The organism is Brachybacterium phenoliresistens, from assembly GCF_039530785.1.
Taxonomy (GTDB): Bacteria; Actinomycetota; Actinomycetes; order Actinomycetales; family Dermabacteraceae; genus Brachybacterium; species Brachybacterium phenoliresistens.
On sequence record NZ_BAAAOW010000001.1, the window covers coordinates 844,952 to 902,622 of the forward strand.

49 protein-coding genes (2 of these 49 running past the window's edge) are annotated in these 57,671 nt (G+C 72.9%); 19 read left to right on the plus strand and 30 right to left on the minus strand.

Annotated features, from left to right (window positions below; all coding sequences use genetic code 11):
* The 6 genes from ABD234_RS03900 to ABD234_RS03925 all read right to left on the minus strand — a co-directional run.
* Nucleotides 1–340, minus strand: partial view of an ABC transporter ATP-binding protein gene (locus ABD234_RS03900; RefSeq protein ID WP_038372976.1) — the beginning only. It extends 374 nt beyond the left edge of the window; only the first 340 of its 714 coding nucleotides appear in the window; its start codon is at nt 338–340; its stop codon lies beyond the left edge, outside the window.
* 74 nt (nt 341–414) lie between these two features.
* Complete coding sequence (locus tag ABD234_RS03905) at nt 415–1,329, minus strand: ABC transporter permease (protein WP_425546776.1); 915 nt, start codon at nt 1,327–1,329, stop codon at nt 415–417.
* Between the two features lie 8 nt (nt 1,330–1,337).
* A complete protein-coding gene (locus ABD234_RS03910) occupies nt 1,338–3,380 on the minus strand; it encodes a glycosyltransferase (RefSeq protein ID WP_344354144.1) in 2,043 nt (680 codons plus the stop codon).
* Nucleotides 3,381–3,391: 11 nt separating this feature from the next.
* Complete coding sequence (glf, locus tag ABD234_RS03915; protein WP_038372859.1) at nt 3,392–4,549, minus strand: UDP-galactopyranose mutase; 1,158 nt, start codon at nt 4,547–4,549, stop codon at nt 3,392–3,394.
* Between the two features lie 105 nt (nt 4,550–4,654).
* Nucleotides 4,655–5,479 (minus strand): glycosyltransferase, encoded by an 825-nt coding sequence (locus ABD234_RS03920; RefSeq protein WP_344354146.1) that lies wholly within the window; start codon nt 5,477–5,479, stop codon nt 4,655–4,657.
* Complete coding sequence (locus ABD234_RS03925; RefSeq protein WP_344354147.1) at nt 5,476–6,459, minus strand: glycosyltransferase; 984 nt, start codon at nt 6,457–6,459, stop codon at nt 5,476–5,478. Before ABD234_RS03925 ends, ABD234_RS03920 begins: the two co-directional genes overlap by 4 nt.
* Before the next feature lie 390 nt (nt 6,460–6,849).
* Between ABD234_RS03925 and ABD234_RS03930 the strand changes: the two genes are divergently transcribed.
* Nucleotides 6,850–8,109 carry an LCP family protein gene (locus ABD234_RS03930; protein WP_344354149.1) on the plus strand — a complete coding sequence of 420 codons (1,260 nt, stop codon included), beginning with the start codon at nt 6,850–6,852 and terminating at the stop codon, nt 8,107–8,109.
* A 104-nt stretch (nt 8,110–8,213) separates the two neighbouring features.
* A complete protein-coding gene (locus ABD234_RS03935) occupies nt 8,214–9,038 on the plus strand; it encodes a hypothetical protein (protein WP_038372857.1) in 825 nt (274 codons plus the stop codon).
* A 28-nt stretch (nt 9,039–9,066) separates the two neighbouring features.
* Here ABD234_RS03935 and ABD234_RS03940 read toward each other — a convergent pair whose 3' ends face one another.
* Nucleotides 9,067–9,750 carry a glycosyltransferase family 2 protein gene (locus tag ABD234_RS03940; RefSeq protein WP_038372856.1) on the minus strand — a complete coding sequence of 228 codons (684 nt, stop codon included), beginning with the start codon at nt 9,748–9,750 and terminating at the stop codon, nt 9,067–9,069.
* 190 nt (nt 9,751–9,940) lie between these two features.
* Here ABD234_RS03940 and ABD234_RS03945 point away from each other — a divergent pair, with 190 nt between their 5' ends.
* The 5 genes from ABD234_RS03945 to ABD234_RS03965 all read left to right on the plus strand — a co-directional run bounded on the left by ABD234_RS03945 (nt 9,941) and on the right by ABD234_RS03965 (nt 16,057).
* On the plus strand, nt 9,941–11,266 hold the full coding sequence (locus ABD234_RS03945) for a nucleotide sugar dehydrogenase (protein WP_038372854.1): 1,326 nt from the start codon (nt 9,941–9,943) through the stop codon (nt 11,264–11,266).
* Nucleotides 11,267–11,270: 4 nt separating this feature from the next.
* Nucleotides 11,271–11,708 carry a DUF2304 domain-containing protein gene (locus ABD234_RS03950; protein WP_084148506.1) on the plus strand — a complete coding sequence of 146 codons (438 nt, stop codon included), beginning with the start codon at nt 11,271–11,273 and terminating at the stop codon, nt 11,706–11,708.
* Between the two features lie 13 nt (nt 11,709–11,721).
* Nucleotides 11,722–13,671: a DUF6541 family protein gene (locus tag ABD234_RS03955; protein WP_344354151.1), complete on the plus strand. Its 1,950-nt coding sequence runs from the start codon at nt 11,722–11,724 to the stop codon at nt 13,669–13,671.
* 4 nt (nt 13,672–13,675) lie between these two features.
* Entirely contained in the window at nt 13,676–14,737 is a 1,062-nt protein-coding gene (locus ABD234_RS03960; RefSeq protein WP_344354268.1) for an acyltransferase, read from the plus strand.
* A 276-nt stretch (nt 14,738–15,013) separates the two neighbouring features.
* Nucleotides 15,014–16,057 (plus strand): D-glucuronyl C5-epimerase family protein, encoded by a 1,044-nt coding sequence (locus ABD234_RS03965; RefSeq protein ID WP_344354153.1) that lies wholly within the window; start codon nt 15,014–15,016, stop codon nt 16,055–16,057.
* 44 nt (nt 16,058–16,101) lie between these two features.
* On the opposite strand, the gene ABD234_RS03970 is transcribed toward ABD234_RS03965, so the two are convergent.
* The 3 genes from ABD234_RS03970 to wecB all read right to left on the minus strand — a co-directional run bounded on the left by ABD234_RS03970 (nt 16,102) and on the right by wecB (nt 19,655).
* Nucleotides 16,102–17,259: an acyltransferase family protein gene (locus ABD234_RS03970; protein WP_344354155.1), complete on the minus strand. Its 1,158-nt coding sequence runs from the start codon at nt 17,257–17,259 to the stop codon at nt 16,102–16,104.
* A 135-nt stretch (nt 17,260–17,394) separates the two neighbouring features.
* Entirely contained in the window at nt 17,395–18,591 is a 1,197-nt protein-coding gene (locus ABD234_RS03975; RefSeq protein ID WP_344354157.1) for a glycosyltransferase family 4 protein, read from the minus strand.
* Nucleotides 18,591–19,655, minus strand: a complete 1,065-nt coding sequence (gene wecB / locus ABD234_RS03980) for a non-hydrolyzing UDP-N-acetylglucosamine 2-epimerase (protein ID WP_344354159.1) — start codon at nt 19,653–19,655, stop codon at nt 18,591–18,593. Before wecB ends, ABD234_RS03975 begins: the two co-directional genes overlap by 1 nt.
* Nucleotides 19,656–19,811: 156 nt before the next feature.
* On the opposite strand from wecB, the gene ABD234_RS03985 reads away from it, so the two are divergent.
* Nucleotides 19,812–21,626, plus strand: coding sequence for an ABC transporter ATP-binding protein (locus ABD234_RS03985; protein ID WP_344354161.1), 1,815 nt, complete (start codon nt 19,812–19,814; stop codon nt 21,624–21,626).
* A 22-nt stretch (nt 21,627–21,648) separates the two neighbouring features.
* Here ABD234_RS03985 and ABD234_RS03990 read toward each other — a convergent pair whose 3' ends face one another.
* On the minus strand, nt 21,649–22,689 hold the full coding sequence (locus ABD234_RS03990) for a glycosyltransferase family protein (RefSeq protein ID WP_344354163.1): 1,041 nt from the start codon (nt 22,687–22,689) through the stop codon (nt 21,649–21,651).
* A gap of 57 nt (nt 22,690–22,746) precedes the next feature.
* On the opposite strand from ABD234_RS03990, the gene ABD234_RS03995 reads away from it, so the two are divergent.
* Complete coding sequence (locus ABD234_RS03995; protein ID WP_344354165.1) at nt 22,747–23,886, plus strand: hypothetical protein; 1,140 nt, start codon at nt 22,747–22,749, stop codon at nt 23,884–23,886.
* A 25-nt stretch (nt 23,887–23,911) separates the two neighbouring features.
* Here ABD234_RS03995 and ABD234_RS04000 read toward each other — a convergent pair whose 3' ends face one another.
* From ABD234_RS04000 to ABD234_RS04010, 3 genes are all read right to left on the minus strand, one after another.
* A complete protein-coding gene (locus tag ABD234_RS04000) occupies nt 23,912–25,036 on the minus strand; it encodes a glycosyltransferase family protein (RefSeq protein ID WP_344354167.1) in 1,125 nt (374 codons plus the stop codon).
* Between the two features lie 66 nt (nt 25,037–25,102).
* The gene (locus ABD234_RS04005; RefSeq protein WP_344354168.1) at nt 25,103–27,034 is read right to left on the minus strand and encodes a DUF6541 family protein; all 1,932 of its coding nucleotides are present in this window, start codon (nt 27,032–27,034) and stop codon (nt 25,103–25,105) included.
* A complete protein-coding gene (locus ABD234_RS04010; RefSeq protein WP_344354169.1) occupies nt 27,031–28,476 on the minus strand; it encodes a glycosyltransferase in 1,446 nt (481 codons plus the stop codon). Before ABD234_RS04010 ends, ABD234_RS04005 begins: the two co-directional genes overlap by 4 nt.
* Before the next feature lie 92 nt (nt 28,477–28,568).
* Between ABD234_RS04010 and ABD234_RS04015 the strand changes: the two genes are divergently transcribed.
* On the plus strand, nt 28,569–30,866 hold the full coding sequence (locus tag ABD234_RS04015) for a glycosyltransferase (protein ID WP_344354170.1): 2,298 nt from the start codon (nt 28,569–28,571) through the stop codon (nt 30,864–30,866).
* Entirely contained in the window at nt 30,863–31,972 is a 1,110-nt protein-coding gene (locus ABD234_RS04020) for a glycosyltransferase (RefSeq protein ID WP_344354171.1), read from the plus strand. Before ABD234_RS04015 ends, ABD234_RS04020 begins: the two co-directional genes overlap by 4 nt.
* 74 nt (nt 31,973–32,046) lie before the next feature.
* On the opposite strand, the gene ABD234_RS04025 is transcribed toward ABD234_RS04020, so the two are convergent.
* The 10 genes from ABD234_RS04025 to ABD234_RS04070 all read right to left on the minus strand — a co-directional run bounded on the left by ABD234_RS04025 (nt 32,047) and on the right by ABD234_RS04070 (nt 42,030).
* Nucleotides 32,047–33,042, minus strand: coding sequence for a Gfo/Idh/MocA family protein (locus ABD234_RS04025; RefSeq protein WP_344354172.1), 996 nt, complete (start codon nt 33,040–33,042; stop codon nt 32,047–32,049).
* A 2-nt stretch (nt 33,043–33,044) separates the two neighbouring features.
* Nucleotides 33,045–34,148, minus strand: a complete 1,104-nt coding sequence (locus ABD234_RS04030) for a DegT/DnrJ/EryC1/StrS family aminotransferase (RefSeq protein ID WP_344354174.1) — start codon at nt 34,146–34,148, stop codon at nt 33,045–33,047.
* Nucleotides 34,145–34,813: an acyltransferase gene (locus tag ABD234_RS04035; protein ID WP_344354176.1), complete on the minus strand. Its 669-nt coding sequence runs from the start codon at nt 34,811–34,813 to the stop codon at nt 34,145–34,147. Before ABD234_RS04035 ends, ABD234_RS04030 begins: the two co-directional genes overlap by 4 nt.
* 97 nt (nt 34,814–34,910) lie before the next feature.
* Entirely contained in the window at nt 34,911–35,960 is a 1,050-nt protein-coding gene (locus tag ABD234_RS04040) for an acyltransferase family protein (RefSeq protein ID WP_344354177.1), read from the minus strand.
* Nucleotides 35,957–36,505 carry a 5-(carboxyamino)imidazole ribonucleotide mutase gene (purE, locus tag ABD234_RS04045; RefSeq protein ID WP_344354179.1) on the minus strand — a complete coding sequence of 183 codons (549 nt, stop codon included), beginning with the start codon at nt 36,503–36,505 and terminating at the stop codon, nt 35,957–35,959. Before purE ends, ABD234_RS04040 begins: the two co-directional genes overlap by 4 nt.
* Nucleotides 36,502–37,701, minus strand: coding sequence for a 5-(carboxyamino)imidazole ribonucleotide synthase (locus tag ABD234_RS04050; protein WP_425546774.1), 1,200 nt, complete (start codon nt 37,699–37,701; stop codon nt 36,502–36,504). The genes purE and ABD234_RS04050 overlap by 4 nt, the downstream gene beginning before the upstream one ends.
* 1 nt (nt 37,702) lies before the next feature.
* Entirely contained in the window at nt 37,703–39,157 is a 1,455-nt protein-coding gene (locus tag ABD234_RS04055) for an ATP-binding protein (protein ID WP_084148502.1), read from the minus strand.
* Nucleotides 39,158–39,160: 3 nt separating this feature from the next.
* Complete coding sequence (locus ABD234_RS04060) at nt 39,161–39,856, minus strand: response regulator transcription factor (protein ID WP_038372958.1); 696 nt, start codon at nt 39,854–39,856, stop codon at nt 39,161–39,163.
* Between the two features lie 83 nt (nt 39,857–39,939).
* Nucleotides 39,940–41,085 carry an adenylate/guanylate cyclase domain-containing protein gene (locus ABD234_RS04065; protein ID WP_084148501.1) on the minus strand — a complete coding sequence of 382 codons (1,146 nt, stop codon included), beginning with the start codon at nt 41,083–41,085 and terminating at the stop codon, nt 39,940–39,942.
* A gap of 93 nt (nt 41,086–41,178) precedes the next feature.
* Nucleotides 41,179–42,030 (minus strand): biotin--[acetyl-CoA-carboxylase] ligase, encoded by an 852-nt coding sequence (locus ABD234_RS04070; RefSeq protein ID WP_344354184.1) that lies wholly within the window; start codon nt 42,028–42,030, stop codon nt 41,179–41,181.
* Nucleotides 42,031–42,172: 142 nt separating this feature from the next.
* Between ABD234_RS04070 and ABD234_RS04075 the strand changes: the two genes are divergently transcribed.
* The 5 genes from ABD234_RS04075 to ABD234_RS04095 all read left to right on the plus strand — a co-directional run bounded on the left by ABD234_RS04075 (nt 42,173) and on the right by ABD234_RS04095 (nt 48,448).
* Nucleotides 42,173–43,762 carry an acyl-CoA carboxylase subunit beta gene (locus ABD234_RS04075; RefSeq protein ID WP_038372836.1) on the plus strand — a complete coding sequence of 530 codons (1,590 nt, stop codon included), beginning with the start codon at nt 42,173–42,175 and terminating at the stop codon, nt 43,760–43,762.
* Nucleotides 43,759–44,064, plus strand: a complete 306-nt coding sequence (locus ABD234_RS04080; protein ID WP_344354187.1) for an acyl-CoA carboxylase epsilon subunit — start codon at nt 43,759–43,761, stop codon at nt 44,062–44,064. The genes ABD234_RS04075 and ABD234_RS04080 overlap by 4 nt, the downstream gene beginning before the upstream one ends.
* Nucleotides 44,065–44,114: 50 nt before the next feature.
* Entirely contained in the window at nt 44,115–45,788 is a 1,674-nt protein-coding gene (locus ABD234_RS04085) for a DUF885 domain-containing protein (protein ID WP_344354189.1), read from the plus strand.
* A gap of 95 nt (nt 45,789–45,883) precedes the next feature.
* Entirely contained in the window at nt 45,884–46,543 is a 660-nt protein-coding gene (locus ABD234_RS04090) for a Maf family protein (RefSeq protein ID WP_084148499.1), read from the plus strand.
* 129 nt (nt 46,544–46,672) lie between these two features.
* On the plus strand, nt 46,673–48,448 hold the full coding sequence (locus tag ABD234_RS04095; protein ID WP_344354191.1) for an acetyl/propionyl/methylcrotonyl-CoA carboxylase subunit alpha: 1,776 nt from the start codon (nt 46,673–46,675) through the stop codon (nt 48,446–48,448).
* A gap of 112 nt (nt 48,449–48,560) precedes the next feature.
* Here ABD234_RS04095 and ABD234_RS04100 read toward each other — a convergent pair whose 3' ends face one another.
* The gene (locus ABD234_RS04100; protein ID WP_344354193.1) at nt 48,561–50,024 is read right to left on the minus strand and encodes an NAD(P)H-quinone dehydrogenase; all 1,464 of its coding nucleotides are present in this window, start codon (nt 50,022–50,024) and stop codon (nt 48,561–48,563) included.
* Nucleotides 50,025–50,071: 47 nt separating this feature from the next.
* Between ABD234_RS04100 and ABD234_RS04105 the strand changes: the two genes are divergently transcribed.
* Together ABD234_RS04105 and ABD234_RS04110 are read left to right on the plus strand one after the other, a co-directional pair.
* Nucleotides 50,072–50,950, plus strand: coding sequence for a purine-nucleoside phosphorylase (locus tag ABD234_RS04105; protein WP_344354194.1), 879 nt, complete (start codon nt 50,072–50,074; stop codon nt 50,948–50,950).
* Entirely contained in the window at nt 50,947–52,683 is a 1,737-nt protein-coding gene (locus ABD234_RS04110; RefSeq protein ID WP_344354195.1) for a phospho-sugar mutase, read from the plus strand. Before ABD234_RS04105 ends, ABD234_RS04110 begins: the two co-directional genes overlap by 4 nt.
* 42 nt (nt 52,684–52,725) lie before the next feature.
* On the opposite strand, the gene ABD234_RS04115 is transcribed toward ABD234_RS04110, so the two are convergent.
* A complete protein-coding gene (locus ABD234_RS04115) occupies nt 52,726–53,874 on the minus strand; it encodes a DUF2330 domain-containing protein (protein WP_344354196.1) in 1,149 nt (382 codons plus the stop codon).
* Between the two features lie 3 nt (nt 53,875–53,877).
* Nucleotides 53,878–54,558: a deoxyribose-phosphate aldolase gene (deoC, locus tag ABD234_RS04120; RefSeq protein ID WP_344354198.1), complete on the minus strand. Its 681-nt coding sequence runs from the start codon at nt 54,556–54,558 to the stop codon at nt 53,878–53,880.
* Between the two features lie 146 nt (nt 54,559–54,704).
* Here deoC and ABD234_RS04125 point away from each other — a divergent pair, with 146 nt between their 5' ends.
* Complete coding sequence (locus tag ABD234_RS04125; RefSeq protein WP_344354200.1) at nt 54,705–55,775, plus strand: NUDIX domain-containing protein; 1,071 nt, start codon at nt 54,705–54,707, stop codon at nt 55,773–55,775.
* Nucleotides 55,776–55,863: 88 nt separating this feature from the next.
* Here ABD234_RS04125 and ABD234_RS04130 read toward each other — a convergent pair whose 3' ends face one another.
* The 3 genes from ABD234_RS04130 to ABD234_RS04140 form a co-directional block, all read right to left on the minus strand.
* Nucleotides 55,864–57,192, minus strand: a complete 1,329-nt coding sequence (locus ABD234_RS04130; protein ID WP_051486878.1) for a thymidine phosphorylase — start codon at nt 57,190–57,192, stop codon at nt 55,864–55,866.
* Entirely contained in the window at nt 57,189–57,569 is a 381-nt protein-coding gene (locus tag ABD234_RS04135) for a cytidine deaminase (RefSeq protein ID WP_415749463.1), read from the minus strand. Before ABD234_RS04135 ends, ABD234_RS04130 begins: the two co-directional genes overlap by 4 nt.
* Before the next feature lie 82 nt (nt 57,570–57,651).
* Nucleotides 57,652–57,671: the 3' portion of an ABC transporter permease gene (locus tag ABD234_RS04140; RefSeq protein WP_344354202.1), read on the minus strand. 1,321 nt of this gene lie beyond the right edge of the window; 20 of the gene's 1,341 nt are visible here — the last part of the coding sequence; the start codon falls outside the window, past its right edge; its stop codon occupies nt 57,652–57,654.

Here is a 57,671-nt window from a genome sequence, read left to right on the forward strand (position 1 = left end):
CGAGGATCGCGCCGTTGAGGTAGACGTTCTCGCGGCCCGAGAGGTCGGGGTGGAAACCGGCGCCCACCTCGATGAGTCCCGCCACCCGGCCGCGCAGCATGACGCGGCCCTCGTCGGGGAAGAGCACGCCCGAGATGGTCTTCAGCAGGGTGGACTTGCCCGAGCCGTTGAAGCCGATCAGGCCGACCGTCTCCCCCGCCCGCACGGTGAGGTCGACGTCGTCCAGGGCCATGAAGGTGTCGGCCAGCTTCTTGCGCTGCAGGGCCGAGAAGACCAGCTGCTTGAGGGAGTGGTCGTGGCGCAGCGAGAAGCGCTTGGAGACATGCTGGACGCGCACCATCTCGCGGGCGGCGGCGGGCGTCACGGGGCCTGCGCCGCCGCCGGGGCCGGGGGCGTCCGGAGGAGGAAGGGTCATCACAGCTCCTGGGCGAAGCGGCGCTTGGACCGCTCGAAGACGACGGTGCCCACGACGAAGGTCGCCGCGGCGATCAGCAGTCCCGCCCACCACAGGCCGAAGGGCTCCCCGGGCTGGGTGAGGGTCGGGTCCGCCGGGACCTTCGCGACGACGTGGGGGCCGTAGCGCCAGAAGGCGACATGGAACAGCTCGACCACGATGGTCAGCGGGTTCAGCTGGTACAGCCACCACAGGACGGTCCCGCCGATGGCCTCCTGCACCATCGCGATGCGGTAGAGGACCGGGGAGAGCCAGGTGGCGACCATGACGATGAGGTCCACGAAGTTCTCCACGTCGCGGAAGGCGGCGTTCAGCGCCGCGCCCAGCAGGCCCAGGCCCATCGTGAACACCAGCAGGATCACCATGCCCAGGGCGAAGGCGGCCACGGACGTCGGCGAGGGCCTCCAGCCGAACAGCAGCGCGCCGACCACCAGCACCACCAGCTGCGGCAGGAAGTGCACCAGGGCCACGATCATGCTCGACCAGGGGAACAGCTGGCTGGGCAGGTAGATCTTCGAGACCAGGGGCGCGTTGCCGGTGATGGAGCGGGTGGCGTTGCCGAAGACCTCCCCGAACAGGTTCACCACCACGATGCCGCTGAACAGGTACACGGCGTAGGCCGGGGTGTCCTTGGACAGCTGCAGGAAGACGCCGAGGGCGATGTAGAAGACGACGAACTGGACGGCGGGCTTCACGTAGCTCCACACCATGCCCAGCACGCTGCCGCGGTAGCGGACCCGCAGCTCCTTCTTCACCAGCAGGCGCAGCAGGAAGCGCTCGGTCACCGGGTTCAGCCAGCCGGCGTCGGTCCCGGGCGCGCGCCAGCCCTCGGCGCGCTCGGCCCGGGACGGACCGCGCACCGCCGGCCTCGTCATGGCCTCGCTCACGCGGTCCTGCCTCCGGCGGCGCCGTCCTTCTCCCGCTGCGGGGCGGGGTTGGCGGCGAAGGTCCGCTCCCAGGCCGCGAAGGAGGTGATCTCCCCGGCGGCATCGCGGTACTGCTGCTGCAGCTCGTTCCAGCGCCGGTACAGCTCCACGTGGGCGCCGATGGCGGTGGTGAGCATGCTGCGCACCGTCTCCGGGCGGCGCTTGTACCAGGAGACCTGGGTGCCCTCGGCGTTGGAGACCAGGGCGCTGTCGTAGTGGGCCAGGCGCCACCAGCGGGCGTCCTGGTGCGGGATGGCGGCCTGCGGGTTCTCCGCGGCGCGCTCCTGCGTGGGGGCGACCAGCTGCTTGACCAGGGTCTTGGCCGTCCACAGCGGCAGCAGCGCGCGGTGCGGCTCGGTGAAGGGCCGTCCCTTGCGCGGCGGCTTGTCCACGTGGATCTCGGGGTACTGGTCGGCGTCCTTGCGGGCGACGGCGTCGTCGAAGTCCTTCGCCATGCCGCGGATCGCCGGGAGCTTGGTGCCGATCTCCTCGTGCAGGACGTGGGGCCCGCGCAGCACGTCGGACTGGGCCAGCAGGCGCCCCGCCTCCGTGAAGTACTGCATGGAGATCAGGTGCTTGACGTCCATGAACTGCGACTCCTTCACGACCCGGCCACCACGGGGGTACGGGGAGTGCAGCAGAGCGGTGATGATGCGGTTGCGCTCGTGGAAGTAGGCCTGCCAGCCGACCAGGTCGTCCTTGTCGATCCAGGACACGTGCCACACGCCCGCGCCCGGCAGGGACACCGTCGGGTACCCGGCCTTCTTGGCGCGCAGGCCGTACTCGGCGTCGTCCCACTTGATGAACACGGGCAGGGCCAGGCCGATGGCCCGGACGGTCTCGGTGGGGATCATGCACATCCACCAGCCGTTGTAGTCCACGTCCGCGCGGCGGTGCAGCCACGGCGTGGAGCGCAGCGGCTCGAGGGCGAAGTCGTGGCCCAGGGTGCCGTCGGCCGAGGGCAGCGCCGGCTGGATCCGCCAGGGGTCCACGATCTCGCCGAAGGTGTGCAGCACGGAGCGGTTGTTCAGGTCGAACATGTGCGCGCCGACGATGGTGGGCGTGCGGGCGAAGTCCGCGAAGGTCTTCAGGCGCAGCAGCGACTCCGGCTCGATGACGATGTCGTCGTCGCAGTTGACGACGTAGGTCGAGGAGTTGGCGGTGGCCGCCTCGTACATCCCGCGGGAGAAGCCGCCGGAGCCGCCGATGTTCCCCTGCTCGATGATCTGCAGCTGCGAGCCCATCGCCTCCTGCAGCGGGGCCAGCTCCGCGTGGTCGCGCAGCCGGTCCGAGCCCTGGTCCACGACGTACATGACGTCCAGCACCGCGCGCAGGTCCTCGTTGCCCGCGAGCGCCCGGATGTTGTCCAGGCAGTAGGACACCTTGTTCATCGTGGTCATGGCGATGGAGAAGGTGCCCTCGGTGCGGGCGAGGGAGGCGTCCGCGCTCCAGGCGGCGCCGGCGACGGTGATGTCCTCCGCCCCGGCGTACACGTCGAACCAGTACCAGCCGCCGTCCCCGAAGGCCTCCAGCGGCAGGGTGAACACGCTCTCGCTGACGCCGTCGACGGGGCGGAAGTCCTGCCGCTGGATCGAGCCGCGGGCGTTCGAGCGGTACACGACGATCTGGCCGCGGCCCACCGTCGAGACGGTCAGGGTCACCTCGCGCACGCGGGACCAGCGCCGCCAGTAGCCGGCGGGGAAGGCGTTGAAGTAGGTGCCGAAGGAGCGCATCGCCCCCGCGGGGACCGGGGCGCTGTGCCGGGCGCTGAGATCGCCGACGTCCACCTGCGAGTGGCTCATCGACGTCCGCTGGCCGCCGGCGCCGTCCCCGCGGGGCGCGGCGGCCTCCGAGCCGAGGCCGAAGGACCCGGCGGAGGTGGAATGCGCGGTGGTCTGCTCGATGTACAGCGGGACGACGTCCGGCGTCGGCTCGAGCGGGAGGATCAGCCGCTGCAGCAGGCGGTGGCCGGCGGGCGTCGCGGTGGGGGTGGTGCTCACAGGGGTGCTCCTCAGGATCGCAGCAGGTCGGGCAGCTTGTTGTCGGCCATGGACAGGGCCGCGCCGATCGCCATGTGCATGTCCAGGTACTGGTAGGTGCCCAGGCGTCCGCCGAACAGGGTCCGCGGCTCGGCATCGGCCAGCTCGCGGTAGGCCAGCAGGGTCTCGCGGTCCGAGGCCGCGTTGATCGGGTAGTACGGCTCGTCCCCGGACTCCGCGAAGCGGGAGTACTCGCGCTGGATCACGGTGGCGTCGCGCGGGTAGTCGCGCTCGGGGTGGAAGTGGCGCGGCTCGATGATGCGGGTGTAGGGGACCTCGGCGTCGGCGTAGTTCATGACGGAGGTGCCCTGGAAGTCGCCGACCTCGAGATGCTCGGTCTCCAGGTCGATGGTGCGCCAGCCGAGCGTGCCCGCCGAGTAGTCGAAGTAGCGGTCGATGGGCCCGGTGTACACCACCGGGATCCGCCCGCGCACGGCGTCCTTGTTCCACGGCTGATCGGTGTCGAAGAAGTCCGTGGACAGCTGCACGTCGATCGAGGGGTTGTCGGCCATCCGCTCGAGCCAGGCGGTGTACCCCTGGGCGGGCAGGCCCTCGTAGGCGTCGTTGAAGTAGCGGTTGTCGTAGGTGTAGCGCACCGGCAGGCGCGAGATGATCGAGGCGGGCAGGTCCTTGGGGTCCGTCTGCCACTGCTTGCCGGTGTAGTTCTTGATGAACGCCTCGTACAGCGGGCGGCCGATCAGCGAGATGCCCTTCTCGTCGAGGTTCTCCGGATCGGTGCCGGCCAGCTCCCCGGCCTGCTCGGCGATGAGCTCGCGCGCCTGGTCGGGGGTGAGGGCGGCGCGGAAGAACTGGTTGATGGTGCCGAGGTTGATCGGCATGGGGTACACCACGCCCTGGTGGTTCGTGTACACCTTGTGCTGGTAGTTCGTGAACTCCGTGAACCGGCGCACGTAGTCCCACACCCGGGTGTTCGAGGTGTGGAAGAGGTGGGCGCCGTACTTGTGGATCTCGATGCCGGTGGCCTCGTCGCGCTCCGAGTAGGCGTTGCCGCCGAGGTGGTCGCGCCGGTCGATGATCGTCACCTTCGCGCCGTGCTGCTCCACCGCCCGCTCGGCGATGGTCAGTCCGAACAGTCCGGATCCGACGATGAGGAGGTCAGGAGTCGCCACGGGTGTGCCTTTCGGTTCTCGGGCTGCGAACAGGGCCACAGTAGCCCAGCGGGTCCGCGGCCCCGGGGGACCCGCGCCGGGAGGCCGGGCGGGAGGGAAGGAGGGTCACAGAACGCCCTCCACGACGGTGCGGTAGCCCACGCGGCGCAGCCATCCCGGCGCGAAGCGGTAGGCGCCGCGGCGGCCGATGTTCGCCAGCATCTGCCCCGGTGTGGTGACCCGGTCCTGCCAGAGGATCCGCTGCAGGCGCAGGTCGCTGGTGAACATGCGCCAGCCGCCGCGACGGGCGAACAGCCGCGTATCGACGCGGTAGTCCACGAGCACCTCGGGGAGGTTCGCGGTGCGGGCGCCGGCCAGGAGCATCCGCTCCCACAGCCAGTAGTCCTCGAGGTGGTCCAGCACCCGGTAGCCGCCGGCCGCGAGGGCCACCTCCCGGCGCATCACCACCGTGGGGTGATGGAACGGGCTGTGGAAGGGGAGGTAGTCCCGGATCGCCTCGTGCGTGAGCGGGCGGCGGCGCAGCGGCCCCCGCCCCGGCGGGCGCTCGTCGGAGAACTCCTGCATGGCGCTGCCGAGCAGGTCCAGCTCGTCCATCAGCGGGATCTGGCGGGCGAAGCGCTCGGGCCGGCACAGGTCGTCGGCATCGGCGCGGGCCACCAGCTCGGTCCGGGCCATCGTGAGACCCTCCTGCAGCACGGGGGCGAGGCCGCGGTGCTCGGGGCATCGCCGCACGCGCGCCGGCCCGTAGCGGCCTGCCTCGACGTCGACCAGGACCCGCTCGAGGTCCTCGGGCACGGGGCCGTCCACGACCACGAGCAGCTCGTCGGGCCGCAGGCTCTGGGAGGTCGTCGCCGAGGCGAGGGCGTCGGCGAAGCGGTCGGGGGCGTCCCCGCGCCACAGGGGCACCAGGACAGTGAACGGCGAGCTCATGTGCGTCCGGCCTCCCGCTCGATCCGGGCGATGCTCGCCGCGACCTCCGGGTCCGACCCCGCGAGCACGCTCGCGGAGGGGCGCGGCCCGCCGCGCAGCGCGTCGCGCAGCCCGCGCAGCGCCACGGGTCCCAGACGGCGGGGGCGGGCGCGCAGCAGCCGCAGCCATCCGCGGGCGGTGCTGCCGCCGTACAGGATGCGCTCGACCGGGGTGAACGAGCGGGTGCGGGTCAGGGCCCAGAGGCGGTTGCGCACGTCGTAGTAGAAGCGGTCCCCCGGATCCGTCTGCGCGTCGCCGAAGGCCTTGGTGCGGTGCTCGACGACGGAGGCGGCCACGTGCACGCCGCGCCCCCGCCGCAGCAGGCGCCCGGTGTGCTCGAAGTCGTCGGACCAGATGAAGTAATCGGCGTGCGGCAGGCCCAGGCGACGCACGTCCTCGCCGCGCAGGAACGCCGAGACGTAGCTCGCCGTCCGGATCGGGCGGGCCCCGATGGCCGCGGCGTCGGCCCGCTCCCGGGCCGATGCCCGCCAGCGTGTGCGCGGCGTGTTCATCGGGTGGTCGCGGCCGTCGGTCCACACGGCGCGCGAGCTGAGCAGGCTCAGCCGCACGGGGGACGCGGCGGCGGCGTCCAGCAGGGCGGCCAGGGCCGTGGGCCGAGCGACGGTGTCGTCGTCCATGATCCAGATCCAGTCCGCCCGATGGACCTCGAGCGCCCGGGCGATCCCGGCCGCGAACCCGCCGGCCCCGCCCACGTTGCGGTGCAGATGCAGGACATCCGCGGCCACCGGATGCTCATCGGCGATGCGGCCCGAGGAGTCCGTGGAGGCGTTGTCGACGACCACCACGGCATCGGGGCGCCGGGTCTGCTGCGCGAGGGCGTCCAGGCACTGGCCCACCAGCTGCTCGCGGTTGTAGGTCACCACGACGGCCACCACCACCACCGGCTCGGCGGCCGGGGCCGGTCCGCGCTGCTCGATCACGGGGCCTCCTGGGCTGTCGGACCTGGTCTGTCGATCCCGGACCCCTGCGCGCGGGCGCGACGCAGGTGCCGGGCGCCGCCGGCGAGGAGCGGGCGGCGCCCCTGAAGTCTACGGAGGCTCGGGGGTCATCGGTCCCAGGCAGGGCCGAGCCCGCGCGAGGAAGCCGTGAAGGTTCCGTGGAGCGCGTGCGGAGCACGTGCGACGGGCCTCGGGCGTGACCGGGCACGTGCCCCCGGGGCGCCCTCCCCCGGTGTGAAGGTTCCCCGGAGATCGCCGTCCCGTGCAGGACGCGGGAGGGCCCCGGCGCCCCCACGGGCTACCCTGGCCAGCGCGCGGCACGCCCCGGCACGCCGCCGCAGGACGCATCCGGACCCCAGCTGGAGGATCATCGTGGACGAACGCGACCGCCGAGACAGGCAGCGCCCCGGTGCGCCGCGACGCCCCTCCGCCAGCCGCGCCCGGGCCGGGGGCAGCGCACGGCCGGTGCCGTCGTCGGCCTCCGGCGACGCCGCCTCCCAGCAGCGGGCCTGGGCCTCCGCCGGGCGCGCGCCGCTCCCCCCGCGGGCCGCCGGGGCGGCCGGCGTCGAGGAGCCCACCCGCGTCGACCACCGGGCCCTGGACGGCGCCGACGAGGCCCTCGCCGGGCGACCGGGGCCGCCGCGCGAGCGGCACGGCGGCGAGGGCGGCCGGCGGCGCGGCGGACGCTCGGGGATCTCGCGCGTGCCGCGACCGATCCGCCTGGGGGCCACGCTGCTGGTGCTGCTGCTGATCATCACCGGCGGCTGGTTCGCCGGGCTCGCGCTCTGGGCGGACTCCCGGATCGAGCACGTGGACGCGCTCAGCGACGCCGACGGGACCCCGGGGACGACCTGGCTCATCGCCGGCTCCGACCGCCGCGACGGGGAGGCCGTCTCCGACGACGGCACCACCGGACAGCGCGCCGACACGATGATGCTGCTGCACAAGGCCCGCAACGGGAACACGTACCTCGTCTCCCTTCCCCGGGACACCCTCGTGGACATCCCCGGCCACGGCGGCTACAAGCTCAACGCCGCCTATGCGATGGGCGGGCCCTCGCTGCTGGTCCAGACCGTCGAGCAGTTCACCGGCATGACCATCGACCACTACGTCGAGGTCGGCTTCGACGGCGTGACCGGCGTGGTCGACGCCGTCGGCACCGTCAACCTGTGCATCGACCAGGACGTGGACGACGAGAAATCCGGCCTGAAGATGACCGAGGGCTGCCATGACGTCGGCGGGGAGCAGGCGCTGGCCTTCGTGCGAGCCCGCTACTTCGACCCCACCGCGGATCTCGGGCGCCAGCAGCGCCAGCAGCAGTTCGTCTCGGCGCTGATGGACCGGGTGACCAGTCCCTCGGTCGCGCTCAACCCCGTCACCCAGGTCCGCCTGGCCGGGGCCGGCTCCGCCTCGCTGCGCACCAGCGAGGGGACGGGCCTGGTCGACGTGGGCCGGATGGGGCTCTCGATGCGCGGCGCCATGAACGGCGGCACGGCCCTGACCATGCCGATCGAGGACCCCGCCTACCCGACCAAGCACTCCGGGGTGGCCATCCTCACCGACGAGAACGACATCTCCGCGTTCTTCGGCTCCATCCTGGACGGCACCGCCCAGCCCGCCCCGGCGAGCTGAGCGGCCGCTGGCCAGGTCGCGGCGAGCGCGCCGCGCCATCCCCTGATCCGAGCTCCGGCCCTGCGGCCGGCACGAGAGCTCCCCCGTACGAGACGAGGACGTCGATGACCGCCTGGACCCCGCCCCGCAGCGCCCTCCGGCTCGCCGCCGCGATGAGCCTCCTCGCCGTCGCGGCGACGGCCTGCAGCGCCCCGGATCCCGGACCGGCGGCGGAGACCACCCGTCCGGCCTCGCAGACCGACACCGCACCGGCCGACGGCGGCATCGGCGGACCCTCCGACGGGGGCGGCGCGTCGGACGGCGGTGCGTCGGACGGCGGCGGCGTCGCGGAGCCGGAGCTGCACCCGCGGGTGCTGCTGGCGACCGAGCCGGGCGGGCCGCGGCTCGAGGCCGACGCCCTCGCGGCCGTGCTCGAGGACCGCCTGGGCGCGCCGGCCGAGTGCGACGGCCCGCTCGACCTCGACGGCGGCGACCCGCAGACCTGCGGGGCGCCCCTCGGCGGGGAGAGCGAGGAGGACGCGGTCTGGGTCGGGCAGGGGGTGCAGGTTCCCGGTCCGGCCGGGGAGGGGCCGCGCAGGGCCGTGCTGTTCACCGTCGACGTGCGCCTGAGCGATGAGGCCTCGCTCGCGCTCGGCGAGGACCGGGTCCTGTCCGCGCTGCCGATGGGCAGCATGTACGGGGCCGCCCCCGTCCCGGCCGATCAGCTCGGCGAGGACGCCCTGCGCACCCTCACCTCGGGCAGCGCCCTGACCGCCCCCGTCACGACGTACACGGCGGTGCGCTGCACGCAGGCGCTGGACTTCTCGCAGCTGGAGCCCGTGGAATGCCTCGGGGTGCGCGCGGACGGCGCCGAGGAGCCGCTGTGGGTGCTGCCGGGCCCCTTCGCCGGCACCGACCAGGGGCTGATCGTCTCCTCCCCCGCCGCCTGAGCCCCGGGGCTCGCCGGGACCGCGGAGATCAGCGGAAGAGCATGTCGATGACGATGTTCACCGAGTTCAGCACGGACTGCCCCTTGGCGCGCGAGTAGTCGGTGTACAGGATGTGCACCGGGTGCTCGCGCACGGTCAGCTCGTGGCGGCCGATCTCCTCGACGATCTCGGAGGCGTGGGCCATGCGGTTCTGCTCGATGGTGATGCGCTCGCAGGCCGAGCGCCCCAGCACCCGCAGCCCGTTGTGCGCGTCGGTGAGGTGCACCCCGCTGGTGAGGTTCGAGTACCACACGGCGCCGCGCAGGACGATGCGCTTGATCAGCCCCGGCTTGGTGCGCCCGTCCAGGAAGCGCGATCCCAGCACCACGTCCACGCCCTCGCTCTCGCGCAGGGAGATCATGGCGGCGGCGTCGTCGACCTGATGCTGACCGTCCGCGTCGAAGGTGACCACCTGGGTCATCGCCGGGTCGCGCAGGGCGTAGTCGATGCCGGTCTTCAGCGCCGCGCCCTGCCCCATGTTGTACGGGTGGCGGACCACGGCCGCCCCGGCGGCCGCGGCGATCGCCGCGGAGCGGTCGCTGCTGCCGTCGTCCACGCACACCACCAGCGGATACCGCTCGCGCAGCTGGGCGACGACCTCGCCGATCACCGGGCCCTCGTTGAACAGAGGGATCACGAACCAGGTGCGGTCCGCACCGGGGGCGTCGCTCATGTGCGCTCCTCGCCTTGCTGCTGGGGTGGTCCTGCGGGTCCCGCCCATCGCAGGCCGGGTGCCACGCGGTGGGAACAGTCACGGGCCACGCGGCCCCGCCTGGGTGAACGACCCCGGCCAGGAGGATACCCTGTCAGACGCATCGGCCCGTGCAGGGCCCGCCTTCGCCGCGAGAGAGAGAAGCACCATCGTGAAGACTGCCGTCGTCGCCCTCGGGAAGATCGGCCTGCCGCTCGCCGTCCAGTTCGCAGATGCCGGCCACGAGGTGATCGGGGTCGACGTCAGCGAGCGCCAGGTCGAGCTGATCAACCGTGCCGAGGAGCCCTTCCCCGGCGAGGCGCACCTGGCCGAGAAGCTCGCCGAGCTGGTCCCCGCCGGTCGCCTCCGCGCGACCACCGACTACGCCGAGGCCATCCCCGGCGCGGACGCCGTCGTCATCGTCGTCCCGCTGTTCGTGGACGACGCCACCTGGGAGCCGGACTTCGCGTGGATGGACGGCGCCACCCGCTCCCTGGCCGAGCACCTCACCCCGGGCACCCTCGTCTCCTACGAGACGACCCTGCCGGTGGGCACGCTGCGCGGACGCTTCGTGCCGATGATCGAGGAGATCTCCGGGCTGAAGGAGTCCGAGGACTTCTTCGCCGTGTTCTCCCCCGAGCGCGTGCTGACCGGCCGCGTCTTCGAGGACCTGCGCAAGTACCCCAAGCTGATCGGCGCGATCAGCGAGGAGGGCACCCGCCGCGCCCGCGAGTTCTACGAGTCGGCGCTGACCTTCGACGAGCGGCCCGACCTGCCCCGCCCCAACGGCGTGTGGGACCTCGGCTCCCCGGAGGCCTCCGAGCTGGCCAAGCTCGCCGAGACCACCTACCGCGACGTGAACATCGGCCTGGCCAACGAGTTCGCGCTGTACGCGCAGGACAACGGGATCGACGTGTACAAGGTCATCGAGGCCTCGAACTCGCAGCCCTACAGCCACATCCACCAGCCCGGCATCGCCGTGGGCGGGCACTGCATCCCCGTCTACCCGCGCCTGTACCTCTCCACCGACCCGCAGGCCGAGACCGTGCGCACCGCGCGCGTGCTCAACGCCTCCGTCCCGGCGCGCCTGGTCGAGCGGGCCGCGGGCCTGCTGGGCGACCTCACCGGCCTGAAGGCCGTCGTGCTCGGTGCGGCGTACCGCGCCGGGGTGAAGGAGACCGCCTTCTCCGGCGTGTTCCCCACCGTCGAGGAGCTCACGAAGCGCGGCGCCGAGGTCACGGTGCACGACCCCTTCTACTCCGACGAGGAGCTGGCGGGCCTGGGATTCGCCGCCCACCACATCGGCGAGGGCGCGGACCTCGTGATCGTGCAGACGAACCACCCGGAGTACCGCGAGCTGTCCAGCGCGGACGTCCCCGGGGTGCGCCTGCTGATCGACGGCCGCAACATCACCACCGCCGAGAAGTGGGCAGGCACCCCCCGCCTCGTGCTCGGCGACGGCAGCGCCTCGACCCACCTCGCCGACCAGGACGCCTGACCCCGTGACCGGCGCCGACCTGATCCTCGCCCTGGGCCCGATCTCGGGAGGTCCGCGCAGCGCCCTGATCATCCAGGTGCTGCTGATCCTCGGGATCCTGGGCATCACGGCCTGGCTGTTCCGCACCCGCGGGGCGAAGCAGCTGGCCGTGCGCCGCCTGCTGATCATCGCCTTCGCCCTGTTCGCGGTGGTCGCCGTCGCCTTCCCCTCGATCACCACCCGGGTCGCCAACCTGGTGGGCGTGGGCCGCGGCAGCGACCTGCTGCTGTACGCGACGGTCGTCGTGCTGCTGGGCTTCCTCGCCCTGCAGGAGGCCCGCACGAAGAACACGGAGAAGCGCACCACCTACCTCGCGCGCCGGATCGCCCTGGACGAGGCCGAGCCCCCCGTCGACTACCGCGCCCGCTCCCTGGGCGGGACCCCGCGGGCCGAGGGGTCGTGAGCGGGGCGCGGGCATGACGACGCTGCTGCTCCTGCTGGGGTGCGCCGCACTGGTCCTGGTGGCCGTGTACGTCCCCGGGTATGCCGTCGCCCGCCTCGCCGGCGCGCACCGGCTGCTCTCCCTCGCGATCGCCCCCGCGATCGCCTCGGCGATCGCGGGGATCACCGCGATCCTCGCCGGCGCCGCCGGGCTGAACTGGTCGCTGCTCCCGTACGCCCTGGGCTCCCTCGGGGCCGCGGGCGCGGCCTGGGGCCTGCGCCGGGCCGGGCTGGAGCTGCACGGCACCGCGCTGCAGGAGCGCGTCCCGCTGCTCTCCGTGATCCCCTTCGGCCGATGGTGGACGCTCGGCGCGGCGGCGATCGCCGTGGTGCCCGTGGCCGTCGCCGCCGGCAGCGCGGACCGCGTCCTGGAGCGCTGGGACGCGCTCTACCACCTCTCGGCCCTGCAGCGGATCCGCGAGACCGGGAACGCCTCCAGCCTGGTCATCGGCTCCGTCTCGAACTCCACCGCCGATCCCACGATGTACCCGGGCGGCTTCCACGCCCTGGCCTCCCTCATCCCCGCCGCGCCGATCCCTGTGGTCCTGAACGCCTCGGTGCTGGTCCTCGCCCTGGTGCCGTGGGTGCTGGGCACGGCGGTCCTGGCCCGCGCGGTGTGGCCCCGGGTGCGCTGGGCATCGGCCGCCGCCGCGATCCTCGCGGCCCTCGCCCCGGCCAGTCCGCTGGACCTGTGGGCGCACCTGTCCCCCACCCCGAACCTCGTGGGCTTCTCGATGATGCCGGGCGTGCTCGCCGCGGCGGTCGTGCTGTGGCGCGACGTGCTGCGCGTGGTGACGGTGCGCATGCGTCGTCGCGCGGCGCACCCCGAGCTGTCGGCCCCGCTGCCGCTGCGGCGACTGCTGGCCTCCCTCGTGATGCTCGCGACCTGCGGGATCGGGCTGGCACTGATGCACCCGAACGTCGCGGTGATGACCCTGATCATCCTCGCGGTCCTCACCGGTGCGACCGGTATGCCGATGTGGCGGCGCCGGCCCGCACTGGCCCTGGCGCCGGTGCTGGCGCTGGTGCCGGTCGCCGTGCTGGCCTGGACACCGCTGGCCGCGATGGTCGTCGGCTACGGGGGCGGGCTCGTCATCTCCTGGTGGGCGGCTCTCGGCGAGATCGGCCTGGGCCTGCTGACCGTGTGGCCGATGACCATCGGGGTGGCCATCGCGATCCTGTGGTGGCCGGGGCTGATCCGCACCGCGGCCTCCGCCCCGCATCGGTGGCTGGCCCTGGCCTGGCTGGTGGTGGCGATCCTCTACTTCGACGCCGCCGTGGACTCCTCCTGGAACCTCTCGGCCCTGTTCTACCGCGGGCAGGATCGGATCGCTCTGCCCGTGACGACGTTGTCCATCCTGCTGGCGGTGCCGGGCCTGCAGGTGCTCTCGCGCCTGGTCGCCCGTCCGGGCGTGCCGGTGCGGCGCACCGTCGTCCTCGCACTCACGGCACTCGCAGTGGCCATCGCCGGGACCTCGATCCCGATCCGCTACGACGACGCCTCGAAGAACCTGGCCTGGGAGTACCCCGGCCGCGGCCGGTTCCTCCAGCAGGACGAGGTGGAGGCCTTCGCCCGCGTCGCCCCGGAGATCCGCGGCACCGGGACGATCCTGGCCAGCCCGTTCACGGGGGCCTCCCACATGTATGCCCTCGAAGGACTGGATGTGTACTTCCCGGTCGCGGGGATGTCGGGGCGGCCCCTGGACCGCGAGCTCCTGCGGGCGGCTCCGCTCGCTGCGACCGATCCGGCCTCGTGCACGCTGCTCGAGGACGCGGGCATCGGCTACATCTACCAGGACAGGCGGCTGTATGCCTACTCGCCGACCTACGACACCCTGAACACCGTCCAGGAGGACATCGGTACGGTGGTCTTCGAGACAGACCATTCCCGCCTTCTCAAGGTGGATTGCTCCCCGGGGGCCTGAGCACATCACCGACCGACGCTACCTCCCCTTCCTCGACGTCACCAGGATCTTCGCAGTGCTGGGCGTGGTGGCGATCCACGTCGTCGGAGAGAGCGTCGAGGACGGCACCGCCCCACTGGCGCAGGACGTCCTGCGCGCGGCTCTCATGGCTGCTGTCCCCGTGTTCGTGATGATGTCCGGCGCACTGAACCTGGCCCCGAACGCCCTGCGCGATGGCTCGACGGAGTTCCTGCGGCGCCGGGCACGTCGCGTCCTGCCGGCTCTGGCCATCTGGTCCGTGTTCTACATGGTCGTGATCCGCGGGATGGTGCTGAACGAGGACATCTCCACGGACATGTCCCTCGAGCTGATCGTGATGGGCAAGCCCTATGTTCATCTGTACTTCCTCATCGCGATCGCCGGCCTCTACATCATGACGCCCGTCCTCCAGGCATTCCTCGAACGGGACGAGGGCCGCCGCGCCTGGATCGTCGGGGGCGTCGCCTCTGCCTGGATGGTCCTGGCGATGGCTCCCGGCCAGCTGGTGAAGGCAGGAATCCTGGTCACCTCCCCTGTTCAGGAGAGCGCGATGACCTGGCCTCTCCTGCTGACCGGCTACTACGTGCTGGGCAGAGCCATGATCGTGCGCCCCGTCCCTCGACCCGTGGCGTGGGCAGGACTCGCCCTGGCACCCTTCTTCGTGCTCCTCATGGCCTGGGTCTTCCCTCGCTCCACCATGGAGCAGACGGGCGGGGCACCATCCGCCTGGGCGCTCGTCCTCGCTCCGGACTACCCGTCCCTGCCGGTCCTGCTCTACTCCGTCCTGCTCATGGCTGGCCTGTCCTCCCTGCTGCGCGACTGGCAGGTGGGTGACCGCGCTCGACGATGGCTCAGACCGCTCGGAGAGGCGACCTTCGGGATCTTCCTGGTGCACTACGCCGTCCTGGTGCTGCTGCGGCGGCTTCTTCCCGCGCTGGACGGACCATCCACGCACAGCGCGTTGGCCGCCTGGACGCTGACTGTCGTCATCTCCACGCTCATCGCGACGATCGGCCGAAAGGTCCCCGGCGTGCGCCTGGTCCTCTGAGCACTCCCGCCCCATGGGCTCCGAGCGCGCAGCGCCCGGTCGAGCTCAAAGCCGGAGGGCCTGCCCTGGCTGGGACGACGGAGCGCAGCCGATGAGAGTCCTCGTGAGGTCTCGCCGCCCCGGCATCCGTCCGCTTCTCGAACGCGCCGCGTGCGGCCCGGGGTACAGGTGCGCAGCGGGAGAGAAGCTCGCCCACCGCGTCACGGTACGGTCACGAATCTCTTCTCCAAAGCGCTTTCCCGACGACCCGAGGAATCCTGACCGTATGCTGGCCCCGTGGGGATCGATGAGCCGAGGATTCGGCGACGCAACGCCTTGAGAGGCATGGCAGCGGCGGGACTCCTGGGTATCGGTGCGGGCGGCGCGGGCGGCCTGTTCGTCGGGTCGCGCTGGCCATTCGGGCCGAACTGGGTGACCCGCTCCTTCGATTTCGATCTCGAAATCGGCTCTCCCTATGTGATGGGATATCGCGGAGCGTACGAGCCGAACAGGCCGGTCGACGACGACGGCATCGTCATCACCGATAACAAGGGGCAGCGGGTCTACCACCCGGTGGATTCCTGCTGGTATCTCTTCCCCGAGCTCCACAGCTACGAGGTCGACGGCGACCCAGCACGCCTCCACGCCGTGCTCGCGACGACGGAATACCTGCTGGCCGGCGCCGAGGAGCATCAGATTCCCTCTCAGGCGACCGACGCCCCGGAATCAGCCCCGACGTCGCTGTGGTTCCCTTATCACTTCGCCCACGCTCCTGGTGGCCTCGAGAACCACGTCCCCTGGTATTCGGGCATGGCGCAGGGAATGATGCTGTCCCATCTGGTGCGGCTCCACGAGGTCACAGGGGAGGACGAGTGGCTCGACGATGCCGATCTGGTATTCAACTCGTTCCGCCACTACCGCGATGGGTCTCAGGCGGCGAGCTCCCCGTGGTTCGTATCCTTCATCGATCGCGATGATGCGCGTTATACCGCTTTCGAGGAATATCCGTCGAACAATCCCGGGCAGCTCTCCAGCGTCGTCAACGGGAACATCTATGCGATGTGGGGAGTCTACGACTACCTCCGAGCGACCGGAGATCGGTATGCGCGGAGGCTGCTCTCCCGAGCGCTGGCATCTCTCGCCGGATCCTTCCCTTACTACCGGGCCGCAGGCAGCACGTCGCTGTACGGGCTGACGCCCTGGAGCCATCTGACCTGGAAGAACCCGGCCAGCTACCATCGCGGCGTGATCACCCAGCTGCGCCGAACTGCTGCGTTCTCTCGAGACCCTCAATTCCTCCAGCAGGCAGATCTGCTCGCCCTGGATGACCCCGGGGAGTAGCCCCGAGAGACGACCTGCCGATGCGGACCGGGATGCCGGACCGTTCACTCCACGGCGCGGAATCTGTCGTCGCCCCAGCGCCGCAGGATCCGCTCCATCGGCCGCTCCACTGCGTAGTGCAGGAGGCACGCGGCGCCCACGCAGGCGCACAGCAGGATGAGAGCGAGCACGGGGCTGTCATGGCGACCGGCGGCCTCCCGGAACGCATAGAGGACCGTTGCGTGGACGAGGTAGAACGCGTAGGAGATGTCGCCGCCGAGCACGATGGGCCGCCACCGCATCGGGGAGGTGCGACCTGCCAGGTCGATCGAGGCGAACATGGCGATCATCAGGCCGTAGACCACCGGGGGACCGAATCGCACCACGACCTGCACCGCCACCAGCGTCTCGCCCTCCAGGGGGGTGCGGGTGAGGGCCCAGAACCCGAGGATCACGGCGATGCCCATCGCGACGGGAACGCACCACGGCACGGTGATGCGCAGCCCGCGGCGCATGGCGAGAGCGATGAGCATCCCGAGGAAGAACTGCCAGAGGAAGGAGATCGCCGCCGGGAGGTCGATCCCCGGCCAGGAGCAGACCACGCCGAGCCCCAGGACGATCACGGCGACCGCGCCGAGCGCGATCCCGTGCAGCCGAACGAACAGCCGGTTCAGGATCGGATGCAGGAAGTAGAACAGGCCCTCGCAGGACAGGGTCCAGGCCGCCGGGTTGCCTCCCATGAGGATCGCGATGTCCCGGAAGAACCCCTGCAGGAGGACCGCCGAGAGGACGATGGGCAGCCAGGAGAACTCCTTCTGCCACGAGCCGGCGGACGGCCCCAGCACCGCATAGAACACAGGGATCGCCAGGAGAAGCGCCACCAGGTGCGCCGGCCAGATGCGTGCCACGCGACGGGTCCAGAACTGCGGCACCGTCACGCCCGGCCGAGCGGACCAGGTGAGCACGAATCCGGACAGGACGAAGAAGAACATCACCCCCGTGTATCCGACTCCGGCAAGGTCAAGACCTGGGAAGTCTCCGACATTGCGGTAGTGATGCGCGAACACGCCGAACGCCGCCCACCAGCGCAGTCCCGTCAGCGAATCCAGCCGACGGCTCGCCGTCCCGGGGACGGGGGTCCGCGCAGAGCCCGGGGCCGCCGATGGGAGGGCTCCGGGCGCACCGACGGTCGCCGGGTTCGCGAGCTGCCGGGGGTTCTGCACAGCTCTCCTCGGGTGGTCGGTTCGCGGCCTCGGCTGCCGCAGGACGAGTGTATGCGTCCGGGGACCGAGAGTCCGGGTGCCCCTGATCCTTCCCCAGGGCGCTGCCGATCTGACCTTCCGGTGCGCGGCCGTGCCTCAGCGGCCGATGGTCGCGAGGACCTCCGTGGCGCCCTTGGCGGCGCATCCGGCGAGGGAGGCGTTCTCCAGGGTCCAGGCGCGCAGATCCTCGCGGCGGGGCGCGCCCCCGCCGGCGAGCGCGGCGCGCATCGCCGCGGCGACCTCCACCGCGTCGTACTCGCAGGCCCAGCCCAGGGAGTTCTCGCGGATCCTCGTGTGCGCGGCGCCCTCTCCGGCATGGATCACCGGGGTGCCGCAGGCGGTGGCCGCGTAGATCTTGGTCGGGAGGGCGAACTCGTATCCCTGCCCTGGAGTGATCGAGGACAGCCCGGCGACCGCACCCCGCAGATGCGCGGCGACCTGCGACGGGGGGATCTTGTCGCGGAACTCGATGCCTCCGATGCCGCGCTCGCGCACCGCCGCCTCGAGGGCGTCGCGCCCGCTGCCCTCGGAGAAGAACAGCAGCCGCGCCTCCGGATGCTCGCGATGGACCTGCTCGAACGCGTCGAGGAAGACCTCGGCGCCCTGCCATTCGGAGACGGTGCCGGCGTAGACGAAGTACGGGCCCTGCTCGGCGCTCGCCGGTCCGTCGGGTGTGAAGGTCTCCGTGTCGATGCCGTTGCCGATCATGCGGAAGCTGGTGCGGCGCCCGGCGAGCTCCTCGAGCCGGTGCTGCACGCCCGGGGAGATGGTCAGCACACGGGCGGCTCGCTTCCACACCGTCGTCTCCATCCAGCGGACCGCGGCGCGCACGGGCGCGGGGACGCCGTCGACGCTGTCGGTCGCATCGGACCAGACGTCCGCCGCGTAGAAGGTGTAGGGGACCCGGCGGATCGCCGAGGCCACCAGGGTGACCATGCCGGTGGTGGGCGGCGGCTCGGCGACGATCGCGTCCACGCGGCGTCGCAGCAGCAGCCGCAGCGCCAGGGGCACGTCGAAGCTCATGTACGAGGCGTAGCCGCGCACCTGGCCCTGATTGTCGCGCTTGACGGGGAAGCGGGAGACGCGACGGGCGCGGGAGGCCTCGGGGCCTCGCTGGTAGGGCTTGGTCGTGAGCACCGTGACCTCGGCCCCGGCCTCTTCGAGGGCGAGCACGAGCGCCTCCTGGCGGAAGGCGGCGGCCACCGGATCCGGGGTGAACACTCGGGTGGCGACGACCACGTGGGGGCGCCCGTCACCATGGCGGCGAACGCTGCGGCTGCTGCCGCGGGCCATCACGCACGCTCCCGCAGGGCGTCCACGCTGCGCTCGGAGGCATTCCCATCGCCGTAGTAGGGCGGGCGCTCCCCCGCCGGCCGCGGGCGGGAGACGGAGGCGGCGATGGTGGCCGGATCGGCGGCGAGCTCGTTCCAGCCGCCCTCGAGGGTCTCGACCCACTCAGTCTCGGTGCGCACCGTCGTGCAGGGCGCCCCCAGCAGGTAGGCCTCCTTCTGCAGGCCGCCGGAGTCGGTGACCACGGCGCGCGAGCGCCGCACGGCGTTGACCAGATCCGGGTAGGCCAGCGGCTCGCCCAGGTGGACGGCCCCGCCGGCCAGCGCGATGCCGGCGTCCTTCGCCTTGGCGACCAGGCGAGGGTGGGCGAACAGCGCCAGCGGCATCTCGAGCTCCTGCAGCCCGCGCACGATCGCGGCCAGGCGCTCGGGGTCGTCGGTGTTGTCGGCGCGGTGGATCGTCGCCACGGCGAAGTCGGATGCGGGATCGATGCCCTCGGGAAGGCGCAGCGGGGTCCCCTCCACGGAGGCGGCCACCCGCAGGCAGACGTCGGTCATGACGTCACCGGTGACGAGGGTCCGCTCGGCCAGGCCCTCCGAGGCGAGGTGCCCGCGGGCGACCTCGGTCGGGGCCAGCAGCAGATCCGCGGCGTGGTCGGTCATCACGCGGTTGTGCTCCTCGGGCATGCGCCGGTTGAAGGAGCGCAGTCCGGCCTCGAGGTGGGCGACCTTGAGGTGCATCTTCACCGCGGAGAGCGTGCCGGCGAGCGTCGAGTTGGTGTCCCCGTACACGACGGTCCAGTCCGGGCGGTGCTCCTCGAGGACCTCGTCCATCGCGGAGAGCATCGCGCCGGTCTGCCGGCCGTGCGTGCCGGAGCCGACCGCGAGGTTGACGTCCGGAGCGGGGATCCGCAGGTCGGCGAAGAAGACGTCGCTCATAGCCGCGTCGTAGTGCTGCCCGGTGTGGACGATCACGTGCTCGACGTCCTCGCGCCGCGAGGCCGCATCGGCGATGGCGGCGAGCTTGACGAACTGCGGGCGGGCGCCCACGACGGACAGGATCTTCATGCGGGTCGTTCCCCTGGTCTCGGCGGCGCGGGCTCCCCGAGAGCGTATCGCCTCACCCTCCCCGCAGTCGGGACATCCGTTCGGTGTATCGTCGCGAGACGGGTCACCTGCGACCCGGATCGCCTGCCTCTCGACCCCGGAGCTCCTGTGAAACGTGTGCGCTCGATCCTTCGCGAGCTGATGCCGATGCTGCCCGCTCAGGCGCAGCGGTTCTTCTGGTTCTTCGGCATCGCCTCGGCGGTCCTCGCCCTCCTGGACACCGTGGCGCTCGCGATCATCACGGTCGTGCTCACCCAGGTGATCTCCGGCGGGGCGATCAGCATCCCCGTGGTCGGGACGCTGCCTGCGGACTGGACGATCCCCCTGCTGATCTTCGCCGCAGTCGTCATGATCGGCAAGGCGGTCCTCAACATCCTGCTGCAGTGGTTCTCCACCCGGCGCTTCGCGGAGTTCGAGCAGGAGATCGGCGGCAAGCTGTTCAACGCCTACATCCGTGCCCCGTGGACCGAACGCCTGGGACGGTCCAGCCCGGAGATCGTGCGAATGGTGGACGTGGGCATCGCCAACACCCTCACCGGCGTGATCATCCCCATCGCCTCGATCCCCACGAACATCCTCACGTTCCTGGGGGCGCTCGTGGTGATCGTGTCCGTGCAGCCGGTGACGGCGCTGGTGACCCTCGTGTACCTCGGGATCATCGCGCTGATCATGAACGTCTGGATCACGCGCAAGAGCTACAACGCCGGGTTCCTCAACCGGGCATCCGGCGCGAGGATGGTCTCGCTGATCACCGAGATGATCACGGCGCTGAAGGAGATCACGCTGCGCGACAAGTCGCAGGAGGTGTCGCAGACGATCTTCACCTATCGTCGCGACGTCGCCGTCTCCCGTTCCAACATCCGCTTCCTCGGCACGGTCCCGAAGTTCATCATCGACCTCGCGCTCATCGGCGGCGTGTTCCTCATCGGCACGGTCGCCTGGTTCGGTGCCGGGCTCAACGGGGCGCTGGTCTCCGTCGCGGTCTTCATGATCGGCGGCTACCGGATGGTGCCCGCGATCACCGGTCTGCAGGCGCTGCTGAACCAGATCAACTCCTCGCTCCCCCATGCCGACGCCGTCATCCGGGACATCCGCGACGCCGACCGATACCTCGCCGACGCCGAGACGATCGGCAAGGAGCCCATCGACTGGGATCCCGAGACCCTCCGTTTCCGGGACGTCTCCTTCACCTACCCCCGCGCCACCGAGCCGGCCATCGCGGAGGTCGACCTCGAGGTTCCCATCGGCTCGACCCTCGGGATCGTGGGCACCTCCGGCGCCGGGAAGTCCACGCTGGTGGACGTCCTGCTGGGGCTGCTGACCCCGTCCGACGGCCGCGTCGAGCTGGACGGCCGCGACCTCGCCGATCATCTCTCCGCCTGGCGGCGCAAGGTCGGCTACGTTCCGCAGGACGTCGCGATCTTCGACGGGACCGTCGCCCAGAACGTGGCGCTGACCTGGACCGAGCACATCGACGCAGAGCGGGTGCGCTGGGCGCTCGCCCAGGCGCAGCTGCTGGACACCGTCGAGGCCCGCCCCCATGGGATCGACGAGAAGGTCGGCGAGCGGGGGCTGGCGTTCTCCGGCGGTCAGCGCCAGCGACTGGGCATCGCCCGCGCCCTGTACGTCGAACCCCTGGTCCTGGTCCTCGACGAGGCGACCAGCGCCCTGGACACGGCCACCGAGGCGGCCGTGGCCGATGCGATCCGCAACCTCCACGGCCGCACGACGGTGATCTCGGTGGCCCACCGCCTGTCCACGATCCGCTCCTACGACCAGATCTGCTTCATGAAGCACGGACGGGTCGCGGCGCTGGGCACCTTCGACGAGGTCGCGGCCGCGGATCCGGATTTCGCCGTGCAGGCGTCACTGGCCGGCCTGTACGGCGACGGCCCGGCGCGGGGCGCGGAGCAGCCGGCCGAGCAGATCTGACGCCGCTCCGCCGCCTCGCCTCTCAGACGATCGTCCGGTACAGCTCCACCAGGCGCTCCAGGACGCGGCCCGTCTCGTGCTCCCGGGCGACGTATCCGGCTCCACCCTGCTCCCGCAGCGCTCCCTCCGCATCGCGATGGGCCGCGATCGCCGCCTCCGCCTGCGCGGCGGGGTCCGTCGCGGACAGGCGCCGTAGCCCCGGGTAGTAGTCCTCGCGGAAGGACCCGATCAACGGGAGGGACAGGCCGAGCGCCTCGAGCTCGCTGGTGCCGATCATCGCGTTCGCCTGGGCGATCGCCACGCGCGCTCCGGCGACGGTGCGCAGGAACGCGGCGTGCTCCTGGCGCGGGATCAGTTCGACGCCGAGACGGGCGGCCGCCGCCGCGCCGTCGCCCCAGTCGATGCCGCGCAGAGGGATGTCCGGGGCCTTCTCGCGCAGGATCCGGGCGATCTCGAGCATGGCCGCGCCGCCCTTGGACTCCTCCCACCGTGACACGAACAGCACCCCCTCGCGCTCCGCGTCCGGCGGTGGAGCAGGCAGGTCGGCGGAGCTGATCGGGACGGGGAGATAGTGCACGTCGTGGCGGATGTTCTGGGCGTGCTCCGGAAGATCGGGGGTGGCGTACACGACCAGGTCTGCCGCCTCGACCCCTCTGCGCACGGAGTCGGCGGTGGACGGCGCGTACTGCATGAGCCGGATGTCGGAGCCGTGCAGGTGCACGGCCAGGGGACGGCGCGCCCACCGGGCATTGGCCGCCTTGTGCCCTCCGTGGACATGCAGAACGTCGTACGGCGCCGCGGCGCGGCGCAGCCGCTCCCCCATCACCCGAGCACGCAGCGGCCGTGAGACCAGCTCGACCTGCCGGAGGACCGCCGGCCGGAGCGCCGCGATGCCGCGGACCGCACCGGGCGACGACGGATCCTCCGCGGGAGACGCCGCGTGGGCGGACAGCGCCGGCGCAGGCTGCTGCAGGAGGTCCCACCCCATGCCGCGGTCCCGTGCCTCGGCGACCAGACGGGCCCCTGTCCCGGCGGCGTCGTGGAAGTGCAGTGCTCGGATCATCCGACGAGCCTATCGTCGACATCCGGTCCCCGTATCGGCTCTGATACCTTCACCGATATGCCCCGGGACGTCGTCGAAGCAGTCATCGCCAGCCATGATCCCCAGCGTCCCCTGGAGCGGCTGCTCCGGTCGGTCCTGGCCCAACGGACGGCGCTCGAGAACCTCGGCGCGGAACTGCGCACCACGGTCGTCTGCCACAATCGCGAGATCGACGAGATCGCCGGGCCGCTCGCACCGGAGGTGCGCGACCAGGTGGACTTCCTGCATCTGGCCGACGGCATCTACTCCCCGGCCGGACCGATCAACCACGGCCTGGAGGCCTCCGAGGCCACCTGGGTGACCACGATCGGCTCCGACGACGCTCTCGCCGAGGGCGCCCTGGCCGCCTGGTACCGCAGCGGACGCGACCTGGACGCCGATGCGGTCCTCGCTCCGATCCGGGTCCCGCACGGGATCGTCCGCACCCCGTTCATCCGGCCCTCCCGACCTCGTCTGCTGGATCCCGTGCGAGATCATCTGGCCTACCGCACGGCGCCCCTGGGGCTGCTGCGCCGCGAGACGCTCCGCAGGATCGGCTTCGCGTACACGCAGGCGCGGCTGATCGCCGGCTCAGATATCGAGCCCGGTCTGCGGCTGTGGTTCCGCGGCGGCCGCATCACCTATCCCTACGGCGCGCCCGCGTACCTCGTCTCCGAGGACATGGGGCGGACGCGGGTGACCTCCACCGTGGGTCGGGTGCGCAGCGAGACCGGGTGGCTTCCCCCTCTGCTCGCGCAGGACTGGCTGCGCGGGGCGCGGCTCGACGAGCGCCAGGAGATCGCGACCAAGCTCGCCCGTACCCAGCTCGTCAACGCCGTCCGACGCCGCGCCGTCGCTGCGGGCGAGGTGGACGAGGACGCGTGGACCGGGGACGACGCCGACGCGCTGGGCACGGCGATCGCGGGACTGGAGGAGCTGGCGAGCGGCCCGCTTCCCGGCCTCAGCCGTGCCGAGGCGTCGGTCCTCGCCGCCGCCGGCACTGCCGGATCCGCCGAAGCCGTGCGCACCGCCTGGGCCAGCTTCTCGGGTGGCTGTCCCCAGGACCGCGTGCTTCCCCGCCGGCTGCGCGACCTCGCGCGCACGGATGCCCGGCCGCGGCTCTTCCTCGAGCAGCAGATCGCTCAGCGGACCGGGCTGTACACGCACCCGGCGGACTGAGCTCCGAGCGACGGGCCGCTCGCGCTCAGCGGTCCAGCAGGGCGCCGATGGCCTCGCGCCACGGCTCCATCGTGCGCTCTGCGCTGAGCGCGTGGGCCGCGGCGTGGGAGCTCTCCTTGAACCGAGCGACCTGCTGGGCGTCCAGGCCCCGCAGGACATCCCGCAGGTCCGTGGCCGCGAACCCCTCGGCGATGACGCCGAGGTCGTGCTCGCGCACCAGCTGCGCCATCTCCGGCGACGGGCTGATGGCGATGCCGAGGCGCGCCTGCACGTAGTCGAAGATCTTGTTCGGCAGCGCCCACTCGTAGTTGAAGTTCGTCGGCGGCAGCGAGAACACGCCCACGTCGTAGCCGTGGAGAGTTCCGATCAGCTCCTCGTAGGGAACCGGATCCTTGATGGTCACGTTGTCCGTCGAGGCGGCGAGCTCCTGGAGCTTCTCGTAGTACGGGCCGGTGTTCTGGGTGAGGTACAGATCGAAGATCATTCCCTCCTGACCGGCGACGGCCTCGATCATGTCCTCGATGCGCCGTGCCGGCCGCGCCGCACCGGAGTGCACCAGTCGCAGGGGCTCGCCGACGGAGGTCGGCTCGAGCTCGTGGTACGGGGTGGCGTTGACGACCACTCCCACCGTTCCGAGGCCGAAGCGGGCCGCATACTCCTGGGCGATGTGGGGGGCTACCGCCGTGATGCTGTCCGCTCGGCGCACGTAGCGGCGCACCATCCACGAGAGGAAGGGGCGCACCCAGCGGTTCCATGCCGGAAGGTGCTCGTTCATCCGCGGGGCGTACTCATGGAGGTCGACGTGCACACCACGGCGCGGCGCCAGGTGGAGCGCGAGGCCGACGGTGTCGATGTCATCGGCGAGGATCGCGTCGAACGTCCCCCGGGGCATCGTGCGGCGCAGGTGGGCCACGACCGGGTTCTTCCAATAGGCCCACCGATAGGCACGCACGCGCAGCGGTTTGCCGTCGTACTTCCAGGCCTTGAGGTGGTCCGGAATCCGCACATGAGCGACCACGCCCTCCGGCGCCTCGCCGTAGCCGCAGGTCGTCACGTCGTACAACGGTGTGAACAGCCGGATCTGCTTGAGGACCCTGGCATCGGCCTGGAGCGGGCTGAAGGACATGATGAGGAGGCTCGGTCGCGTCACCCGGGCAGACTATCGGAACCGCGACCACCCGTCGGAACCTGCCGGAGCCTCGAGGAAGCGAGGGACTCAGCAGGGCGGGTCGAAGGCGTACAGCGTGTACGGACCTTCCTGGTCCACGACGGCAAGCTCCTCGACCGGGATCCCGTGCAGACCCATCCACGGCCTCTCCTCGCGCCGCGACGCGATCTCGGCGCCGGAGGACGGGCTCGTGTCGCGGTACAGATGGGTGACTCCCAGGCGCCGCATGGACGCGCACACCTCCGGGTCCCGGTGGACCTCGTCGCCGTACAGGCCCACCCGCCGGGTGTCCAGCGCGCCCGGGACCACCAGCGAAGGATAGACCACCTCGACGCCGCCGTCCGTCCAGAACACCGGCGTGCCGTCCAGCGGATCGCCGAGCACCACCGCGTCGTCGGGCAGCCGCTGAGCGGCCCGGTCGATGAACCGCTGCTCCTCGGGCGTGACGTACGCGATGTACCGGTCGTGGTGGGGCGAGGTGAACAGATCAGCCATCGCCGGAGTACGACTGGGCATCGCCGTGACCGCCATGGCTGCCACGGCGAGGACCACCATGCCGGCGCGGGTCGCACCGCGCACCGCTCCGCGCCGCGATCGGTCCGCGACAGCCTCCGCCGCGACGGCGCACAGCACCGCGCAGGCCGGCGCGAGCATCGGGGCGACCCGCTCGGGCGCCCCGTACCAGACGTTGGTGAGGTCGCGCAGAACGGGTGCCTGCGTGGCGCCGAGCACCATGAGACCGAGGACGGCGGGCACGGCCAGGGATGCGGCCATCGCGACCCGCTCGCGGCGCCGCCAGGCGAGGACGGAGCCGATCCCGCTGACCAGGAGCACCGGGGCGATCGCCCACATCTCCAGCGGCAGCACGCCCAGGCGCGGCCGATCGGCGAGCACGTCCAGCACGAAGCGGAGCATTCCCCAGGGCGGCGGGGCGGTCATGTCCATGTGCCGCAGCCGGACGCTCAGCGCCAGGAACGACAGCGCCCCCAGGACGAGCAGGGCCCCGCTCACAGCGCGGGTCCTCCGAGAGGGTCTGCCGGCGCGTCCAGGGGCCGCGACGGCGGCGGCTCCGCACAGGGCCAGCACGAGGAGAGAGAACACCACCGAGGGATGGGCGATCGCGCCGCCCACGCCCACGAGCGTCAGCTCGACGGCGCCGCGGGCCCGCTCGCGCCGGCTCGCGCCGGCCCAGCCCCGCAGCATCCTCACGAGTGTGCTGAGAACCGCCGAGAGCACCACGGCCCCCAGCAGGTTCGGCCACAGCCCCAGGGCGAGCGCCATCGCATCGGGCGAGCGCTGCAGCAGCACGGTCGAGGCCGCCAGGAGCAGGACGATGCCGCGGTCGATACCGCGGGTCCGGTCCGGGAGGACCGCGTCGACCAGGCCGAGCACCGTCAGCGCTCCTGCCGGCACGAGCATGATCGACAGCGCGTTCGTCGCCGCGATCGGTTCGCCGGGCAGCAGGGTCGCGAGGGCGTCGAAGGCGGTCGGATAGTAGTGCGGGACGCCGGAGTACAGCGGGGCGGTCCCGGTGAGCATGGAGGCGTCGCCGCTCTGCCGCATGAATGCGACGGCGGCGGTGTGGAAGAAGGCGTCGTACGAGTTGTTGATCCGGCCGATCGACCCCATCACCGACAGCGCGGCCGCCGCATGGATCGCGGCGGCGAGCACCAGGCCGAGCGCCGGCACGGCGACGGCGCCCCAGGTCTCGAAGGTGCCGCGGCGGCGCCGGCCGTCCAGCAGCAGCATCGCTGCGTGCAGCAGGAGCGACCCGGCGATCAGCCCGATCAGCGCCGTCCACGGCGTCCAGGCGATCCCGACGAGCGGGTACAGGGTCGACAGCGTCCCGGCGGCCGTCACCGTCAGGGCGGGTGCGGTGCTCCAGTGGAGGGTCCGGGTCGGCGCCAGGACGGCGCGCAGCGCGAGGCCCGGCAGGACGATGATCGCGGCGGCGGCAAGAAAGATCGCCGCACTGCTCATCCCTTCTCCGTCCCGTGGTCGCCGATCAGGGCCCGGACATAGGCTCGGCGGGTTCCCTCCGGGTCCCGCTCGCCGAAGAGCCAGCGACGGGCGTCCTCCCGCGCCGGGTCGAAACCCTCGTCGGCGGTGCTGCGGATCCTGTCCGCTGCGCCGCGCGCGTCGGTGACGATCCAGTCCAGCGGGAACATGCTCGCCGCGCCGCCCCACTCGGCGAACTCCGGCCAGTTCCGGACGACCGGGACGCATCCGGCCGCCGCGCCCTCGGCGATGGCCTCGTGCGCCGCCTCATGCCGGGAGGCGGAGACGATGTAGCCGGCTCTGCGCAGGACCTGCGGCATGTCGTCGCGGAAGCCGAGCACCTCGACCGCATCTCCGGCGGCCGCCAGGCGTTCGCGGATCCGACGGCTGCGGGGATCGTCGTCGTCCTCGCCGATCGGCGACCCGGCCAGCAGCAGCGTCCAGGTCGGGTCCTCCCGGCGCAGGTCCTCGAGCACGTCGAGGGTGAACTCGACGTCCTTGACCGGGTTGGCCCAGCCCACCTGGATGAGGGTGCGCCCGGCTCCGGGAAGCTTGTCCGGGACCATCTCGGAGAAGTCGTTGATGTTGGGGACGACCGAGATGCGACCGGCCTGCTCTGCGCGCGGGGCGGATGCGCACACGAGCTCCCGGACCTGCGGAGCGACGAAGACCAGCTCGTCGACCTGGGCCATGTCCATCATCTGGGGATACGGGGTGAAGGACTCGTAGCTGTGCAGACGCACCACGATCCGGGCGTCGATCCCGTCCAGCAGCGTGAGCCAGGTCGCCGTGTACGTGGCCCATTCCATCCAGATCACGTCCGCCCAGGCGAGGTCCTCGGCGAGGCTCGGCGGCGGCGCGATCCGGGCCCCGGTGGTGGATGCCGCATAGCGGGCCTCCAGGACCCCGCGACGCGAAGGGCGCTCGACGGCCGGGAGCTGCGACAGATCACGGGTGCGGAACTCGAACGTCCCCTCCCCCTCGAGGTCCTTGATCACACGGTCGATGAAGGTCCAGCTGCGGCCGGCGAGCACGAGGACGCGCGGTCCCCCGGGACGGACCTCGCGCTGCGGGTCCGGGCTCGTCATGAGCAGTCGGCCCACCGTGCTGCGACGCAGAGGCTGCAGGTCCTCGAGCCCGCGCCGTGAAAGCGGGGAGATGGCATCCCCGTAATGCCGCTGCGGGTGGAAGAGGATCTGCAGGGCCTTGTCGGCCCAGTCCACCGCAGCTGCGGAATCGCCCTGGGCGTGTGCCGCATCGGCCCGCCGCAGCAGGCGCTCGACGAGCTGCCGGGGCTCGCGCAGGGGGCGGCTGCTCTCCAGGTCCCTGCGCGACGCCACGAAACGTGCTCGGTCCCCCGTGGCGGTCGGGAGCAGCGAGGCTGCGCGGGCGGCGAGGGGCGCGATTCGCTGCGGGATGGCCATGCCGACAGCATATCGAGCGGCCGCCGCGTCCCCGGTCGATCCCCGGGGTCGCAACGGTATTGTCATAGCGCCCACATCCGCTAGGAGGCCCCGTGCCACATCCCGCGTCGACCCGCCAGCGCGTGCTCATCCTGTCCTTCTCGCCGATCTCCCGGGACGCGCGCGTGCTCAAGCAGGTGCGCCTGCTGACCCCGGACTACGACGTCGTCACCTGCGGCTACGGCCCAGCACCGGAGGGCGTCGTCGAGCATCTGCAGATCCCGGACCACCTGGTGTCCTGGCGGCTGGACCGTCCCGCGGCGATCCTCCGCCGCTACTCCCGCGTGCAGGAGCGCCAGGAGGTCGTGTCGTGGGCGCGGGAGCACCTCAGCCGTGGCGCCTATGACGTGATCCTCGCCGACGATGCCGAGACGGTGCCGCTGGCCCTCGAGCTGGCCCCCCGCGGTGGGGTCCACGCCGATCTGCACGAGTACGCCTCCCGGCAGAAGGAGGGGAATCGCCGGTGGCGCACCTTCGTGGCCCCCTACGTCCGCTGGCTGGTCCGTACGCACGTCACCCGTGCGGACTCGGTGACGACCGTCGCCGAGGGGCTCGCCGCGGAGTACCGACGCGAGTTCGGGATCGAGGCCGAGGTCGTGACCAATGCCGCCCCGTGGCGCGACGGCGCACCGCAGCCCGTCTCCGACCCGATCCGCCTGGTCCATTCCGGTGCCGCCCTCCCGGACCGCCACCTCGAGGTCATGATCGAGGCGATGGGCATGATCGAGCGCCCGATGCACCTGGACCTCTATCTGACGCGCAACGACCCCGCGTACATCGACCGTCTCCGCACGCTCGCCGAGGAGGTGTGTGCGCGCACGGGACGCGAGGTCGTCCGGGTGCTGGACCCGGTTCCGTACGAGGAGCTGGTCGAGACACTGGCCGGGTACGACGTCGGCGTGTTCTCCATCCCGCCGGTGTCCTTCAACTACACGTGGACCCTCCCGAACAAGATCTTCGACTTCGTCCAGGCACGCCTCGCGATCGTGGTCTCTCCCTCTCCCGAGATGGCGCGGCTGGTGCGGGAATGGGATCTGGGAGAGGTCGCCGACGATTTCGACGCCGATGCGCTGGCCCGCACCCTCGAGGCCCTGACCCCGCAGCGGATCGCCGAGGCGAAGCAGGCCTCGGACCGCGCCGCGGAGCCGCTCTCGGCGGAGAACCAGGTCCGGGTCTGGGGCGATGCGATCGATGCCCTGGCCCGGCAGGCCCGCTCCCGACCCGGGAGCGATTCCCGTCGCGCCGTGACGGCGGTGACGACCTGGTTCCCCACCACCGTCTCCCCGTCCCGCGGCGCCTTCGTGGTGCGCGATCTCGCGGCCATCGCCCGGCAGGCGGATGTCCGCCTCGTGCACCTGGTGCCGCCGCAGGACGACGACGGCACCCGCCGCCTGGTCCATGAAGGCATCGAGGTGCTGCGCATCCCTATGGATCCCCGATCCCCCGCCTCCGTGCTGCGCGCGGCGCGGGCGCTGCCGGCCGCCCTGGCGGGCGCCGACGTCGTGCACTCGATGGCCTTCTCCTCGCTCCTGCCGATGGTCCTGCACCGGCCCTCCGCGCCCTGGGTGCATACGGAGCACTGGTCCGGGCTGACGACACCGGCGACCCTTCCCGCAACCGCGCGGACGGTGCTGCCGGCTCTGGTCGCGGCGCTGCGACGCCCTGACCTGGTGACCGCGGTCTGCGATTTCCTCGCCGCACCGATCCGCCGCACCCGCGGCGCCCGGCCCACCACGATCGTGCCCTGCATCGTGGACCCCGTTCCCGTGGTGCCGCGCCGGGACCGTTCCGACGGCGCGCTCCGGCTGGTCTCCACCGGCGGGCTGATCGACCGCAAGGACCCCCTGGTCGCCGTGGACACGGTCGCCGAGCTCGTGCGCCGCGGGGTCGACGCCCATCTGGTGTGGCTCGGCGACGGCCCGCTGCGGGAGGCGACGCTCGAGCGCGCCGCTCAGCACGGCATCGCGGAGCGGATCTCGCTGCCGGGGACGGTCTCTCCGGCCGAGGTGCGCGAGGCGCTCGGCCGAGCAGACCTCTTCTTCGGTCCCACTCGCGCAGACAACTTCTTCGTCTCCGCAGCCGAGGCCATCGTCTCCGGTCGGCCGGTCGTCCTCGGCGCCACGGGCGGCCAGGGGGAGTACGTGGTGCCCGAGGTCGGCGCCCTCGTCGAGCAGCAGGATCCGGTGCTCTACGCCGAGGCGATCCTCGCCGTCGACGAACGCACCCGGACGATGGAGGGCAGCGCGATCGCCGCGACCATCGGCGATGCGTTCTCTTCCGAGACGGTGGGGGCCGGCTACCGCGCCGCCCACGAGCAGGCCATCGCGATGCACCGAACGGAGTCCTCATGAGCACCTCCACGAAGCCCGTCGAGGTCGTCATCGCCTGCCACACTCCCGAACGGCCGGTGGGACGGGCCGTCGCCTCGGTGCTGCATGGCAACGAGGACGTGGCAGACGTCCTCGTCGTGTGCCACAACCGCTCCGCAGAAGAGATCGCCGGTGCGATCGCCCCCGAGGACCGCGACCACGTGCGCTTCCTCGAGCACCGCGACGAGCATCGCTCCGCGTCCGGTCCGTTCAACGCCGGCCTGGCCGACGGGGACTCGCCGTACGTCGCCATCATGGGCTCCGATGACACGCTCGCCCCTGGGGCCGTGGCCTCCTGGCTCGCGGTCCGCCGGAGCACGGGCGCCGCGTTCGTCATCACGCGGCTGGCACTCGGCGCGGCAGAGAACGGCGTCCCCACGCCGGCTGTGCGGATGCGTCGCGCTGGGCGCTGCGACCTGGTGCGCGACCGCCTCTCGTATCGCTCGGCCCCGCTCGGTCTCATCGACCGCGAGGCGCTGCGCCGCTCCGGCCTGCGGCTGGTCGAGGGCGCCGTGGTCGGCGGAGACGTGGAGATGGTGACCCGCATGATGCACGAGTGGCCGGTCGCCTACGACCGCTTCGGTCCCCCGTACGTGATCGGCGAGGACGCCTCCGACCGAGTGACCTACGTGGTCCGGCCGATGGAGGTGCAGCTCGGTTTCGTCCCGCCGATGCTGGAGTCGGACTGGTTCCGGGGTGCTCCCCTCGCGGCCCGCCGCGCCGTGGTGGTGAAATTCCTGCGCATCCACGTCTTCGGCGCCGTCTTCTACCGACAGCACGAGGGCATCTGGACCCCGCAGGAGCGCGAAGCGCTGGCCCGGATGACGCGGCGCCTGCTGGAGGCGGCCGAGGGGGCGCAGGCGCCGCTCTCGCGCGCGGACCGGGACCTGCTGGACGCCTGCCTCGACCCGGCGGTGCCGGCCGCAGATCTCGCAGCCCTCGCCGTGGCACGGCGTCGGCACGGCCGTCCGAGCACCATCCTCACCCGGGAGCTGCGGCACTTGCTGGACCGGGAGGCGCCGCTGCGCTTCATGCTCGCCTCGCTCGCGGTGGCGCAGCTGCCCCGGCTGCTCCGTTCCCGAGGGTGATCGTCTCTCCCTGAGATGCCGCGTGCCGCCGGCCCGTCAGGGCACGGCGGCACGTGTCGGAGGCTCCTCGAGGATCAGCCGGCGAGCTCCACCACGCGCCCCTCGCGCGCGGACTCCAGCACGCCTTCCACGGCGCGGACGGTCTGCAGCCCCTCGCGCATGGTGACGATGTTGGAAGCGTCGCCGAGGACGGCGTTGCGGAACGCCTCGTGCTCGGTGCGCAGCGGCTCCTGCTTGGTCAGCGCGTAGCGGATCACGTCGCCCTCGCTGACCCCGCGGAAGGAGGCCATGGACTCCCAGATGTTCGTGGGGTTCTCGCCGTTGGCGTGGAAGGTGAGGTCCGCGGAGACGGTGTCCGCGATCATCGCGCCGTTCTCGCCGGTGACGACCGTGACGCGCTCCTTGAAGGGGGTCAGCCAGTTCACGAGGTGGTTGGTGATGGTCCCGTCCTGCAGCCGGCCGGTGATGGAGACCATGTCCTCGTCGGTGCGCCCGCTGCGGGCCGTCGAGGTGGCGGCGACCTGGGCGAAGTCGCTCTGGGCGACCCAGGCGGTGAGGTCGAGGTCGTGGGTGGCGAGGTCCTTGACCACGCCGACGTCGGCGATGCGCGCGGGGAAGCCGCCCTGGCGGCGGGTGACGATCTGGTAGATCTCCCCCAGCTGGCCGTCGGCCAGGCGGTGGCGCAGCTCCTGCAGGGCGGGGTTGTAGCGCTCGATGTAGCCGACCGCGCCCACCAGGCCCTTCGCCTCGAAGGCGGCGGTGATCTCCTCCGCCTCGCCGATGTCGAAGGCCAGGGGCTTCTCGACCAGGCAGTGGACGCCCGCCTCGGCGAAGGTGAGGGCGACGTCCTTGTGGAACGCCGTCGGCACGGCGATGACGGCGTAGTCGATCCCCGCCTCGATGAGCGCCTCGGCGCTCGGGAGCACGTCGAGCCCCTGCGCGGCGCCGTGCGGATCGCCGTAGGCGTCGGCGACGGCGACCAGCTCGACGCCGTCGAGGGCATGGAGGTTGCGGGCGTGATGGCGGCCCATCATGCCCAGGCCGATGAGTCCGGCGCGCAGATCAGCCATGCTCAGGCACCTGCCTTCGCCACGGTGTTCACGGCCTCGACGATGCGGTCGCGGTCCTCGTCGCTCACGCTGGGATGCACCGGGAGGGACAGCACCTCGCGGGCGAGCATCTCGGTCACCGGGAGGTCCAGCTCGAGCCCGTAGGAGGGGAGGCGGTGCACCGGGGTCGGGTAGTAGACCCCGCAGCCCACCTGGTGCTCCTCGCGCAGCGCGGTCGCGAAGGCGTCGCGCTCGGCGGCGGAGGCCCCCTCGATCCGGATCGTGTACTGGTGGTAGACGTGCGTGGCCTGCTCGCGCACGACCGGGGTGGTCACGCCCTCCAGGTGGGCGTCGAAGTGGGCGGCGAGCTCCTGGCGGCGCGCCGTCCAGGCCGGGAGCTTCGTCAGCTGCACCCGGCCGATGGCGGCATGGATGTCGGTCATGCGGTTGTTGAAGCCGGCGATCTCGTTCGCGTACTGCTTCTCCATGCCCTGGTTGCGCAGCAGACGCATCTGCCGGGCGATCTCCGGGCCGTCGCAGGAGACCATGCCGCCCTCGCCGCTGGTCATGTTCTTCGTCGGGTAGAGCGAGAACATGCCGAAGGTCCCGAACGTCCCCACCTGCGCACCGTCCCAGGTGGCGCCGTGCGCCTGGGCGGCGTCCTCGGCCACCCACAGGCCGTGGCGCTGGGCGATATCGACGATCGCGTCCATCGGCGCCGGGTGGCCGTACAGGTGGACGGGCTGGATGCCGACGGTCCGCTCGGTGATCGCGGCCTCGATCGCGGCGGGGTCGATGCAGAAGGTGTCGGGGTCGACGTCGACGAAGACGGGCACGGCCCCGCACACCGCGACGGCGTTGGCGGTCGCGGCGAAGGTGAAGGAGGGGACGATGACCTCGTCGCCGGGCTTCAGCCCCGCGGCCAGCAGGCCGAGGTGCTGCCCGGAGGTCCCGGAGTTCACGGCGACGCATTCGCGCCCGCCGGCGAGCTGGGCGGAGAACTCCTGCTCGAAGGCGGCGACCTCGGGGCCCTGGGCGACCATGCCGGAGGCGAGCACGCGGTCGACCGCGTCGCGCTCCTCCTGGCCGATGAGGGGGCGGGCTGCGGGGATCATGGCTCGGGTCATCGGGCGGCTTCCTCGGGATCGGGGGAATCGGGGCTGGTGGTGGTGGCGTCCTGGGCGAGGGCGAGCCCTCCGGTGGTCTCGTCCGGCACGTACCACTCGCCGGTGGTCGGGCAGACCCAGGAGTCGGTGCCGTCGGAGGCCGGCTCCAGGGGCTCGCCGGCCCGGCCCACCCAGGCGATGCGCTTGGCGGGGACGCCGGCGACCAGGGCGTGCGGGGGGACGTCCTTGGTGACGGTCGCCCCGGCGGCCACCAGCGACCAGGCGCCGATGCGCACGGGCGCCACGCACACGGCGCGGGCGCCGATCGAGGCGCCCTGCTCGATGGTCACGCCCACGGGCTCCCAGTCGTGCGCGGACTTCGGGCTGAGGTCCGGGTTCACCGCGCGCGGGAAATGGTCGTTGGTCAGCACCACGGCGGGGCCGATGAACACGCCCTCGGCCAGGGAGGCCGGCTCGTAGACCAGCGCATAGTTCTGCACCTTGCAGCCGGCGCCCAGACGCACGCCGGAGCCGATGTACGCCCCGCGGCCGATCACGCAGTCCTCGCCGATCCGGGCATCCTCGCGGACCTGCGCCAGGTGCCAGATGCTCGAGCCGGCGCCGATGCTCGCGGATTCCGCGACATCCGCTCCGGCGGCCACGCGGTACGGAGGCTTCTCATTCATGAGGCCGACGATACCGCGCCGGAACGGGAGATTCCGGGACCCACGACCCGCGATCGCGATGCTGGTCTGGGGCGTCCGTCACCGGCGCCGTGCCGCGTCATGGCGCCGCGAGCACCCACCGTGGACCCCAGCGAGCGAGGACGCGACTCACCAGGAGCGACACCACCACCGCCAGGACGGTGACACCGGGGACCAGCAGAAGGCCCGCCGAGGCGGAGCCGGCCACGGCAGAGGCGAGCGCGCTGTCCCGCCACAGCACGACGACTGCGGAGACGACCAGCGGATGAACGAGGTAGATCACCAGCGTCCGGCTGCCGATCTGACGCCCCAGCGCCGCGATCCATCGCACCCGCGCCGCGCACGCAGCGACAGCGACCGCACCGATGATCCCGCTCCCTGCCGCGAGAAGGACGAGCAGACGCCGCGGCACGTACGACAGATCGAGCACCTGCAGCGCGACGGCAGTCGGGGAGAAGACGAGGATGCAGACGATGGCCAGCGCTGGGCGGGGCGCACCGCCCATGCTCAACAGCCGTTCTCGCAGGACCGCCCCGCTGGCGAACCACACGAGGTACTCGGTGATCCGGCGCGTCCCCACGGCGATGGCGCTGACCGGTCCAGCGTCCTGGAGCACCTCCTGGAGCATCGGCCCGAGCATGAAGGCCGACGCCGAGGCGATGAGGAGAACGCGCGGACGGCGCAGCCCGAACCTCGTCAGGAGGAAGAGGACCGGAAGCACGGCGATGAACCAGTACGGGGAATTCAGGACGACGATCCCACGCAGAGCCGACCAGATCCCGCCCTCGGGGTCCTGCGGCGTGTACCGCGGCCAGGTCGTCAGGGCGAACACCACGCTCCAGAGCAGATAGGGCCAGAGCATGTCGGCGATCCGGGGGCGCCGGACCCGGCTCCACGGTCGCCGCAGCGCGCCGGTGGCGAGCATTCCCGAGAGCACGAAGAACAGGGGCATCCTCAACGGGACGAGGACGTTGTTGCCGGCCAGCCACCAGGCACCGTAGCTCGAATACTCCCCAGGCAGCAGATCGGCCGAGGCGCCGGCGCCCACGTGGTAGAGGACCACGAGCACGATCGTCGCACCGCGCGCGATATCGACCCATGCTGTGCGCGCCGGCGCCGCGTCGCTCACCGCGAGGCGCGCAGCGTCTCGCCCTTGCGCAGGGCGATCTCGCGCAGCTCCTCCTGGAAGGCGACCATCCGCGACCGCAGGGCCGCGGCCTGCTCATCGGCCCCGGCGGCGAGGATGCGGGCGGCGAGCAGGCCGGCGTTGCGGGCTCCGCCGATCGACACGGTCGCCACCGGGACGCCCGCGGGCATCTGCACGATCGAGAGCAGGGAGTCCATCCCGTCGAGATGCTTGAGGGGCACGGGCACGCCGATCACCGGCAGCGGGGTGAGGGAGGCGAGCATGCCCGGCAGGTGGGCGGCCCCGCCGGCGCCGGCGATCACCGCGCGCAGCCCGCGGTCGGCGGCGCTGCGGCCCCAGGCGACCATGTCCTCGGGCATGCGATGCGCGGAGATCACCTCGACGGAGACGGGCACGTCGAACTCGGCGAGCGCCTCCTCCGCGGCCCGCATGACGGGGTAGTCGGAGTCCGAGCCCATCACGATGCCGACGAGCGGCGTCGCAGCGGCGAGGGCGGCCTCGTCGCGAGGGGTGTCCGGGGTGCTCATGCCTGCTCCTGGGGGTCCGGGCCCTGCGGGCCGCCGATGATGATGCGCTCGGCGCGGTGGGCGCGCTCGAGCAGCTCGGCGGCGTCGTCGCCGAGCAGGGTCACGTGGCCGACCTTCCGGCCCGGGCGCACGCCCTTGCCGTAGAGGTGGACCTTGATCTCGGGATCCTCGCCGAGGGCCTCGCGGGCGCCGGCGGCGAGGTCCTCGCGCGGGCCGCCGAGGAGGTTGACCATCACGGCGACCGGCGCGCGCGGGGCGGTCGCCCCCAGCGGGAGATCCGCGACGGCGCGCAGGTGCTGCTCGAACTGCCCGGTCACCGCGCCGTCCATCGACCAGTGGCCGGTGTTGTGGGGGCGCATGGCGAGCTCGTTGACGAGCACGTCGCCCTCGGCCGTCTCGAACAGCTCGACGGCGAGCATGCCCGCGACGTCGAGGTCTGCGGCGATGTCCAGGGCGAGCTGCTGGATGCGCTCCTGGGCGGCGTCGTCGAGATCGGGCGCCGGGGCCACGACCTCGTAGCAGACCCCGTCCTTCTGCACGGACTGGACGACGGGGTAGGCGACGGCCTCGCCCCCGGGGCGCCGGGCGACCTGGGCGGAGAGCTCGCGGCGGTAGGCGACGAGCTCCTCGACGAGCAGCTCGGGGAAGTCGGCGAACCAGTCCTGGACCTCCTGGGCGGAGCGGACGATCCGCACGCCGTGGCCGTCGTAGCCGCCGCGGGGGGTCTTCACCACGACCTGGCCCCCGGCCTCGTCGATCGCCGCGTCGAGGGCGGCGGCATCGGCCGCGCGCCACCAGCGCGGGCAGGGGTGGCCCCCGGCGGTGAGGCGCTCGCGCATGACCAGCTTGTCCTGGGCGTGGACGAGGGCGCCCGGGCCGGGGCGCACCGCGGCCAGGGCGTCGGCCCCGATCCCGTCGAGGATCGCGGTGGGCACGTGCTCGTGGTCGAAGGTCACGACGTCGACCTCCGCGGCGAGGGCGCGCACGGCCTCCTCGTCGTCATGGCGGCCCTGGCGCACCGAGGCGCTGACCTGGGCGGCGCTCTCCTGGGCGGAGGTGGCCAGGACGCGCAGCGGCAGCCCCAGCTCGATCGCCGGGCCGATCATCATGCGGGCGAGCTGCCCGGCGCCGACCACGCCGATGCGCACGGGAGAGGGAGCGTCGCTGGAGGGGGATGCAGAAGTCACGCGCGCCATTCTAGGCGGGCCGGTCCGCGCTCTCCTCGCCGTCCGCGCCGCCGCGGGCGCGGGAGGCGCTGCCGGCCCGATCGGCCGGGCGGCGATCCCCCAGACGGCTGGCCCCGTGGGGACGGCGCCGGCCGCGGCGGGAGACGACCCCGCCCTGCGGCAGGGTACCGAGGTCGTCGCTGTCGCTCTGGCCGCCGATCTCGGGACCGCTCTCCTCGCCCGGGGCGGAGATGAGGAACACCCCGAAGGTGGCGGGGCGCTCGGAGAGCAGCTCGAGGCGGCCGCCGTCGTCCTCGACGAGGGTGCGGGCCAGGGCGAGGCCGACGCCCGTCCCGCGCGAGCTGCGCCCGGAGACGGAGCGCTCGAACACGCGCTTGCCCAGGGCCGGGTCGATGCCCTCCCCCTCGTCGGAGACCTCGACCACCGTGGAGTGGTCGTTGCGGCGCACCTTGACCAGGGTCCGGCCGCCGCCGTGGGCGAGGGAGTTCTCCACGAGCGTGGCCACCACCTGGGTGAGCGGTCCCGAGGAGCCCCAGACGGCCGCGGAGCGCGGCACCTGGATGCGCAGCTCGCGCCCGGCGGCGCGGAAGGCCGGGGACCACTCCTCGCTCTGCTGGGTGAGCAGCGTCCGCAGCTCGACGACGCCGGGGCTGCGGCGCTGGGAGGAGCGGGGGGCGTTGATGAGGTCGTGGACGACCTCGGTGAGGCGGTCGATCTGCTCGAGGGAGATCCGCGCCTCCTCGCGCACCCACTCCTCCGAGCTGGTCGCGAGGATCTCGTCCAGGCGCATCGACAGCGCGGTCAGCGGCGTGCGCAGCTGGTGGGAGGCGTCCGAGGCGAGGCGGCTCTCGGCCTCGAGCCGCTCGGTGAGCTGGGCGCCGGAGTGGGCGAGCTCCTCCGCCACGGTGTCGATCTCGGCGATGCCGCTGGGCTCCCAGCTGCCGCGGGCGCGGCCGCTGCCGAGCTCCTCGGCGCGGCGGGTGAGCCGCGCCAGCGGGGCGCTGAGGCGCTGGGCCTGCCACAGCGCCACGGAGATGCCGATCGAGACGGTGGACAGGCCGGCGACGATGATCATCACCCAGGCGCCGGCGGTCTCCGCGCGGACATCCGACTTCGGGATCGAGACGGAGATCGACTGGCCCTGGGTGCCCAGCGTGGAGACGGTCAGGCTGTCGTCCCCGGGATCCTGGCCGGCGGTGACCGTGTTGTTGTCCAGGGTGACCACGATGTAGAGCGAGTACCGCGGCTCGGCGTCCACGAACTCCTGCAGGAGCGCCTCATCGATCGGCTCGTCCTTGGCGAGGCTGGTCTCGGTCGCCGTGGCGACCTTGCCCACGATGGACGAGACGTCGCTCGCCACCCGCAGCTCCGTGGAGTTCAGCCAGGAGCCCGCCAGCGGGATGCCGAGCATCGTCACCGCCAGGAGGACAGTGATGATGGTCGCCTGGAGGACGCGCTGGCGCACGCCTCAGCTCCCGGCGCCGGTCTCGAACCGGAACCCGACCCCTCGCACGGTGGTGATCCGCAGCGGGTTGGTGGCGTCGTCGCCCAGCTTGCGGCGCAGCCACGAGATGTGCATGTCCAGCGTCTTGGTCGAGCCCCACCACTCGGCGCCCCAGACCTCGCGCATGAGGTCGTCGCGGGTCACCACGCTGCCGGCCTCCCGCACGAGCACGGTGAGCAGGTCGTACTCCTTGGCGGAGAGGCTGAGCTCCTCGCCGTCGGCGTAGGCCCGGCGCGCGGAGACGTCCAGGGACACCCCGTTGACGTCGAAGCTGTCGCTGGACTCCTCGACGCTCTGGGTGCGCCGCAGCAGCGCGCGGATGCGGGCCTGCAGCTCCCCCAGCCGGAACGGCTTGGTGACGTAGTCGTCCGCCCCGGCGTCCAGACCGACGACGGCGTCGACCTCGTCGGCGCGGGCGGTGAGGATGAGGATCGGCGACTCGAGCCCTCCCTTGCGCAGGCGCCGGGCGACCTCGAGGCCGTCGAGGTCCGGCAGCCCGAGGTCCAGGATGACCACGTCGATCCCGTCCCCCGCGGCGGCGATCGCAAGGGCGTCCACCCCGCGCGAGGCACGTGTGACGGTGTATCCCTCACGGTCGAGCGCCCGCGAGAGCGGTTCTGCGATTGCCGAGTCGTCCTCGACCAGTAGAAGTCGTGTCACGCCGTCCATCCTAGTTCCTGCTCTCCGCGCGGGCCCTGGGCCACGTGCCGTGCTCGGTGCCGTTCAGCATCGCATGCCGCGGCTCAGAACCCCATGTTCAGGGGCGGCGAGGAGCCGCGACGCAGCTCCACGGTGCGCACGGGCCCGATCCCGTGCAGGTCGATCTCGTCGCGCTCGGTCGCCTCGAAACCGCCGGGCAGGGCCTCCGCGACCGCCTGCGCGGTGTCGTGGTCCACCAGCACCCGTCCCGGCGCGGCGACGGACTCCAGCCGGGCGGCGAGGTTCACCGTCGGCCCGAAGACGTCCCCATAGCGGGAGAACATCGACCCCCAGGCGAAGCCGACGCGGGCCGGGGGCAGCACCTCGTCGTCGCCGATCGCCTCGGCGAGGCTCACCGCGATCTGGGCGCCGTCCTCGGGCGTGTCGGCGATGAACATGATCTCGTCGCCGACGGTCTTGACCACGCGCCCGCCGCCGACGGAGATGATGTCGCGGCAGGTGATCTCGAAGCGGCTGACGACGTCGGCCAGCTCGTCCCCCGCGAGCTTGCGCGAGAGCTTGGTGAACTGCACCAGGTCGGCGAAGCCGACGGCCCGGTGCAGCGGGAACAGCTCGTCGGTGCCGCCCATGCCGGAGGTCTGCAGGATCTCGGAGCCGGCGCGCGCCGCATAGGCGGCCAGCTGGCGCCGGAAGGTGTACATCACCTGCGCCTCGAGGGTCTCCAGCAGCTGCGGGAGCCGGTCCAGCATGGCCTGGCGGGCGTGCGCGTCGTCCAGGCCCTCCTCGATCTTCCCCTCCTCCACCAGGGCCTCGGTGATCCACATGGCCAGGCGTCCCATGTGGAATCCCAGCCCCCGCGAGATGTTCGTGAAGGCCCGCTCCGAGATCTCCCCGCCCTCCACCATCGCAGCCAGATCGCCGATGGCCTGGGCGTCCTCCTCGGTGAAGACGGCGGTGTCGTCGTCCACCGAGGAGAAGCCCAGCGAGCGCCAGTACACCGAGGTCAGGCGCGGGTCCACCCCCTGCTCGAGGGCGAGGTCGCGGCGGCTGTGGGTGCGCGATCCCTGCAGCAGGGCGCGCTCGATCGCGCCGACGCTGCGGCGCACGGCCGCGTAGCGCCGGTTCAGCGCGATGGCATCGGCCTGGTCGGGGCCGCCCTCGGAGGCCGACGCGGCCTCTGCGGGGTCGGGGCCGAGCCGATGGAGGCCCGGGTCGGGGTCGGTGGTCACGAATGCGCTCCTGCGGTGCTCTCCGGGGTCCGTGGGGGCGGACCCGTCCGTTCTCCGTGCTGCTCTGCTGCTCTGGTCCTGGGGTCCGTGGGGTCACCCGGTCCGGTCGGCGAGGCCTGCGTGCAGGACATCGCCGACGTCGACCGGCGTGCGCACGCCGGTCGGGTCCTGGACGACCAGCCGGCCCGACGGGTCGATCTCGAGGGCGCGGCCTGTCAGCTCCTGCGCGTGCGGGGCGCCGGGCCCGCGCGCACCGAGGGGCTGGATCCGCACCTCTCGCCCCAGTGTGACACAGCTCATACCGTAGGAGGCGCGGAGCCCTGCGGCCTCGGCATCCCCGGCGGCCTCCTCCAGCTGGGCGGTGCGCCGCGCGAGGGCCTCGGCGAGGGCCTCGGCCAGCGTCCGGGCGAGAGCATCGGCCGAGGTCGGGGCGGGGATGCCGGACCGGGCGAGCAGTCCGTCCGCCCCCAGCAGCCAGGCCGCCTCCAGCGGCGCGCCCTGCGCGTCCCGCACCGGGCCCCGCAGATTCGTGCCGATGCCGATCAGCACCGTATCCCTCTCCCGCGCCTCCACGAGGATGCCGCTCAGCTTCCGGTCGCCCGCGGCGAGCACGTCGTTGGGCCATTTGAGGCCGAGGCCCGCCGCCGCCCGCAGGCCGGGGGCCGCCTCCTCGAGCGCGTCGAGCGCCGCCAGCCCGGCGGCCAGCGGGATCCAGCTGCGCGCCGGGGCCGGCAGCGTCGTGCGCAGGGCGAGGGTGAGGGCGAGGCCGTCGCCGGGCGGCGCGATCCAGGCGCGGCCCAGGCGGCCGCGTCCCCCGTGCTGGTCCGTGGTGGCGACGGCGAGCGGCAGATCCGCGCCCGCCGCGGCCCGGCGCGCCGCCTCGTCCTGGGTCGAGGCGACCCGGTCCCTCCACAGCAGCGCGGGGCGTGGTCGCGGATCGGTCATGGGCCAGCTCATCTCCTCGGCAGCGTCTGCCTTCTCACGGCAGGCGCGCCCCGCCGTCGGATCGGCAGGGCGCGCGGACATCGGTAACGTAGTATCCCCTCCGAACTCTCAGCCACCCGGGCAACCGGTCCAAGGAGGCCACGTGACCGACACGCCGACGCCGCTCACCACCGCGCAGCGCCTGCAGGACCTGCGCGATCGCGAGCAGCGAGCCGTGACGACCGCCGGCGAGGTGGCCGTTCGCAAGCAGCACGACCGCGGCAAGAAGACCGCCCGCGAACGCATCGCCGACCTGCTGGACGACGGCTCCTTCGTCGAGACGGACCGGTTCGTCCGCCATCAGTCGCACTCCTTCGGCATCGACGCCAAGCGCCCCGAGGGCGACGGCATCGTCACCGGCTACGGGACCATCGACGGCCGCCAGGTCTGCGTGTACTCGCAGGACTTCACGGTCTTCGGCGGCTCGCTGGGCGAGGCCCACGGCCGCAAGATCCAGAAGATCCAGGATCTCGCCCTGTCCACGGGCGTGCCGATCATCGGCATCCTCGACGGCGGCGGCGCCCGCATCCAGGAGGGCGTGGCCTCCCTGGCCATGTTCGCCGGGATCATGCGCCGCAACACCCGCGCCTCCGGCGTGATCCCGCAGATCTCGCTGGTGATGGGCCCGGCCGCGGGCGGCGCCGTCTACTCCCCCGCCCTGACCGACGTGATCGTCATGGTGGAGAAGACCTCCCACATGTTCATCACGGGGCCCGACGTGATCCGCACCGTGACCGGGGAGGACGTCGGCTTCGAGGAGCTGGGCGGCGCGCACACGCACTCCACCCGCTCCGGCGTGGCGCACTACATGGCCCCGGACGAGTCCGAGGCGATCGAGTACGTCAAGGACCTGCTGTCCTACCTGCCGGCCAACACCCTCTCGAACGCGCCGGCCTACCCCATCGCCTACGACGAGGCCCCGGGTCCCGAGGACCGCGCGCTGGACACGCTGATCCCCGACTCCCCCAACCAGCCCTACGACATGCTCACCGCGATCCGCGCCGTGCTGGACGACGGCGAGTTCCTCGAGGTGCAGCCGCTGTTCGCGCAGAACGTGATCGTCGGCTTCGGCCGGGTCGAGGGGCGCAGCGTCGGCATCATCGCCAACCAGCCCAGCCACTTCGCCGGCACGCTGGACATCGACGCCTCCGAGAAGGCGGCCCGCTTCGTGCGGATGTGCGACTCCTTCAACGTGCCGGTGGTCACCTTCGTGGACACCCCGGGCTTCCTCCCGGGCACCGGGCAGGAGTACGACGGCATCATCCGCCGCGGCGCCAAGCTGCTGTACGCGTACTCCGAGGCCACGGTCCCGCTGGTGACCGTCATCACCCGCAAGGCGTACGGCGGCGCGTACATCGTGATGGGCTCCAAGGACCTCGGGGCCGATGTCAACCTCGCCTGGCCCACCGCGCAGATCGCCGTGATGGGCGCCCAGGGCGCGGTGAACATCCTGCACCGGCAGGACCTGCGCACCGTGCAGGCCGAGGGCGGCGACGTCGAGGCCGAGCGCGCACGCCTGCAGGGCGAGTACGAGGAGCAGTTCGCCACCCCGTACCTCGCCGCGGAGCGCGGCTGGATCGACGACGTCATCGAGCCCTCCCAGACCCGCCTGAAGATCGCCCAGGCGCTGCGGGCCCTGCGCACCAAGCGCGAGACCCTGCCGACCAAGAAGCACGGGAACATCCCGCTGTGAGCGCGGCATCGCAGGACGGCGCCCCCGCCCCGCAGGGCGGGCCCGCCGGGGACGGCGCGACCCCGAGCCCGGCGGACGTCCGCCTGGTCAAGGGGCACCTGAGCGACAGCGAGCTCGCCGCGGTGGCCGTGGTCGTCTCGGCCATGAGCGTGACCAGCCGCGTCGAGGCGCACGAGCGCCAGCTCGCCCAGCGCTACGCCGGCACCGGCGACGGCTGGACGGACCCCGTCCACCGCATCGCGGGCGCCCATCGGCTGCGGCGGCTGCCCTCCGAGAGCGCCTGGCAGTTCGCGGACCGCTGACCGCCCCGCCACCTGCACCCGGGCCGCCCCGTCCCACTAGAGTGGCCCCCATGGCCGACACCTCCCCCCGCAGCTCCAGCCCGCTCGACGCCCTCGCCGACGCCTACGTCGAGGAGGTCGCCCGGCGCGATCCCTTCGCCGCCACCACGCTGGGGATCAGCGGGCACGACGCGGAGGTCACCGACTTCTCCCCCGCGGCCTTCGCCGAGCGCACCGATGCGGCCCGGGAGCTGCTGGCCCGCATCGCCGAGGTGCCCGACGCCGACGCCACCGATGCGGTCACCCGCGCGGCCCTGCAGGAGCGCCTGGGCCTGGAGATCGAGCTCGCCGAGCGCCGCCTGGACGCCTCGGCCGTGAACAACCTCGCCTCGACCCTGCAGCTGCGCGACGTCTTCGACCTCATGCCGACCGACACCGCCGAGGACTGGGAGGTCATCTCCGAGCGGCTCGCCGGCGTGCCGCGGTCCCTGGCCGGCTGGGCCGAGTCCCTGCGGGAGGCCGCCGAGCACGGGGCCTGCTCGGCCCACCGGCAGCTGCGCCTCGGCGCCGAGCAGGCCCGCGGGTACGCCGCCGAGGACGGATTCTTCGCGACCTTCGCCGCCTCCGCCGTCGGCGACGACGCCCAGCGCGCCCGGGCCGCCGAGGCCGCCCGCTCCGCCGCGCAGGGATACCGCGACATCGCCGACGTGCTCGAGTCGCTGGTCGATCGGGCGCCCGAGGCCGACGCCGTGGGCCGGGAGACCTACGCCCTGTGCTCGCGCGTGTTCCTCGGCTCCGAGGTCGACCTCGAGGAGACCTATAACTGGGGCATCGAGGAGCTGGGCCGCATCGTCGCCGAGCAGGAGGAGGTCGCCGCGCGCATCAACGCGCGCGCCGGCAACGACGGCGGCCGCTCGGTGCAGGCCGCCCGCGCCGCCCTGGACGCCGACCCGGCCCGGATCCTGCACGGCACCGAGGCCCTGCGCGCCTGGATGCAGGAGCTGTCCGACACGGCCCTGACCGAGCTCGCCGGCACGCATTTCGACATCCCGGAGCCGCTGCGGCGCCTCGAGTGCCGGATCGCCGCCACGGGATCCGGCGGCATCTACTACACCGGCCCCAGCGAGGACCTCACCCGCGCCGGCCGCATGTGGTGGGACGTGCCCGCCGGCACCACCGAGTTCCGCACCTGGTCCGAGACCACGACCGTCTACCACGAAGGCGTCCCCGGCCACCACCTGCAGGTGGGCACGCAGACGATGCAGGCATCGGCCCTGAACCGCTGGCGGGCCCTGCTGTGCTGGGTCTCCGGGCACGGCGAGGGCTGGGCGCTGTACGCCGAGCGGCTGATGGCGCAGCTGGGCTATCTCGACGACGACGGCGACCGGATGGGCATGCTCGACGCCCAGCGCATGCGCGCCGGCCGCGTCGTGCTGGACATCGGCTTCCACCTGGGGCTGCCGATGCCCACGGGCCTCGAGGCGGCCGACGGGGGCGCCTGGACCTACGAATCCGCCTGGGACTTCATGAGCGCCCACTGGGGCATCGACGAGGCCCAGCAGCGTTTCGAGCTGCACCGCTACCTGGGCTGGCCGGGGCAGGCGCCCTCGTACAAGATCGGCCAGCGCGAGTGGGAGACGCTGCGCGGGGACATCGTCGGCGACGGCGACCCCCGCGACTTCCACCGCCGCGCCCTCGAGCTGGGCAGCCTGCCGCTGTCGGTGCTGCGCACCGCCCTGACCTGAGCCTCCCCACCCGATCCGAGCCGACCGGCGCCGGCCCCGACCGGTGCCGGTCCGCCCCGCCCTCCCGCACCCCTCACCCGATCCGGATGGAGACCATGGACGACGCCCTGACCCCCGAGACCGATTCCCTCCCCCTGCTGCTGCTCGGCTCGGCCTCCCCCGGCCGCCGCGACACCCTCGAGCGGGCGGGCCTCGAGTTCGACGTGCTGCCCGCGGACCTGGACGAGGAGGCGATCCTCGCGCGCGCCGGCGACCTCGAGCCGGTCGAGCAGGTGCTCCTGCTGGCCCGGGAGAAGGCGAGCGCCGTCACCGCCGCGAGCGAGGGCGGGTACGTGGTCCTGGGCTGCGACTCCATGCTGGAGATCGACGGCGAGGTGGTCGGCAAGCCCCACACCGCCGAGGCCGCCATCGAGCGCTGGCGCTCGCTGCGCGGCCGTACCGGCGTGCTGCACTCCGGCCACTGGATCGTGGACGACCGCGACGCGGAGGACGAGGGCACCGGGGCGACGTTCGGCGCGACCGCGAGCTGCGAGATCACCTTCGCGCAGCTGTCCGACGAGGAGATCGAGGCCTACGTCGCCACCGGCGAGCCGCTCGAGGTGGCCGGCGGCTTCACCATCGACGGGCGCGGCGGGCCGTTCGTCGAGTCCGTCACGGGCGACCCGCACGCCGTGGTCGGCCTGTCCCTCCCCCTGCTGCGCCGTCTGCTCGCGGAGATCGGGATCGGCGTCCACGAGCTGTGGCGGGAGGACTGACCCCCGGCGCCGCGCCCCGGCGCGCGTGATCCTCGCCGCGTGCCGCGACGGGCGCGGGCGCGCCCGGCACGGCACGCTCGGGCCCCGTATTAGACTCGGGGTTCTGTCGACATCCGGAAGGACCGCTTGATGGCCGCTCGTCCCACTCCGCACCGCCCGTTCCGCTCGGTGCTCATCGCCAACCGCGGGGAGATCGCGGTGCGCATCGCTCGAGCATGCAAGGACGCAGGGCTGCGGTCCATCGCGGTCTACGCCGATCCCGATCGCAGCGCCCTGCACACCACCATCGCGGACGAGGCCTGGGCGCTCGGCGGCACCACCGCCGCGAACTCGTACCTCGTCGTCGACAAGCTGCTGGACATCGCCCAGCGCTCCGGCGCCGAGGCGATCCATCCCGGCTACGGGTTCCTCTCCGAGCGCGCCGACTTCGCGCAGGCCGTCATCGACGCCGGCCTGGTGTGGATCGGCCCGCCGCCGGAGGCGATCGAGAAGCTGGGCGACAAGGTCTCCGCCCGCCACATCGCGCAGAAGGCCGGCGCCCCGCTGGTCGCCGGCACCAAGGACCCGGTCGCCGGCAGCGACGAGGTCGTCGAGTTCGCCCGCGAGCACGGCCTGCCCATCGCGATCAAGGCGGCCTTCGGCGGCGGCGGCCGCGGCCTCAAGGTCGCCCGCGCCGAGTCCGAGGTGCGCGAGCTGTTCGACTCCGCGGTGCGCGAGGCGACGGCCGCCTTCGGCCGCGGCGAGTGCTTCGTCGAGCGCTACCTGGACTCCCCGCGGCACGTGGAGACCCAGTGCCTGGCCGACTCCCACGGCAACGTCCAGGTCGTCTCCACCCGCGACTGCTCCCTGCAGCGTCGCCATCAGAAGCTCGTCGAGGAGGCGCCCGCGCCCTTCCTCACCGACCAGCAGAACGCGCAGCTGGTCTCCTCGTCCAAGGCGATCCTCAAGGAGGCCGGGTACATCGGCGCCGGCACCTGCGAGTTCCTCGTCGGCGCCGACGGCACCATCTCCTTCCTCGAGGTGAACACGCGCCTGCAGGTCGAGCACCCCGTGACCGAGGAGGTCGCGGGCGTGGACCTGGTGCGCGAGCAGTTCCGCATCGCCGCCGGCGAGGAGATCTCCCCGGTGGATCCGATCGCCCGCGGGCACTCCTTCGAGTTCCGCATCAACGGCGAGGACGCCGGCCGCGGCTTCCTCCCCTCCCCCGGTCCGGTGCAGCGCTTCGAGGCGCCCTTCGGCCCCGGTGTGCGTGTGGACTCCGGCGTCCGCTCCGGCGACGAGGTCTCCGGCGCGTTCGACTCCATGCTCGCCAAGCTCATCGTCACCGGCGCCACCCGCCAGGAGGCGCTCGAGCGCTCGCGGCGGGCGCTGGCGGAGTTCACCGTCGAGGGCCTGCCCACGGTGCTGCCCTTCCACCGTCTCGTGGTCGAGGACCCGGCCTTCGCGCCGGAGGATCCGGCCGCGCCCTTCGAGGTCCATACCCGCTGGATCGAGACCGAGTTCGACGGCGAGATCCCGCCCGGCCCGCTCCCCGCCCCGGGGGAGGACCCGGAGGGCCGCGAGGCCGTGGTGGTCGAGGTCGACGGCCGCCGCGTCGAGGTCAGCCTGCCGGCCTCGCTGCGCGCCCCCGCCGCCCCGGTCGCCCAGCGCCGCAAGCGCGCCCACCGCGAGGCCACGGCCAGCGCGAGCGGCAACTCCGTGAGCGCGCCGATGCAGGGCACGATCGTCAAGGTGATGGTCGAGGACGGCCAGCACGTGGCCGACGGCGACCTGCTGCTCGTGCTCGAGGCGATGAAGATGGAGCAGCCCATCACCGCGCACCGCTCGGGCGTGGTCACGAACCTCGACGCCGAGGTCGGCGCGACCGTCTCGGCCGGCGCCGCGCTCTGCGCGATCGAGGACTGACCTCCGCTCCGCCCACCTGCTCGAGCTCCCCCGGGGGCGCGGGGCCGTCGCGACGGCCCTGCGCCCCCTGCGTCGGTCCCGGTCGACCTGCGCCGGACAGGGTCATGCGACCTCAGTCGAACAGGGACATGGCGACCTGGCGGGAGGCCTCGGCCAGCGAACCGCTGAGCGAGGGGTACACCGTCGAGGAGCTCGCGAGCTGGTCGGCCGTGAGCCGGTGGGTGACGGCCACGGTGATGGGGTGGATGAGCTCGCTCGCCCGCGGCGCCACGACGACCCCGCCGAGGACCGTGAGCGACCCGGGGCGGACGATCAGCTTCACGAAGCCCTCGCGGATCCCCTGCATCTTCGCGCGCGGGTTCGTGCTCAGCGGGTAGGTGCGCACCTCCCCCGCCACGCGCGCCTCGGCGACGTCCTGCTCGCTCACGCCGATCACCGCGATCTCGGGGCTGGTGAACACGGCCGATGCCACCTGCGCGCTGATCAGCGGGTGCACCGCCTCGCCGAGGGCGTGGTGCATGGCGGTGCGTCCCTGGATCGCGGCGACCGAGGCCAGCGGGTACACGCCCGTGCAGTCCCCGGCCGCGTACACCCCGCGCACCGAGGTGCGCGAGACGCGGTCCGTCTCGATGTGGCCGCCGGGGCGCAGGCGCACCCCGCACTCCTCGAGGCCCAGCCCCGCGGTCGAGGGGATCGCGCCGAGGGCCATCAGCACGTGGCTGCCGCGGATCTCCTCGCCGCCCTCGAGGGTGACGACCACCCCGTCGCCCTCGCGCCGGGCCCCGGCGGCCCGCGAGCGGGAGCGCACCGTGACCCCGCGACGGCGGAAGGCGTCCTCGAGGACGCCGGCGGCGTCGCGGTCGGTGCCGGGCAGCACCTGGTCGCGGGAGGAGACGAGGGTGACCTCGCTGCCGAGGGCCCGGTAGGCGCTGGCGAACTCCGCCCCGGTCACGCCCGATCCGACGACGATCAGGTGGGAGGGCAGCTCCTCCAGCTCGTACAGCTGCGTCCAGGTGAGGATCCGCTCGCCGTCCGGCGGGGCGGATTCGAGGATGCGGGGCCGGGCGCCGACGGCGAGCAGCACGGCATCGGCCTCGAGACGCTCCTGCTGCCCCTGCGCATCGGTGACCTCCACCTGTCCCGGGGCGGCGAGGCGGCCCGTCCCGGCGAGGATCCGCACCCCGGCCTCCTCGAGGGCGGCGCGGATGTCCAGGGACTGCGCCCGGGCCAGGCGGCGCACCCGCGCGTTGACCGCGCCCAGGTCGACGGTCAGGGCCCCGGTCGCGGGGCTGCCGGCGGTGTCGGCGTCGCGGATCCCCAGCGCCCCGGAGCCGGCGACGAGGTCCAGCACATCGGCCGTGGCGATGAGGGTCTTGGAGGGCACCACGTCGGTGAGGACGGCCGCGCCGCCCAGGCCCGCATCGGCCACCACGCTCACCTGCGCGCCCAGCCGTGCCGCCGTCAGCGCGGCCTCGTAGCCGCCGGGCCCGCCGCCGATGACGACGACCCGGGGACGCTCCGCGGAGGCCGTGATCCGGTCGGGGGACGGGGGGATGGCGGTGCTGGAGTCGCTCACTCCCCCATTGTGTCGCAGCGTGTCCTGACCTGCGCTAGGTTCGGGGCATGAACTCCCCTGACGTCGATCCCCATCAGCTCTCCCGCGACGCGGCGGCCGCCATCGCCGAGGCCAGCGGAGCCGCCTCCCACGACCTCGCCCTCGTGCTCGGCTCCGGCTGGGGCGGTGCGGCGGACCTCCTCGGCGAGACGGTCTGGACCGCCGAGGCCACCGCGATCCCCGGCTTCCATCCCCCGGCGGTGCCCGGGCACGTCGGCACGCTGCGGTCGGTCCGCATCGAGGGCACCGGGGCGCGCGCCCTCGTCCTCGGCGCCCGCACCCACTACTACGAGGGCCGCGGCGTGAGCAGCGTCGTCCACGGCGTGCGCACGGCCGCCGCCGCGGGCTGCCGCACCATCGTCCTGACCAACGGCTGCGGCGGGCTGGATGCGTCCTGGAGCCCCGGCCAGCCCGTGCTGATCGGCGACCAGATCAACTTCACCGGCGACACCCCTCTGATCGGCGCGAACTTCGTGGATCTCACCGATGTGTACACGCCGCGGCTGCGCGAGATCGCCCGCGAGGTCGACCCCTCCCTCCCCGAGGGCGTGTATATGCAGTTCCGCGGGCCCAGCTACGAGACCCCGGCCGAGGTCCGCATGGCCGGGGCGATGGGGGCGAGCCTGGTGGGCATGTCCACGGCGCTCGAGGCGATCGCCGCCCGCGAGGCCGGCATGGACGTGCTGGGCATCTCCCTGGTGACCAACCTCGCCGCGGGCATCAGCCCCGAGCCGCTCTCCCACGAGGAGGTGCTGGAGGCGGGGCGCGCCGCCGCCCCGCGGATCTCCGCGCTGCTGGCCGAGGTCGTGCGCCGCATCGGGGCCGAGAGCCCCGGCGGCGACGCCGGGGCCGCCGGGGCCGCCGGGGCCAGGGACGCGGGCCGATGAGCCCGGCCCTGGACGCCGCCCTGCGCGACCGGGCCCTGGCCTGGCAGGCCGACGACCCCGATCCCGCCACGCGGGAGGCGCTGGCCGCGCTGCTCGAGCGTGCGGAGCGCGGCGAGGAGTCCGCGGTCGCCGAGCTGGCCGATGCCTTCGCCGGCCCGCTCGCGTTCGGCACCGCCGGGCTGCGCGGCGCCATGGGGCCCGGGGAGAACCGCATGAACCTCGCGGTGGTCTCGCGCGCCGCCCGCGGGCTGGCCGACCACCTGCTGGCCTCCCTGCCGCAGGCGCGCGGCGAGCAGGCCCCGCTGGTGATGATCGGCTACGACGCCCGGTACAACTCGCGGGCCTTCGCCGAGCGCTCCGCCGCGATCCTCGTCGCCGCCGGCTGCCGGGTGCGTCTGCTGGACCGCTTCGGCCCCACCCCGCTGATCGCCTTCGCCGTGCGACGCCACGGCGCCGATGCGGGGATCGTCGTGACCGCCTCCCACAACCCGCCGGCCGACAACGGCTACAAGGTGTACCTCGGCGGCCGCCTCGCGGAGGACTCCGGCCGCGGCGTGCAGATCGTGCCGCCCGCGGACGCGCAGATCGCCGCGCGCATCGCCGCCACCGGCCCGGTCCGGGACATCCCCGTCGCCGACGGCGGCTGGGAGGAGCTCGGCGACGCGCTGCGCGAGGACTACCTCGCCGCGATCACCGCGCTGCCGCGCGAGGACTCCCCGCGCCAGGTCCGGATCGTGCACACCGCCCTGCACGGGGTGGGCACCGAGCTCGCCGTCGCGGCGCTGCACCGGGTCGGCTTCACGGACGTGCACCCGGTGGCCAAGCAGGCCGACCCCGATCCGGACTTCCCCACCGTCGCCTTCCCCAACCCCGAGGAGAAGGGCGCGATCGATCTCGCGCTCGAGCAGGCGCGCGTGGTCGAGGCCGATGTCGTCATCGCGAACGACCCGGACGCGGACCGCTGCGCGGTCGCCGTCCCGGATCCGCACCGGGACGCCTGGCGCATGCTCACCGGCGACGAGCTGGGCGTCCTGCTGGGCGACCACCTCGCCCGCCACCACGGCTACCGCGGGGTCTTCGCCAGCTCCGTCGTCTCCAGCCGCTGGCTGGGCGAGGTCGTCACGGCCCTCGGCCAGGAGCGGGCGACCACGCTGACGGGCTTCAAGTGGATCTCCCGGGCGCCGGGGATCGTCTTCGGCTACGAGGAGGCCATCGGCTACTGCGTGCTGCCGGACGTGGTGCGGGACAAGGACGGGCTGTCCACCGCGCTCGTCGTCGCGGAGATGGCGGCGATGGCGAAGGCCGCCGGCACCTCCCTGGTGGAGCGCCTGGACGACCTCGCCCGTGAGCACGGCCTGTACGCGACCGGGCAGCTGTCGATCCGCGTCGAGGACCTCTCGCGCATCGGCGCCATGATGCAGCAGCTGCGGGACCGCCCGCCGCGCGAGCTCGCGGGCTCCTCCGTCACCGCCATGCAGGACCTCGCCCACGGGTCCGCGGAGACCACGGGGCTCCCGCCCACGGAGGGCGTGCTCCTGGCCACCCGGGACGACGCCCGCGTGATCGTGCGCCCCTCCGGCACCGAGCCGAAGCTCAAGTGCTACCTCGAGGTGATCGAACGGATCGCGGCCGATGCCAGCTCGGCGGACCTCGGCGCCCATCGCGAGCGCGCCGCCGAGCATCTGGAACGGCTGCGCGCCGACATGGAGGCCGCCCTCGAGCTTCCCGAGTAGTCCGGGGTCCCTGCGGGGCGGGGGCGGACCGCGCGACGGGTCTCAGCGGCGCCGGCGCCTCACGGCGAGCGCGGTCATCCCCGCCCCGTACAGGACGAGCACGCCGATGGTCCCGGCCGCGGCCACCAGCACCCAGCCCGCCGGGATCCCGGCGACGCGGACCGTCGTGGTCTCGGTGCGGGTGGGCACGATCCACGGATCGGCCGGATCGGCCGCGAAGGTCATGTCGGTGGTGAAGGAGGCGGGCTCCCCGCGGATGGTGAACTCGGTGACCATCGCGCGGCCCGGCCGGCCCTCGCCGTCCTGGCTGAGCTCGCGCAGCGTGCCGTCGGACCAGGTCCAGCCCACGTGGGTCGGGTCGGCGATCCAGGGCCGCTGGACGCTCTGCTGCGCGGCGGAGGCGTCGGTGCGCCGGACCGGCTCCGGGTCGAGCACGAACAGGTGCACCTCCTGCGTGCTCCGCGCCGCCTGCGACAGCCGCATCGGGTAGACGAGCTCGTCGCTGGCGAAGTCGAAGCGCAGCGGCGAGACGTCCCGGGACATGTCGACGTCCTGCGCATAGCGCACCGCGGTGAAGGTCCATCCGTCCTCGACATAGACCGGCAGCAGGTCCAGGACCTCCTGCGGCAGCACGTAGCCGCTGCTGCTCAGCCAGGTGCTCACGCCCTCGGCGGAGCCGTCCAGCACGGCGACCTCGAAGTCCCCGACACGCTCCCGGCTGTGGACGGTCACCGGCGCCTCGGGGGCGCCGCCGGCTCCGGCGCCCGGGGCGCCGTCCCCGCCGCCGCGTCCCTCGCCCCACCAGTCCAGCTCGTGCTCGACCCGCGGGAGGGTCGCGACGGCCACCTCGCGCAGCGTGGAGGCGTCCCCCTCGGTGACGGTCGGGACCGCCGGGGTGGGCATGAGCAGGGTCGCGCCGGGCGCCTCCGCATCGAGCTCGAGGCTGAGGATGATCGTCTCGGTGCCCTCGCGCAGGGAGAGGACCGCGGTCTCCCGGGTGACCGCGGCGTCGCTGCGGGAGTCCTCCGGATCGGCCATGGCGCCGCAGGCGCAGGCGCCCGCCGGGGCGACCGCCCCGGCCAGGACCCCTGCCGCCAGCACGAGGAGCGCGAGCCCCAGGTGACGCACGGCGGCGCCGAGGCCGCCGGCGCCGCCCTGCGGCCCGGCCGCCGCCCCGCCGCCGCCGATCATGGGTCAGTACCCGCTCGCCCCGGGGGCGGCCCCGTCGGCGTCCTCGAGGATCGCCCGGGAGCTGGACAGGCCCAGCCGCGAGGCGCCGGCCGCGACCATCGCCTCGGCCGCCTCCCGGGTGCGGATCCCGCCGGAGGCCTTCACGCCCAGCCGGTCGCCGACCGTGGCGCGCATCAGGGCGACGGCGTGCTCGCTGGCGCCGCCCGCGGGATGGAACCCGGTCGAGGTCTTCACGAAATCGGCGCCGGCGCGCTCGGCGCCCTCGCAGACGGCGACGATCTGCTCGTCGCTCAGCGCCGCCGACTCGATGATGACCTTCAGCACGATCGGGGCGGGCGCCGCCGCGCGCACCGCGCGGATCTCCTCCTCGACGGCATCGAACTCCCCGGACCGGGCGAGGCCGACGTTGATGACCATGTCGATCTCATCGGCCCCCTGGGAGGCGCTGCGGGCGGCCTCCGCGGCCTTGATCTCCGCGGCGTGCTGGCCGGAGGGGAAGCCGCACACCGTGGCGACCTTGACGGAGGTCTCCACCGGGAGCATCGAGGGGGACACGCACACCGAGTACGTGCCCAGCTCCTCGGCCTCGCGGGCCAGGGCGTCGACGTCGGCGCGGGTCGCCTCGGGCTTGAGCAGGGTGTGGTCGATGAGGGCGGCGAGCTCGCCGCGGGAAGCAGTCGTCATGCCCCGATCCTCGCACGGCCCGCCGCCCCCGGGGAGGCATCCGCGGGCCGTGCGCGAGAGGTGATCGAGCTGTGATCCGCGGCCCGGGCCTCGGGCCGCGGCGAACCACGCTCGGCCCTCGGCGCGGTCCCCTAGACTCGATCTCCGTGACCACCTCCGCCGCCCCCTCCCCCGCCCCGCGCCGCATCGTGCTGATCGCCGGCCCCTCGGGAAGCGGCAAAGGGGTGATGACGCGGCGCAGCGGGCTGCCCCTGGTGCCGCTGGACGAGTTCTACCGCGACGAGGACGATCCGTCCCTGCCCCGCCGGTTCGGGATCGTGGACTGGGACGACGTCTCCTCGTGGAACGTCGGTGCGGCGCTCGAAGCCCTGACGGCCCTCGCCCACGACGGCGCGGCCGACATCCCCGACTACTCCATCTCGGCCTCGCGCCGCGTCGGCACCCGCCGCCTGGAGGTCGGCGCCGAGCCGCTCATCGTCGCCGAGGGGATCTTCGCGGCCGAGCTCATCGCGCCGCTGGCCGCGGCCGGGCTGCTGGCCGATGCGCTCGTGCTGGACCGTCCCGCCCCGCTCGTCTTCGGCACCCGGTTGACCCGTGACCTGCTCGAGGCGCGCAAGGGAGCGCTCACCCTGGTGCGCCGCGGCTGGGCCCTCGCCGGGGAGCAGCCCGCCGACGTCGAGCGGTGGAAGCGCGCCGGGATGCGGCCCGTCGGCCTGCGCGAGGGCGTGCGCACGCTGCACGCGCTGCGCGACCTCGCCCTGGCCGAACGGCACCACCGGGGCACCGCCTCGGCCCCGCAGGTACTGAGGATCGCCGCGGTCTGCTTCCTGCGCGAAGGGCCGACGGGCATCGAGCTGCTCGCGGTGCGCAAGCGCGGCACGGGCTCCTACATGCAGGTCGGCGGGAAGCTCGAACCCGGAGAGCGGGCCGTCGACGCCGCGGTGCGCGAGGTGATCGAGGAGCTCGACGTCGTCCTCGAGCCCGAGGACCTCGAGCTGCTGGGCCTGTTCGAGGAGGAGGCCGCCAACGAGCCGGGCACCCTGGTCGAGGCGAGCGTGTTCCTCGCCCCGCTGGACTCCCTGCCGCGGGACGTCACCGTCCAGGCCGAGCTCGAGGACGTCCTGTGGTGCCCGCTCGGCCAGGCCCCTCCGGGCCGCCGCCTCGCCCCGCTGATGACCCGGCGCATCGTCCCCCGCCTCCAGGAGCTCCTGGGCTGAGCCCGGAGGCCGTGGGGGGTCGGGAGAGGTCGCGCGGGGTCGCGGGACGCCGCCCAGGCTCGCGCGGGCACGAGCGGGGTCGGGCGGATCAGACGATGCGGTCCAGGACGATGCGCCGCGCGGGCACCGCGGTGCCCGGCGCCGCGAGGTCCCAGGCGCCGTCGATGGCCTCCCGGGCGCGCCCGAACCGCTCGGGGGTGTCGGTGTGCAAGACCGCCAGGAGATCCCCGGCACGCACCTCCTCGCCGATGTGGCGGTGGATCTCGACCCCGGCGCCGGCCTGGACGGCCTCGCCCGGGCGGGAGCGGCCCGCGCCGAGGCGCCAGCCGGCCACGCCCACCTTCATGGCGTCCAGTCCGGCGACCACGCCGTCGGCCTCGGCCCGCAGCTCCTCGGTGTGGGCGGCCACCGGCAGCGCGGCGTCGGGATCCCCGCCCTGGGCGGCGATCATCGCCTTCCAGGTGTCCATGGCGCGGCCGTCGGCGAGGGCCGCCTCGACGTCGACGTCGGTCCGCCCGGCGCTCGCGAGCATCTCCCGGGCCAGGGCGACGGTCAGCTCTACCACGTCGGCGGGACCGCCGCCGGCGAGCACCTCGACGCTCTCGCGGACCTCGAGGGCGTTCCCGACGGTCCGGCCCAGCGGTGCGGACATGTCCGTGAGCAGCGCGACGGTCGCGACCCCCGCATCGGTGCCGAGGTCGACCATGGTGCGGGCCAGCTCGCGGGAATCGGCCTCCTCGGTCATGAAGGCCCCGGCGCCGGTCTTCACGTCCAGCACGAGCGCGGCGGTGCCCTCGGCGATCTTCTTGCTCATGATGGAGCTGGCGATCAGCGGGATCGCCTCGACGGTGCCGGTGACGTCCCGCAGCGCGTAGAGCTTCTTGTCCGCCGGGGCCAGGCCCGAGCCGGCGGCGCAGATGACGGCGCCGACCTCCTCGAGCTGCGCCATCATCTCCTCGTTGCTCAGCGCCGCGCGCCAGCCGGGGATCGCCTCGAGCTTGTCGAGGGTGCCGCCGGTGTGTCCGAGGCCGCGGCCCGACAGCTGCGGGACGGCGACGCCGAAGGTCGCCACCAGCGGGGCCAGCGGCAGGGTGATCTTGTCGCCCACGCCGCCGGTGGAGTGCTTGTCGGCGGTGGGGCGGCTGAGCGCGTCGAAGCTCATCCGCTCGCCCGAGGCGATCATCGCCGCGGTCCAGCGGGAGATCTCCTCGCGCTCCATGCCGTTCAGGAAGATCGCCATGGCCAGAGCGGACATCTGCTCCTCGGCGACCACGCCGCGGGTGTAGGCGTCCACGACCCAGTCGATCTGGGCGGGCTCGAGCACCCCGCCGTCGCGCTTGGCGCGGATCACGTCGATGGCGTCGAAGGGCTCGACGGCGCCGGCGCCCGGGGTGGAGGTGGAGGTGGTGGTGCTCATCGGTCCCGTCCTGCATCGATGTCGGCGGCGGCGAAGGACTGCGGCAGCAGCCCCTCGAGGTCCCGCGTCCCCGCGGGGGTGAGGATGGTGAAGCCGGCGGCGGCATGCTCGGCCAGCAGCTGGCGGCATCGGCCGCAGGGCATGATGACCTCGCCGGGGCCGTTGACGCACACGAAGTGGGTGATCCTCCCACCGCCGCCGGCGACGAGGTCGCTGATCAGCCCGCATTCGGCGCACAGCGTCACGCCGTAGCCGGCGTTCTCGACGTTGCAGCCGGCCACGGTGCGGCCGTCGTCGGCGAGCGCGGCCGCCCCCACCCGGTATCCGGAGTACGGGGCGTAGGCGCGCTCGGCCACGGCGCGCGCGGCGGCGAGCAGGGCGGGGAAGGGCTCGGGGGCGGCCGGTGCCGGGCCGCCCGCCACCGGGCCCGAGAGGGCGTCGTCGGAGGTCACAGGGTCCTCACTGCTTCACGTAGGGGA

Coding starts and splice junctions, on each gene's coding strand:
- ABD234_RS04020 (WP_344354171.1), top strand. CDS start 30,863: ATGAGCACCTCCACGAAGCCCGTCGAGGTCGTCATCGCCTGCCACACT.
- ABD234_RS03920 (WP_344354146.1), bottom strand. CDS start 5,479: ATGAGCTCGCCGTTCACTGTCCTGGTGCCCCTGTGGCGCGGGGACGCC.
- ABD234_RS03990 (WP_344354163.1), bottom strand. CDS start 22,689: ATGATCCGAGCACTGCACTTCCACGACGCCGCCGGGACAGGGGCCCGT.
- ABD234_RS03940 (WP_038372856.1), bottom strand. CDS start 9,750: ATGAGCGACGCCCCCGGTGCGGACCGCACCTGGTTCGTGATCCCTCTG.
- ABD234_RS04050 (WP_425546774.1), bottom strand. CDS start 37,701: ATGGCGCGCGTGACTTCTGCATCCCCCTCCAGCGACGCTCCCTCTCCC.
- ABD234_RS03975 (WP_344354157.1), bottom strand. CDS start 18,591: ATGGCCCGCGGCAGCAGCCGCAGCGTTCGCCGCCATGGTGACGGGCGC.
- ABD234_RS04035 (WP_344354176.1), bottom strand. CDS start 34,813: ATGAATGAGAAGCCTCCGTACCGCGTGGCCGCCGGAGCGGATGTCGCG.
- ABD234_RS04030 (WP_344354174.1), bottom strand. CDS start 34,148: ATGACCCGAGCCATGATCCCCGCAGCCCGCCCCCTCATCGGCCAGGAG.
- ABD234_RS03905 (WP_425546776.1), bottom strand. CDS start 1,329: ATGACGAGGCCGGCGGTGCGCGGTCCGTCCCGGGCCGAGCGCGCCGAG.
- ABD234_RS04105 (WP_344354194.1), top strand. CDS start 50,072: ATGAACTCCCCTGACGTCGATCCCCATCAGCTCTCCCGCGACGCGGCG.
- ABD234_RS04110 (WP_344354195.1), top strand. CDS start 50,947: ATGAGCCCGGCCCTGGACGCCGCCCTGCGCGACCGGGCCCTGGCCTGG.
- ABD234_RS04095 (WP_344354191.1), top strand. CDS start 46,673: ATGGCCGCTCGTCCCACTCCGCACCGCCCGTTCCGCTCGGTGCTCATC.
- ABD234_RS04005 (WP_344354168.1), bottom strand. CDS start 27,034: ATGAGCAGTGCGGCGATCTTTCTTGCCGCCGCCGCGATCATCGTCCTG.
- wecB (WP_344354159.1), bottom strand. CDS start 19,655: ATGAAGATCCTGTCCGTCGTGGGCGCCCGCCCGCAGTTCGTCAAGCTC.
- ABD234_RS04070 (WP_344354184.1), bottom strand. CDS start 42,030: ATGACCGATCCGCGACCACGCCCCGCGCTGCTGTGGAGGGACCGGGTC.
- ABD234_RS04025 (WP_344354172.1), bottom strand. CDS start 33,042: ATGGCTGATCTGCGCGCCGGACTCATCGGCCTGGGCATGATGGGCCGC.
- ABD234_RS03955 (WP_344354151.1), top strand. CDS start 11,722: ATGACGACGCTGCTGCTCCTGCTGGGGTGCGCCGCACTGGTCCTGGTG.
- ABD234_RS03995 (WP_344354165.1), top strand. CDS start 22,747: ATGCCCCGGGACGTCGTCGAAGCAGTCATCGCCAGCCATGATCCCCAG.
- ABD234_RS04010 (WP_344354169.1), bottom strand. CDS start 28,476: ATGGCCATCCCGCAGCGAATCGCGCCCCTCGCCGCCCGCGCAGCCTCG.
- purE (WP_344354179.1), bottom strand. CDS start 36,505: ATGAGCACCCCGGACACCCCTCGCGACGAGGCCGCCCTCGCCGCTGCG.
- deoC (WP_344354198.1), bottom strand. CDS start 54,558: ATGACGACTGCTTCCCGCGGCGAGCTCGCCGCCCTCATCGACCACACC.
- ABD234_RS03935 (WP_038372857.1), top strand. CDS start 8,214: ATGACCGCCTGGACCCCGCCCCGCAGCGCCCTCCGGCTCGCCGCCGCG.
- ABD234_RS04090 (WP_084148499.1), top strand. CDS start 45,884: ATGGACGACGCCCTGACCCCCGAGACCGATTCCCTCCCCCTGCTGCTG.
- ABD234_RS04130 (WP_051486878.1), bottom strand. CDS start 57,192: ATGAGCACCACCACCTCCACCTCCACCCCGGGCGCCGGCGCCGTCGAG.
- ABD234_RS04115 (WP_344354196.1), bottom strand. CDS start 53,874: ATGATCGGCGGCGGCGGGGCGGCGGCCGGGCCGCAGGGCGGCGCCGGC.
- ABD234_RS04085 (WP_344354189.1), top strand. CDS start 44,115: ATGGCCGACACCTCCCCCCGCAGCTCCAGCCCGCTCGACGCCCTCGCC.